The 57,671-nt window shown below is 55.7% G+C and carries 53 protein-coding genes (2 of these 53 only partly in view); 16 read left to right on the top strand and 37 right to left on the bottom strand.

The genetic code is table 11. The annotated features are described in order from the left end of the window. Positions 1-511, bottom strand: the 5' portion of a protein-coding gene (locus ABRZ28_RS01350) for a glycine cleavage system transcriptional repressor (RefSeq protein ID WP_319603464.1). It extends 59 nt beyond the left edge of the window; 511 of the gene's 570 nt are visible here — the first part of the coding sequence; the start codon lies at positions 509-511; its stop codon lies off the left edge, out of view. Positions 512-804: 293 nt separating this feature from the next. Between ABRZ28_RS01350 and dapA the strand changes: the two genes are divergently transcribed. The 5 genes from dapA to ABRZ28_RS01325 all read left to right on the top strand — a co-directional run bounded on the left by dapA (position 805) and on the right by ABRZ28_RS01325 (position 6,408). Next, positions 805-1,683 (top strand): 4-hydroxy-tetrahydrodipicolinate synthase, encoded by an 879-nt coding sequence (gene dapA / locus ABRZ28_RS01345; protein WP_319603463.1) that lies wholly within the window; start codon positions 805-807, stop codon positions 1,681-1,683. 16 nt (positions 1,684-1,699) lie between these two features. Next, positions 1,700-2,734, top strand: a complete 1,035-nt coding sequence (bamC, locus tag ABRZ28_RS01340; RefSeq protein ID WP_319603462.1) for an outer membrane protein assembly factor BamC — start codon at positions 1,700-1,702, stop codon at positions 2,732-2,734. A gap of 237 nt (positions 2,735-2,971) precedes the next feature. Then, positions 2,972-3,685, top strand: a complete 714-nt coding sequence (gene purC, locus ABRZ28_RS01335) for a phosphoribosylaminoimidazolesuccinocarboxamide synthase (protein WP_319603461.1) — start codon at positions 2,972-2,974, stop codon at positions 3,683-3,685. Between the two features lie 171 nt (positions 3,686-3,856). Further along, positions 3,857-4,309 (top strand): DUF441 domain-containing protein, encoded by a 453-nt coding sequence (locus ABRZ28_RS01330; RefSeq protein ID WP_319603460.1) that lies wholly within the window; start codon positions 3,857-3,859, stop codon positions 4,307-4,309. 11 nt (positions 4,310-4,320) lie between these two features. Beyond that, complete coding sequence (locus tag ABRZ28_RS01325) at positions 4,321-6,408, top strand: tRNA(Met) cytidine acetyltransferase TmcA (RefSeq protein WP_330519316.1); 2,088 nt, start codon at positions 4,321-4,323, stop codon at positions 6,406-6,408. A 1-nt stretch (position 6,409) separates the two neighbouring features. On the opposite strand, the gene trxA is transcribed toward ABRZ28_RS01325, so the two are convergent. The 8 genes from trxA to ABRZ28_RS01285 all read right to left on the bottom strand — a co-directional run bounded on the left by trxA (position 6,410) and on the right by ABRZ28_RS01285 (position 14,468). Continuing rightward, on the bottom strand, positions 6,410-7,675 hold the full coding sequence (gene trxA / locus ABRZ28_RS01320) for a thioredoxin (protein ID WP_330519315.1): 1,266 nt from the start codon (positions 7,673-7,675) through the stop codon (positions 6,410-6,412). Between the two features lie 49 nt (positions 7,676-7,724). Continuing rightward, on the bottom strand, positions 7,725-9,170 hold the full coding sequence (gene tldD, locus ABRZ28_RS01315; RefSeq protein ID WP_330519314.1) for a metalloprotease TldD: 1,446 nt from the start codon (positions 9,168-9,170) through the stop codon (positions 7,725-7,727). A gap of 32 nt (positions 9,171-9,202) precedes the next feature. Beyond that, positions 9,203-10,570 carry a TldD/PmbA family protein gene (locus ABRZ28_RS01310; protein ID WP_330519313.1) on the bottom strand — a complete coding sequence of 456 codons (1,368 nt, stop codon included), beginning with the start codon at positions 10,568-10,570 and terminating at the stop codon, positions 9,203-9,205. Positions 10,571-10,719: 149 nt separating this feature from the next. After that, positions 10,720-11,142 carry an ExbD/TolR family protein gene (locus ABRZ28_RS01305; protein ID WP_319603455.1) on the bottom strand — a complete coding sequence of 141 codons (423 nt, stop codon included), beginning with the start codon at positions 11,140-11,142 and terminating at the stop codon, positions 10,720-10,722. Between the two features lie 14 nt (positions 11,143-11,156). Continuing rightward, on the bottom strand, positions 11,157-11,897 hold the full coding sequence (locus ABRZ28_RS01300; RefSeq protein WP_330519312.1) for a MotA/TolQ/ExbB proton channel family protein: 741 nt from the start codon (positions 11,895-11,897) through the stop codon (positions 11,157-11,159). Positions 11,898-11,986: 89 nt separating this feature from the next. Continuing rightward, on the bottom strand, positions 11,987-12,844 hold the full coding sequence (locus ABRZ28_RS01295) for an energy transducer TonB (RefSeq protein WP_330519311.1): 858 nt from the start codon (positions 12,842-12,844) through the stop codon (positions 11,987-11,989). Positions 12,845-12,971: 127 nt separating this feature from the next. Further along, a complete protein-coding gene (locus ABRZ28_RS01290; RefSeq protein WP_319603452.1) occupies positions 12,972-13,937 on the bottom strand; it encodes a FecR family protein in 966 nt (321 codons plus the stop codon). A 12-nt stretch (positions 13,938-13,949) separates the two neighbouring features. Further along, entirely contained in the window at positions 13,950-14,468 is a 519-nt protein-coding gene (locus tag ABRZ28_RS01285) for a sigma-70 family RNA polymerase sigma factor (RefSeq protein WP_319603451.1), read from the bottom strand. Positions 14,469-14,916: 448 nt separating this feature from the next. Here ABRZ28_RS01285 and ABRZ28_RS01280 point away from each other — a divergent pair, with 448 nt between their 5' ends. The 3 genes from ABRZ28_RS01280 (at position 14,917) to ABRZ28_RS01270 (ending at position 21,598) form a co-directional block, all read left to right on the top strand. Then, on the top strand, positions 14,917-17,304 hold the full coding sequence (locus ABRZ28_RS01280) for a TonB-dependent siderophore receptor (RefSeq protein WP_319603450.1): 2,388 nt from the start codon (positions 14,917-14,919) through the stop codon (positions 17,302-17,304). Between the two features lie 234 nt (positions 17,305-17,538). Then, positions 17,539-19,350: an ABC transporter ATP-binding protein/permease gene (locus tag ABRZ28_RS01275; RefSeq protein WP_319603449.1), complete on the top strand. Its 1,812-nt coding sequence runs from the start codon at positions 17,539-17,541 to the stop codon at positions 19,348-19,350. Next, positions 19,262-21,598, top strand: a complete 2,337-nt coding sequence (locus ABRZ28_RS01270; RefSeq protein WP_330519310.1) for a DPP IV N-terminal domain-containing protein — start codon at positions 19,262-19,264, stop codon at positions 21,596-21,598. Before ABRZ28_RS01275 ends, ABRZ28_RS01270 begins: the two co-directional genes overlap by 89 nt. 401 nt (positions 21,599-21,999) lie before the next feature. Here the strand turns inward: ABRZ28_RS01270 and ABRZ28_RS01265 are convergent, their stop codons facing one another. Together ABRZ28_RS01265 and ABRZ28_RS01260 are read right to left on the bottom strand one after the other, a co-directional pair. After that, on the bottom strand, positions 22,000-22,356 hold the full coding sequence (locus ABRZ28_RS01265; RefSeq protein ID WP_330519309.1) for a hypothetical protein: 357 nt from the start codon (positions 22,354-22,356) through the stop codon (positions 22,000-22,002). Positions 22,357-22,607: 251 nt separating this feature from the next. Beyond that, entirely contained in the window at positions 22,608-25,571 is a 2,964-nt protein-coding gene (locus ABRZ28_RS01260; protein WP_330519308.1) for an autotransporter domain-containing protein, read from the bottom strand. 469 nt (positions 25,572-26,040) lie between these two features. Here ABRZ28_RS01260 and ypfH point away from each other — a divergent pair, with 469 nt between their 5' ends. Beyond that, on the top strand, positions 26,041-26,670 hold the full coding sequence (gene ypfH, locus ABRZ28_RS01255) for an esterase (RefSeq protein WP_330519307.1): 630 nt from the start codon (positions 26,041-26,043) through the stop codon (positions 26,668-26,670). Between the two features lie 63 nt (positions 26,671-26,733). Here the strand turns inward: ypfH and ABRZ28_RS01250 are convergent, their stop codons facing one another. The 6 genes from ABRZ28_RS01250 to ABRZ28_RS01225 form a co-directional block, all read right to left on the bottom strand. Next, positions 26,734-27,912, bottom strand: coding sequence for an acetyl-CoA C-acetyltransferase (locus ABRZ28_RS01250; protein WP_319603444.1), 1,179 nt, complete (start codon positions 27,910-27,912; stop codon positions 26,734-26,736). An 11-nt stretch (positions 27,913-27,923) separates the two neighbouring features. Further along, positions 27,924-28,571 carry a 3-oxoacid CoA-transferase subunit B gene (locus ABRZ28_RS01245; protein WP_319603443.1) on the bottom strand — a complete coding sequence of 216 codons (648 nt, stop codon included), beginning with the start codon at positions 28,569-28,571 and terminating at the stop codon, positions 27,924-27,926. Then, on the bottom strand, positions 28,571-29,227 hold the full coding sequence (gene atoD / locus ABRZ28_RS01240) for an acetate CoA-transferase subunit alpha (RefSeq protein ID WP_330519306.1): 657 nt from the start codon (positions 29,225-29,227) through the stop codon (positions 28,571-28,573). Before atoD ends, ABRZ28_RS01245 begins: the two co-directional genes overlap by 1 nt. A gap of 85 nt (positions 29,228-29,312) precedes the next feature. Further along, a complete protein-coding gene (locus ABRZ28_RS01235) occupies positions 29,313-29,612 on the bottom strand; it encodes an AtuA-related protein (protein ID WP_136165344.1) in 300 nt (99 codons plus the stop codon). Beyond that, a complete protein-coding gene (locus ABRZ28_RS01230) occupies positions 29,612-30,952 on the bottom strand; it encodes an acyclic terpene utilization AtuA family protein (protein ID WP_330519305.1) in 1,341 nt (446 codons plus the stop codon). The genes ABRZ28_RS01235 and ABRZ28_RS01230 overlap by 1 nt, the downstream gene beginning before the upstream one ends. A gap of 68 nt (positions 30,953-31,020) precedes the next feature. Beyond that, a complete protein-coding gene (locus ABRZ28_RS01225; RefSeq protein WP_319603439.1) occupies positions 31,021-32,343 on the bottom strand; it encodes a CitMHS family transporter in 1,323 nt (440 codons plus the stop codon). A 476-nt stretch (positions 32,344-32,819) separates the two neighbouring features. Between ABRZ28_RS01225 and ABRZ28_RS01220 the strand changes: the two genes are divergently transcribed. Continuing rightward, positions 32,820-33,719 (top strand): LysR family transcriptional regulator, encoded by a 900-nt coding sequence (locus tag ABRZ28_RS01220; protein ID WP_319603438.1) that lies wholly within the window; start codon positions 32,820-32,822, stop codon positions 33,717-33,719. Between the two features lie 36 nt (positions 33,720-33,755). On the opposite strand, the gene ABRZ28_RS01215 is transcribed toward ABRZ28_RS01220, so the two are convergent. From ABRZ28_RS01215 to ABRZ28_RS01200, 4 genes are read right to left on the bottom strand one after another with little or no spacing between them, the layout of a single operon-like run. Continuing rightward, complete coding sequence (locus tag ABRZ28_RS01215; RefSeq protein WP_319603437.1) at positions 33,756-33,947, bottom strand: YpfN family protein; 192 nt, start codon at positions 33,945-33,947, stop codon at positions 33,756-33,758. Positions 33,948-33,949: 2 nt separating this feature from the next. Beyond that, positions 33,950-34,624: a M15 family metallopeptidase gene (locus tag ABRZ28_RS01210; protein ID WP_330519304.1), complete on the bottom strand. Its 675-nt coding sequence runs from the start codon at positions 34,622-34,624 to the stop codon at positions 33,950-33,952. Then, the gene (gene dapE, locus ABRZ28_RS01205; RefSeq protein ID WP_330519303.1) at positions 34,621-35,748 is read right to left on the bottom strand and encodes a succinyl-diaminopimelate desuccinylase; all 1,128 of its coding nucleotides are present in this window, start codon (positions 35,746-35,748) and stop codon (positions 34,621-34,623) included. The genes ABRZ28_RS01210 and dapE overlap by 4 nt, the downstream gene beginning before the upstream one ends. 1 nt (position 35,749) lies before the next feature. Next, a complete protein-coding gene (locus ABRZ28_RS01200) occupies positions 35,750-36,127 on the bottom strand; it encodes an ArsC family reductase (protein ID WP_319603435.1) in 378 nt (125 codons plus the stop codon). Between the two features lie 233 nt (positions 36,128-36,360). Between ABRZ28_RS01200 and ypfM the strand changes: the two genes are divergently transcribed. Further along, on the top strand, positions 36,361-36,420 hold the full coding sequence (ypfM, locus tag ABRZ28_RS01195; protein WP_264089368.1) for a protein YpfM: 60 nt from the start codon (positions 36,361-36,363) through the stop codon (positions 36,418-36,420). 170 nt (positions 36,421-36,590) lie between these two features. On the opposite strand, the gene ABRZ28_RS01190 is transcribed toward ypfM, so the two are convergent. After that, a complete protein-coding gene (locus ABRZ28_RS01190; protein WP_330519302.1) occupies positions 36,591-37,289 on the bottom strand; it encodes an aspartate/glutamate racemase family protein in 699 nt (232 codons plus the stop codon). 227 nt (positions 37,290-37,516) lie between these two features. Here ABRZ28_RS01190 and cspE point away from each other — a divergent pair, with 227 nt between their 5' ends. Continuing rightward, positions 37,517-37,726, top strand: coding sequence for a transcription antiterminator/RNA stability regulator CspE (cspE, locus tag ABRZ28_RS01185; RefSeq protein WP_009113827.1), 210 nt, complete (start codon positions 37,517-37,519; stop codon positions 37,724-37,726). 254 nt (positions 37,727-37,980) lie between these two features. Further along, positions 37,981-38,187 carry a twin-arginine translocase subunit TatE gene (gene tatE, locus ABRZ28_RS01180; protein ID WP_319603434.1) on the top strand — a complete coding sequence of 69 codons (207 nt, stop codon included), beginning with the start codon at positions 37,981-37,983 and terminating at the stop codon, positions 38,185-38,187. Positions 38,188-38,488: 301 nt separating this feature from the next. On the opposite strand, the gene lipA is transcribed toward tatE, so the two are convergent. The 13 genes from lipA to leuS form a co-directional block, all read right to left on the bottom strand. Then, a complete protein-coding gene (lipA, locus tag ABRZ28_RS01175) occupies positions 38,489-39,454 on the bottom strand; it encodes a lipoyl synthase (RefSeq protein WP_319603433.1) in 966 nt (321 codons plus the stop codon). Positions 39,455-39,710: 256 nt separating this feature from the next. Then, positions 39,711-40,418, bottom strand: a complete 708-nt coding sequence (gene lipB / locus ABRZ28_RS01170) for a lipoyl(octanoyl) transferase LipB (RefSeq protein ID WP_330519301.1) — start codon at positions 40,416-40,418, stop codon at positions 39,711-39,713. Between the two features lie 110 nt (positions 40,419-40,528). After that, on the bottom strand, positions 40,529-40,792 hold the full coding sequence (ybeD, locus tag ABRZ28_RS01165; RefSeq protein WP_319603431.1) for a DUF493 family protein YbeD: 264 nt from the start codon (positions 40,790-40,792) through the stop codon (positions 40,529-40,531). 108 nt (positions 40,793-40,900) lie between these two features. Then, complete coding sequence (gene dacA / locus ABRZ28_RS01160; RefSeq protein WP_319603430.1) at positions 40,901-42,112, bottom strand: D-alanyl-D-alanine carboxypeptidase DacA; 1,212 nt, start codon at positions 42,110-42,112, stop codon at positions 40,901-40,903. Positions 42,113-42,287: 175 nt separating this feature from the next. Further along, positions 42,288-43,376: an endolytic peptidoglycan transglycosylase RlpA gene (rlpA, locus tag ABRZ28_RS01155; protein ID WP_330519435.1), complete on the bottom strand. Its 1,089-nt coding sequence runs from the start codon at positions 43,374-43,376 to the stop codon at positions 42,288-42,290. A gap of 16 nt (positions 43,377-43,392) precedes the next feature. Then, positions 43,393-44,505: a peptidoglycan glycosyltransferase MrdB gene (mrdB, locus tag ABRZ28_RS01150; protein WP_319603429.1), complete on the bottom strand. Its 1,113-nt coding sequence runs from the start codon at positions 44,503-44,505 to the stop codon at positions 43,393-43,395. Between the two features lie 9 nt (positions 44,506-44,514). Next, positions 44,515-46,419 (bottom strand): peptidoglycan DD-transpeptidase MrdA, encoded by a 1,905-nt coding sequence (mrdA, locus tag ABRZ28_RS01145; RefSeq protein WP_330519300.1) that lies wholly within the window; start codon positions 46,417-46,419, stop codon positions 44,515-44,517. 35 nt (positions 46,420-46,454) lie between these two features. After that, positions 46,455-46,925, bottom strand: a complete 471-nt coding sequence (rlmH, locus tag ABRZ28_RS01140; RefSeq protein ID WP_319603427.1) for a 23S rRNA (pseudouridine(1915)-N(3))-methyltransferase RlmH — start codon at positions 46,923-46,925, stop codon at positions 46,455-46,457. 1 nt (position 46,926) lies between these two features. Next, entirely contained in the window at positions 46,927-47,244 is a 318-nt protein-coding gene (rsfS, locus tag ABRZ28_RS01135; RefSeq protein WP_319603426.1) for a ribosome silencing factor, read from the bottom strand. 178 nt (positions 47,245-47,422) lie between these two features. Continuing rightward, positions 47,423-48,112 (bottom strand): nicotinate-nucleotide adenylyltransferase, encoded by a 690-nt coding sequence (gene nadD / locus ABRZ28_RS01130; protein ID WP_319603425.1) that lies wholly within the window; start codon positions 48,110-48,112, stop codon positions 47,423-47,425. After that, positions 48,102-49,136, bottom strand: a complete 1,035-nt coding sequence (gene holA / locus ABRZ28_RS01125; protein ID WP_319603424.1) for a DNA polymerase III subunit delta — start codon at positions 49,134-49,136, stop codon at positions 48,102-48,104. Before holA ends, nadD begins: the two co-directional genes overlap by 11 nt. Beyond that, positions 49,133-49,690, bottom strand: a complete 558-nt coding sequence (lptE, locus tag ABRZ28_RS01120) for an LPS assembly lipoprotein LptE (RefSeq protein WP_319603423.1) — start codon at positions 49,688-49,690, stop codon at positions 49,133-49,135. The genes holA and lptE overlap by 4 nt, the downstream gene beginning before the upstream one ends. A gap of 14 nt (positions 49,691-49,704) precedes the next feature. Continuing rightward, a complete protein-coding gene (gene leuS, locus ABRZ28_RS01115; RefSeq protein WP_330519299.1) occupies positions 49,705-52,287 on the bottom strand; it encodes a leucine--tRNA ligase in 2,583 nt (860 codons plus the stop codon). A gap of 372 nt (positions 52,288-52,659) precedes the next feature. Between leuS and ABRZ28_RS01110 the strand changes: the two genes are divergently transcribed. Continuing rightward, positions 52,660-53,142, top strand: a complete 483-nt coding sequence (locus tag ABRZ28_RS01110) for a zinc ribbon-containing protein (RefSeq protein WP_319603421.1) — start codon at positions 52,660-52,662, stop codon at positions 53,140-53,142. Between the two features lie 66 nt (positions 53,143-53,208). Here ABRZ28_RS01110 and ABRZ28_RS01105 read toward each other — a convergent pair whose 3' ends face one another. Then, positions 53,209-53,676 (bottom strand): FidL, encoded by a 468-nt coding sequence (locus tag ABRZ28_RS01105; protein ID WP_330519298.1) that lies wholly within the window; start codon positions 53,674-53,676, stop codon positions 53,209-53,211. Further along, entirely contained in the window at positions 53,657-54,379 is a 723-nt protein-coding gene (locus ABRZ28_RS01100) for a winged helix-turn-helix domain-containing protein (protein WP_319603419.1), read from the bottom strand. Before ABRZ28_RS01100 ends, ABRZ28_RS01105 begins: the two co-directional genes overlap by 20 nt. A gap of 686 nt (positions 54,380-55,065) precedes the next feature. On the opposite strand from ABRZ28_RS01100, the gene ABRZ28_RS01095 reads away from it, so the two are divergent. Together ABRZ28_RS01095 and ABRZ28_RS01090 are read left to right on the top strand one after the other, a co-directional pair. After that, the gene (locus ABRZ28_RS01095; protein ID WP_319603418.1) at positions 55,066-55,602 is read left to right on the top strand and encodes a fimbrial protein; all 537 of its coding nucleotides are present in this window, start codon (positions 55,066-55,068) and stop codon (positions 55,600-55,602) included. A gap of 178 nt (positions 55,603-55,780) precedes the next feature. After that, positions 55,781-57,671, top strand: the 5' portion of a protein-coding gene (locus ABRZ28_RS01090) for a fimbria/pilus outer membrane usher protein (RefSeq protein ID WP_330519297.1). 638 nt of this gene lie beyond the right edge of the window; the window shows 1,891 of its 2,529 coding nt (coding positions 1-1,891); the start codon lies at positions 55,781-55,783; the stop codon falls past the right edge of the window.

Raw genomic sequence — 57,671 nt, 5'->3', positions numbered from 1 at the left:
CGTGCAGTTCTGTACATAGCTGATAAAAGGCTGGCTCAATAATTGAACCATCCAACGCGGCAGGACTGTGCGCGGTGATTTGAATATATAACCGTGGCGGCTGATTCCCCTCGGCGGGTTGAGTTTTGGACACCAGTTCGGCGATATTCATCTGATGTGAATCAAGCAGATCGGTAAAACGCTCGATGATGTGCGGGGAGTCCGCCACATCCACTTTAACCCAAACCGTGGACGGCATCGGCGGCCGCGCCTGCGATTCCGTGCGTTTCATGACGATCAATAAATCCATCTCCGCCCCCTTCAGCGGCAGGGTGGATTCAATCTGCGTAATCGCGTTCCAACTGCCGGAAAGCAGCATGATGAACGTAAACTCTTCGCCCAGCATGGCAAGACGGCTATCTTCGATATTACAGCCGCAACTGCTGACGTGGCGGGTAATCGCGTTAACAATGCCGGGGCGGTCGGCCCCCACGGCGGTGATAACCAGATAGTGTTCTTGTGGCCTCGGCAAAATGATGCTTCCTGTGCTTTTTCCAGATAATCACATGGTAACCATAAAAAATTGCCGGGAGCAATTTTTAACGCCGCTTGCGGCGGCCCGCAGGGCGGCGGGCAGGGATAGCCCGCCGTAAAAAGTCGGGAGCAATTTTTAACGCCGCTGGATAAAAAACTCAGAAGCATTGTTAATGCTGCCGGCGGCATCATAAAAAAACCTGAGCCAGAGACCTACAATGCCGTTGCGCGCTTGCTTTTGCATAGAGGTCAAAAGTACCATGAAGAACTTGTTTGTGGAGGGAATGGCCAATGTTTACGGGAAGTATTGTTGCGCTGGTTACGCCGATGGACGCCAAAGGCGCCGTCGACCGGGCGAGCCTAAAAAAACTTATTGATTATCATGTTGCTAGCGGTACATCGGCGATTGTCTCCGTCGGAACGACGGGCGAATCCGCCACGCTGAGCCATGAAGAGCATGGCAATGTGGTCATGACGACGCTGGAACTGAGCGACGGTCGCATCCCGGTGATTGCCGGAACCGGCGCCAATGCCACGGCTGAGGGTATTTCACTGACCAAACGGTTCCACGATACCGGGGTCGTCGGTTGCCTGTCGGTAACGCCGTACTACAACAGACCCACCCAGGAAGGGTTGTATCAACACTTCAAAGCGATTGCCGAGCATACCGATCTGCCGCAAATCCTCTATAACGTACCTTCGCGCACCGGTTGCGACCTGCTGCCGGAAACCGTGGCGCGGTTGGCCGAAATTAAAAATATTGTCGCGATTAAAGAGGCGACGGGGAACTTAAGCCGGGTAAGTCAGATCCAAGAGCTGGTGAGTGAAGACTTCATCCTGCTGAGCGGCAATGACGATATCGGATTGGACTTTATGCAGCTCGGCGGTAAAGGGGTGATTTCCGTGACGGCGAACGTTGCCGCGCGTGAAATGGCTGAGCTTTGCAAGCTGGCGGCGCAAGGCAATTTTGTTGAAGCGCGCCGTTTAAATCAGCGCCTGATGCCGTTGCATCAGAAATTATTTGTTGAACCCAATCCTATTCCGGTGAAGTGGGCCTGTAAGGAATTGGGACTTGTGGCGACCGATACGCTTCGCCTGCCCATGACGCCGTTGACCGAGTCCGGTCAGACGGTGCTGGCGCGCGCATTGAAGCAAGCTGGTTTGCTGTAACCGTTAGGGAGATTTAATGACTGGTTCATTACAAAAGTCGATGGTGGCAAAAGTAGTCGGCATCTCGTTAGTGATGTTGTTGGCTGCATGTTCCAGCGATCAGCGCTATAAGCGTCAGGTGAGTGGCGATGAATCTTATTTGCAGACGCCCACGCAAAAAGCGTTGAACACGCCGTCCGGTATGATTTTACCGCTGCAAAACGGAGACTATGATGTACCGCCGGTGACGTTGAATGGCGCTGTCGGCAAAGCGCTGGATATTCGTCCTCCGTTGCAGCCATTGGCTTTGTTGAATGGTTCTCGCACCCAGATTTCAGGCAACACGGCAACGCTGTTCCTGGAAAGCAGCACACAAAACAGCCAGCTTTGGTCGCAGGTGGTTCGCGCGTTGCAAGATAATAATTTCGTTATCGCCAACCGTCAGGATGCCAACCAAACGCTGACGACGGACTGGATCACCTGGGCGCGTCAGGATGAGGATCTCCAATATCGGGGACGTTACCAGATAGCCGTGCAGCAGCAGGGTTATCAGACGCTGGTCGTGGTTACCCTGCTGGCGTTGGAGCAGCAGAACACGCCGATTACCGAGCCTGCTCAGGTTCAACGCTATACCGGGTTGATGCTGAATACGATTACCGAGTCATTGGACAGTCAGGCGACCGAACGTGAAAACGCGCTGGCGCATCGCACCAGCGGCTCGCTGGATGTACAGAGCGGGGCGGACGATACCGGCCTGCCGCTGTTGGTGGTGCGCGGACCTTATATTCTGGTATGGGATCGCTTGCCGGCCGCATTAAGCAAAATCGGTATGCAGATTGACGATCGCAGCCGTCCTCAGGGTTCCGTTTCCGTGACCTACAAGGCGCCGGGCAGCGGCGCGTGGGAAACGTTAGGCACCAAAGATCCTGAATTGCCCAACGGTAAGTATAAATTGCAGGTCGGCGATCTTGATAACCGCAGCAGTCTGCAATTTATCGACGCCAAAGGACATACGCTGAGCCAGTCGCAAAACGACGCGCTGGTGGCGGTATTCCAGGCGGCATTCAACTAGGTAACTTGCGAGGGTCGGATTATCCGACCCTTCTTCATTCAACAATATTAAACAATCGATACCCAAAATGACCGGGGTTGCAGCAAGGCGACGCGAGCGCATGCCGAAGCGTTTAACTCAGGCAAACGATTCGGTCGAGCGAGCGCTGTTGATAATGCGGCAACGTCAGGCAAGCAGGGGATGGGCGTTAAATTCTCGGGCCGTGTGCGGTTGGCCCTCATGTGTGGAGTAATAAAGATGCAAAAGCTAGCTGAGTTGTATCGTGGGAAGGCGAAAACCGTCTATACCACCGAAGATCCTGACCTGCTGGTGCTGGAGTTTCGTAATGATACGTCAGCGGGGGACGGTGCGCGCATCGAACAGTTTGATCGTAAGGGAATGGTGAATAACAAATTCAACCATTTCATCATGAGCAAACTGGAAGAAGCCGGGATCCCGACCCAAATGGTGAGCCTGCTTTCCGATAACGAAGTGCTGGTGAAAAAACTGGACATGGTGCCGGTAGAATGTGTGATCCGTAACCGAGCCGCCGGCTCATTGGTAAAACGTCTGGGCGTAGAGGAAGGGATCGTTCTCAATCCTCCGCTGTTTGATCTGTTCCTGAAAAATGACGCCCTGCACGATCCGATGGTCAACGAGTCTTATTGCAAAACCTTTGGCTGGGTGAACGAAAAGAATCTCGCGCGCATGAAGGAACTCAGCTACAAGGCGAATGAGGTGCTGAGCAAGCTGTTTGATGATGCCGGTCTGATCCTGGTGGATTTCAAACTGGAGTTCGGCTTGTTTAAGGGCGAAGTGGTGCTGGGCGATGAGTTCTCGCCGGACGGCAGCCGTCTGTGGGATAAAGCCACGCTGAACAAAATGGACAAAGACCGCTTCCGTCAAAGCCTCGGCGGCCTGATCGAAGCATACGAGGAAGTCGCAAACCGTCTTGGCATTAAATTAGACTAACGACGCAATCGTTTACGTTGCGGGTTGTCGGATGCAGGGCCGGTCCGACAACCATACTGTGCTCTTAGCCTTTCATCCTGCGCCGACTATTGATTAGTGCTATTATTGCCCGCCTTGGCGCAAGCCGCTCATTCATCATTTTCTTTTCTGTTATGTGGGCAAGGATTTTTCATGGCCTATTTTGATCCAACGCTGTTGATTCTGCTGGTTCTGGCCGGACTGGGTATTATCAGTCACAACATGACCGTTACGCTGGCTATTCTGATTTTATTGGCGGTGCGCATTACTCCGCTGAATAACTACTTCCCATGGGTAGAAAAATACGGTCTGACGATTGGGGTTGTCATTCTCACCATTGGCGTGATGACGCCGATTGCCAGCGGGAAAATTACCGCCTCGGACGTCATTAACTCTTTTCTGAGTTGGAAATCGCTGCTGGCGATTGCCATTGGCGTACTGGTGTCCTGGCTGGGGGGGCGAGGCGTTTCCCTGATGAGCAACCAGCCTTCGGTGGTCGCCGGGCTGCTGGTCGGTACGGTTCTGGGCGTGGCGTTATTCCGCGGCGTGCCTGTCGGGCCGTTGATTGCCGCGGGTATCCTCTCTTTACTGATCGGCAAAACCTGATTGTCTTTGCCATGAGCGACCTCTTCTCCGATTTCGTCAACAGCCAGCGCCGACAGCGGCGCAGCCGCGTACGGCGTCTGATGGTGCTGAGCGGGGAACCTGACTGGTGTGAAATTCAGGCGTTGACGCTGCGCCGTCAACTGGACGGCGATTGGCTGTGGATCGGTTCGCAAGCGCCGTCAGGCGTGACGTCGTTAGCCGCCGCTAAGGTGCGAACCTTGCTCGGGCGGGAGTTCACTCATGCGATATATGATGCCCGCCAGGGGCTGGACGTGGAAACCTGGGCGATGCTGGCTGGCACGCTGCGCGCCGGAAGCTGGCTGATCCTGCTGGCGCCTGAATGGCAATCGTGGGCGAATCGGCCGGATGAGGACAGCCTGCGTTGGAGTGAACGGCCCCAGCCGATCCCCACGCCTCATTTTGTCCGCCATCTTCAGCGGCATTTGCTGGCGGATGATGAAGTCGTCGTCTGGCGTCAGGGCGAGACGCCGGCAATCAGCCCGCTGCGTTCGCGGCCTGAGCGGCAGCCCGCCGACGGCGAGCCGACGGTTCGGCAACGGCATCTCTTACAGCAGCTCGGCGCGGCATCGCCGGGCGTTTATGTGGTTATTGCGCCGCGCGGCCGGGGCAAGTCGGCGCTGGCCGGCATGTTGACCCGAGACTGCGCGGGAACCTGCTGGGCTGCCGCGCCGTCCCGCGCAGCTTCGGACGTACTGCAACGGCATGCCCGCGACGATACCCGCTTCTGGGCGCCCGATGCGTTGCTGGAACATTGCCGACTCAATCCGCGCCCCGCGGTTGACTGGTTATTGATCGATGAAGCGGCGGCGATCCCTTCTTCGGTGCTGACGGCGCTGCTGCCCTATTTTCCGCGTATTTTGATGACCACCACCGTGCAGGGATATGAAGGCACCGGGCGCGGGTTCCTGCTCAAGTTTTGCGCTTCGCTGCCGCAATGCCGGGTTTTTACCCTTCATGAGCCGCTACGCTGGGCCGACGACGATCCGCTGGAGCGCGTGCTGGATAATGCGCTGCTATTTGCGGAACCCGGCCTGATAGCGAACGAGGGCCAGTCGGCGCCCACAGGCGCCGTCCCCGTGCCGCGTGAAGAAAGCGCCGCCGACTGGCTGCGGCGGCCGCAGCGTTTACAGCAATGCTATGCGTTGTTATGCAGCGCGCACTACCGTACCTCGCCCCTTGATTTACGCCGCTTGCTGGATGCGCCCGGCATGCATATTTACAGCGCCAATATCTCCGATGAGCCGTGCGGCGTGCTGTGGATGGTGGATGAAGGGGGCTTATCCCGCGAACTGGCGCATCAGGTCTGGGCCGGGCGCCGCCGTCCGCGCGGCAATCTGGTAGCGCAATCGCTGGCCGCGCACGGCGGGCAATGGAACGCGCCGACGCTGCGTTCGCGCCGCGTCAGCCGTATCGCCGTCGCTGCCGCCTGGCGACGACGAGGCATCGGTCAGACGCTGGTCGACTATCAACGACGCGCGGCGCAATCCCAGGGGTTGGATTACCTGTCGGTCAGTTTCGGCTACCAGCCGGATCTGTGGGCCTTCTGGCGTTCATGCGGTTTTCAACTGGCGCGGATCGGCAGCCATCTTGAGGCCAGCAGCGGCTGTTACAGCGCGATGGCGTTATTGCCCCTGAGTGCCGAAGGTTATTCACTGGTCGAACAGGCGACCCGGCAACTGGCGCGGGATTGGTTCTGGCTGCGTCGTCTTATTCCGCTGGCCTTGCCTGTAGCGTTGAACGACGATAACGAACTGGAACAGGAAGACTGGCGCGCGCTGGCGGGATTTGCATTCGCTCACCGGCCGATGGAGGCGAGTTTCGCCGCGCTGTCCCGGCTGGTTTCCCGTTCCTCCCTGGCATTGCCGGCATTGCGTTTGCTGGTGGAACAAGCGACCGATCCGGCATCGGCGGCGAAAATCCTCGGTCTGGCGGGGAAAAAGGCGCTATTGCAACGCTGGCGCGAGGAGACGGCGGCGGCATTGCATGACCAGGATCCGCTCGCCAGCCTGCATTGGCGAAATTGGGCGCAGGCGGACGATGACGTTACATTCCCCACGGCGGGGGATGCATCGGCGTGATTCACTCCAGCGGGGGGCGAAAGCGCGGCGCGTTATGGAGCAGCGACCACCATTGTTCCTCCAGCGGCGCTATGAGCGTTGCCAGATGTGACGAGTAGTGGCGATAGAACGCCGCTTCTTTGGCGGCGAATGGCGAATTTTCCTCCAGCCAGCGGGCGCGTAATTCGACGATTTGCTTATCCGTCAGTTGGTTTCCTTCAGCGGCCGCTTCCTGCGCTTTGAACCATGCAAGACGTCGCGCGGGGGTAGCCCGCTCCTCATGGCTCCAGCCCGCCTGAATTTGCGCCATCTGCGCCAGCGCAAAACCGAGCTGTATGCTAATGGCGCGCCAGCTTTGCGCGTCGGCGGCATCCGGCGGCGGAGAAAGCAGGGCGAGCAGGGCGGCGATATATTTTTCCAACTCCTGATCGTCGTCGGCGTTTTGCAGCAATGCCGTCGCCTGCTGATGCAGCGCCGCCCAGTCGGTTTCCGCCACTGGCGTGCCGGCAAGATGCCTGCCGACGTGCGCCAGCCATTGACGACGCAGATCATCCAGCGCCGGTTGTGCCAGCCACGCCGCCCACGGATAAAAGCTGTCGCCCAGCCACATGTGCAGCCAACGTAACGGCACGTCCCCGACATCCTTGCCGGGAAGCAGGGCGTTCGCCAGCGCATCCACCTGCGCCGGCGTGGCGGCGGGTAAATTCTCCAGCAGGCAGGCGATGGCGGCGGGCAGGCCGGTAACCCGTTCGAAGACTTCAATCTGCGCGCTGTGCGCCAGCGCCGCCGAGGTTGTGCCTTTATCATCCAGCCAGTAGGGAGAGAACGCCTTTTCGATACGACCGTCCGCGGCATGCCGCCGCAGGCGCTGAAACAGGAATTCGTGTAGCGACGGGTCGCCGTAGAATGTTCCCCAGCGCAGGGGGGCATTGGCGGTCGGCGGGGCATGCTGCTCCAGGGCGATCTGGTGTGACGTCAGCCATCCCCGTAGCTGAGCCAGCGTTTTCATGCCGATTTGCCGCGAGATTTCTTCTCCGTTGCGGAACAGCAGTAGGGTGGGAATGCTGCGTACGCCAAAGCGCCGCATCGTCGCCGGGTATTGTTCGACGTCCAGTTTCGCCACGGTCAGCTTCTGGGCGGCGTTTTCGGCCAGCGTCTCCAGCAGCGGCGCCAGCGTTTTGCAGGGCTGGCACCAGGGCGCCCACAGATCGAGCAATATCGGCGTGTCGCTATTATTGAGCAAGGTATCCAGCGATGCGTCGCTGGCGGTGATAATGACGTCGGACATGGTATCTCCATACAGAAAAGGGGCTAAAATCGCTGACGCAGCATGGGCATTATTGCGAGCCGCCCACCGTCATGTTGTCGATGCGCAACGTGGGTTGACCGACGCTGACCGGCAGAGTCTGGCCTTCCTTGCTACAGGTGATATTGCCGTCATCCAACGCCAGATTATTGCCGACCATCGACACGTGCAGCAGCGCCTCCGGCCCGTGGCCGATCAGCGTCGCCCCCTTCACCGGGCGGGTAATTTTCCCATTTTCAATCAGATAGGCTTCGGTGGTTGCAAACACATACTTACCGCTGCTGATATCGACCTGTCCGCCGCCAAAGCCGGCGGCATACAGCCCGTTTTTTACCGAGGCGATAATCTCGTCGGCGGGATATTGTCCCGCCAGCATATAGGTGTTGGTCATGCGCGGCAGCGGCAGCGAGGCGTAGGAGGCCCGGCGGGCGTTGCCCGTCAGCGCTGCGTTCATCAGCCGGGCATTCAGGCTGTCCTGCAAGTAGCCGCGCAGCAGACCGTCTTCAATCAGCGTGGTGGTCTGGGTGGGGGTGCCTTCGTCATCCACATGGAGCGAACCGCGGCGCGAGGCCAGCGTACCGTCATCCACCACGGTAATGCCTTTGGCCGCAACGCGTTCTCCCAGCAGGTTGGAAAATGCCGAGCTGCCTTTACGGTTGAAATCTCCTTCCAGTCCGTGGCCGATGGCTTCATGCAGCAGGATGCCGGGAGAGCCTGCCCCCAGCACCACGCTGTAGGTTCCCGCGGGGGCGGGAGCGGCGTCCAGATTATTCAGCGCCTGATCGACGGCCTGGCGTACCCACTGCGCCACGCTTTCATCGTCGAAGAAACGGTAGTCGAGGCGTCGGCCCCCGCCGCTGGAGCCGGTTTCTCTACGGCCCTGCTGTTCCACCACCACGCTGATAAACAGATTGACCAGCGGACGCGCATCGGCGGCCAGTTTGCCGTCGTGGCGGGCGATAATCACGGTTTCATGCGCGGCGTTAAGATACGCGGAGACCTGCGTCACGCGCGGATCGCGGGCTCTGGCCTGACGATCGATGGAGGTCAGCAACTGGTGCTTTTGCTGCTCGGTGAGGGAGGTCAGCGGATTGTCCGCCGGATAAAGCGGCGCGGCGCCGTGCGGCAGCGCCGCGGGCAGCGCAACGCTGGCGTGTTGCCCCTGACGGGTAATGTCCCTGACCGTATCGGCCGCCTGCAACAAGGCGCCGGCGGAAATGTCATTGCTATAGGAGAAGGCGGTTTTTTCGCCGCTGACGGCGCGAACGCCCACGCCGCGATCGCGGCTGAAGCCGGTCGGACGGACAATGCCGTTTTCCAATTGCCAGCTCTCCTGCTGGCGGCTCTGGAAATAGAGGTCGGCGTAGTCCACCCTGCGCTGCATAATATGGCTCAGGGCGTGACTGAGATCGGTTGTCTCCAGTGAAAACTCGCTCAGTGCGGGAGAAAGCGAAGCATCCGTAGCGTGCATTACCATTCTGATTATCCTGTTGCTGTAAAGGGGCGGAGTTACCGGCCGGCGATCTGCATCTCTGCAATCAGCAGCGATCCGCACGTCAGGTAGCCCTGGGTGTGCGCATCGGCGCCCAGCGCGACGCACTGCCGCAGCATGGTTTTCAGGTTGCCGGCGATGGTGATCTCCTCCACCGGGTACTGAATTTTGCCGTTTTCCACCCAGAAGCCGGACACCCCTTGCGAGTAGTCGCCGGTCATCGGATTCAGGCCCTGTCCCAGCAGCGTGGTGACCAGCAGCCCGTTATGCATGTTGCGCAGCAGGACGGGCAGGGTGTCGTCGGGACGGCTCAGGCTGCTGGCGACGCTGAGGTTGCAGGCGCCGCCCGCGTTGCCGGTGGTGATCAGCCCCAGCCGACGCGCGCTATAGCTGGAGAGAAAGTAGCCCTGCGCCACCCCGTCCTCAATCACATGGCGCGCTGAGGCTGCCACGCCTTCTGCGTCGAAACAGGCGCTGGCCGGCGCGCCGGGAATAAACGGGTCTTCATACAGGCTCAGATGGGGGGCGAGAATGCTTTCCCCGGCGCACAGCCCCAAAAAGGAGGCGGTGCGGTACAGCGATCCGCCGCTCAGCGCGTTAACCAGATGATGAATCAGACTGTGCGCCGCCGGCGCTTCAAACAGCACCGGGCAGCGCCGGGTGGCGAGTTTTTGCGCCCCCAACTGCGCCAGCGCCCGCTCGGCGGCGATGCGGCCGATGGTTTCCGGCTGAACCAGCTGCGCGGGAGCGCGTCGGGTCAGGCTCCAGTGGCCCCGTTGCCGCTGGTCGGCGTTGCGCGCCAGCGCCTGACTCCACAGGGTATGGCTGGAGGAGGGATAACCCGCGCAGAATCCGCTGGAGTTGGCCAGAATAAACTGCCCCTGATACGACGCGATCGCCGCGCTTTCGTTGTGACAGTCTCCGGGCGCGGTTTCATTGGCCGCCTGCTCGGCCCGCCGCGCCAGTGCCAGCGCCTGTTCGACGCTCAGCGCCTCGGCGTCATACAGCTCGAGATCGCGGATATCGGTCGCCAGCCGGTGTTGGTCCGGCAGTCCGCCGTAGGGATCTTCATCGCCATATTTTGCCAGCGTACAGGCGGATTCCACCGCTTCCCGCAGCGCATCCGGACTGAACAGGGTCGACGAGACGGAGCCTGAACGCAGGCCGAAGTAGACCGTAACCGACAGATGCCGGCCGTGATTTTGCGTCAGGGTGTCGATATCGCCGTTTCTGATCTTGATATTGCGGCGGCTGCCCTGGGAGACGTAGACCGCGGTTTGCGTCGCGCCTTTGGCGCAGGCCAGCGTCAGGATCTGTTCGGCCGCTGATTGCAGCGCTTCGGTCTGAGGGGCATCAACCGAGGGCGTTGGGTGAAGAGAAAACATCGTTCAATATCCGAATAAGACAGGGTTCTATCTGGTATGTGCAATCCGGCGGATAAAGTGTCACCCGCGGATGGGATTTTCTTTGCCAATGGGGGAGGAGCTAAACTCCCTCCCCTGTGAAGGGGAGGGTTGGGGTGGGGTCAGAAAGCTCAGGGATTTTTAACCGGCTGCAACACAAAATCAATTTTGCTCAGGCCGCGCTGCTGGGCGGTGGTCATCACGTAGGCCACCCGGCCGTACTCCACCGCCTGGTCGGCGGACAGCCGGATATTGGGACGGGTTTCCTGCGCGGCGGCGCTGTCCAACCGCTCGGCGAGCTGGGCGTCGTCCACGGCTTCCTTATTCCAGTTGATCTGCCCGTCGGCGGTAATCGCGATATCCACCGCCTGCGGATCCTTCTTGATTTTCTCCACGTTGGCCCGCGGCAATTCCACTTTTACCGCGTGATTGATCACCGGCAGGGTAATCATAAACACAATCAGCAGCACCAGCATCACGTCGATAAACGGCGTCATATTGATGTCGTTGAGCAGCGCGTCGTCCTGATTTTCAAATGGAGATGACATACTCATGGCGATTTTCCTCGTCAGGCGGAGCGTTCAACCGCGGCGGCAGGGCGGCCCTGAGCGTCCGGCGTAGCGTCGGCGCTCGTCGCGTCGACGCGGGCGCCGGTAAGCAAATAGGCGTGGAGATCGTGGGCGAACCGATTCATGGCATGCAGCACCACGCGGTTGCGGCGATTGATGGCGTTAAACCCCAATACGGCGGGGATGGCGACAAACAGGCCGAAGGCGGTCATGATCAGCGCTTCGCCCACCGGACCCGCCACCTGCGCCAGGTCGGGCTGACCGATGGAACTGATGGTTTGCAGCGCATGGAAGATGCCCCATACCGTTCCCAGCAGGCCGATAAACGGCGCCGTGCTGCCGATGGACGCCAGCGTACCCAATCCCGACTGCAACTTTCCGGCGTTGGTATCCAGCGTATTGCTTAATCCCCTCACCAGCCAGTCGCTGAGATCGACGTGGCCGCCTAGCGTCGAAGAGAACTTGTGCGGGTGCTTCAGCAAGGCATGTCCCTCGATAACCAGGTCGCGAAACGGGTTAAAGCCGGCGCCGCCGAACGGTTGCAGGCTTTCCTGCAATGTCGATGCCTGCCAGAACGCATGCCGGCTGTAATTCACGCTTTTGTTCAGCGCCAGCAATTGCAGCGCCTTCAACAGCATCACTGTCCAGGAAAGCAGGGACATCACCAGCAGGATAATCGCCACGGAGTGGGTTACCGCATCGCCCTGTTGCCAAAAATGGTAAATATCTAACGTGTTCATGTGTTACCTCTTATCAATAAACCTTCATCCAGACGCCGTCGGACGGAGGGCGAACGTTTTGCCGCCGGCGTGCGTTTGTCTGTCGACTGTTAACGCGATAGCTTGAAATTCACCGGTTGCAGCGTCATCACGCTAATCGCCTGGCCGTTTTCGCGGTATGGGGTGCAACGCGCCTGCGCCACCGCGGACATTGCAGCCTGATCCAGCGCTTCATATCCGCTGCCGCGGGCGATTTCATGCCTGATTAAACGGCCCTCCGGACCGATCACCAGACGAATCAGCACTTCTCCTTCCTGTTGCAGACGCCGGGCGCGACGCGGGTATTCCGGCTGCGGCACGGCACATCCCACCGAAGCGACATGCTTGGGGATCGCCCCCGGGTTGTTCTCCATCATGTTGCCTCTGCTATTGCCGGGCGCCAGCTCGGCGGCGGCCGTCGGTGAGGTCGACGCCGGCGCCGACGGACGCTCGGCACGGGCGGCAGGCTGCGGTTGGGGAACGGTTTTCGGCTGTACCGGCCGCGGTTTAACCTGCGGTTTGGGCGGCGTTTTTACTTCGCGTTTAACCGGCGGCGGCAAGGGTTCGGGCGGCGTCGGCTGTTGTTCCACCACGGGCGCAATCTCGCGTTCGCCCTGATCCGACGTCAGCACCGGCGGTTCGGGCGTGACCTCAGCTACCGGTTCCGGCTCCGGTTCTTCAACCAGGGCGGCCTGAATGGTGACGCTTTCCGCGGGATTGACCAGATTGAGCGGCGTATATTCCGTTGTTCGGGTGATAAGCAGCGCGATGGCCGCCGTATGCAGCAATAACACCGCCAGAAAACTGATAACGGCTTTTTTGCCTTCTCCCCGGCGCGGCGTATTTATATCGTGATGTGGCGCGGGCTTGCCGTATTGCCATGAGGAGTGAGCGGCTCCGACGCGCTGTTTCAATAATGCCTGTTGCACCTACTACCCCTGCTGTTGCTGCTTTGTCGGTGATCAATTAAGCGAGAACGCTATGCCCTCTATCAGTTATGTGCGGCGAAACGGAAAAAGCGTCACCGGCGGACGTGAATTTTTTCTCCGCCCTCCGTCAGAGACTGGCCTGGCGAATATGTATCCAGTAATCCGAGGTGTGTACGATGGCGATGGGCATGGTTTGCGCCAATGCGTCCAGCGTGTAGTTGATGTCGTCCAGCGGGAAGTTTCCGCTGACGCGCAAATCGGCGACGGCGGGGTCCAGACGGATGATGCCGGGCGTGTAATCGCGTAGCGAACGGACGACGGAAGCCAGCGAACGATCGCGCACTTCCAGCCGGCCTTGCAGCCAGGCGGTTTCCGCTTCGGGGGTAATGGCGATGTTATAGAGCGAGGCGTGATCAAACCAGGCGCCGTGGCCGGCGTTAATCCGTACGCTTTGACCGAGCCGGTTAGTGATTTTGGCGATATTATCCAGTACGCCGACGTGTACGCCGCCGTCCTCATAACGCACATTCACGTTGGCCTGCAACGCCACGATGTCGCCCATAGTGGTGGAAATCATGAACGGACGTTGAGGATCCTGCGCAATATTGGCCAGCATGCCGCCGCTGTGCAGCGTAATCCGCCGCACTTCGGCTTCGGGACGCACATGGATATCCACGGCGGTGCGGGCGTTCAGGGTTAGCGTGCTGCCGTCATTCAAAGGCAGCACTTTCCGCTGCGCGGTGGCGGTTTTCGCATCGGACAAGAGCGGCGACAGCGGATAGTGCCGGTTTAGCAACAGGCTGCTCAGGGTGAAGACGGAAATCATGCCCAGACCGTATTGCAGCGCTTTGCGGCGGCTGGAAGGCGCCAGCAACGCCTGGCGGATCGGCTCATGGGGAAGCGCCTCAAGCAGCGGCTGGAATTGTCCCAACGTCTGTTCAATACGCCGGCAGGCCTGCTCGTGCCGCGCATTCTCCCGCCGCCAGCGCTGGTAATCGTCATAGTCGGTTCGGGTTGCTTCACCCGAGCGCAACAGCACCATCCATTCAATCGCTTGCCGGGCGACCGGGTCATCAATATGTTGTCTGGCCATGATGCTCATCGGTTAATTTCCACTATCCTGCGTCGCCAGATAGCAATTGGTTAGCGCTTTAGCGATATATTTCCTAACCATGCTGACGGAAACGCCCAGTTTTTCGGCAATATCGGCATAGGTCATGCCGTCCAACTGGCTATAGAGAAAGGCCTGTCTTGCCTTGATGGATAAGCCTTCCAGCGCCTGATCGATGGTGAGCAGCGCTTCCATCAGCAACTGCTGTTCTTCCGGCGAGGGATGGTAAAGCTCCGGCTTGTTGGCCAGAGCGGCGAAATAGGCTTTTTCCAGATCGCGCTTGCGCCAGTTTTCATACAGCACGCGTTTGGCCAGGGTGGTCAGCATGGCGCGCGGTTCCTGCACGCTGGCCAGATCGGGCAGCGAAGCCAGCCTTAAAAACGCCTCTGAGGCGACGTCTTCCGCTTCGCAGCCATAGGCGATACGACGGCGGAGCCGGTCGGTAAGCCAACGATAATCGCTGCGAAAGATCAACGAAAGTAGATCAGGTTTTTTACCAGCCTCAGTGAGCATGGGCATCCTCAAGCGCGTGAACCATAAGCAAAAATCATTCTGTTTGAGCCGGGGGTAACCCAAAAGCACAAAACAAAGAACCAGGCATTTTTTAAGAGATGCAAAGATTCCGTTCGCTTTTTGTAAGACAAAATGACAGCGAGTTAAACGACGATTTTCTTATATGTTTATTTAGAATTGTTATTTTGAAGCTTGAACGATAAAGAAAAATAAATGATTCATCTTGTGATTAGTCAGCGCGCCGCTAATGAAGTTGGGGAAGGGCATAACCGGGATTCACCGTGCGGTGAAAATAAAAATAATGGGAATCAAACAAATAATAAAGGAATAATATCTTATACCAAAAAATCTTTATTTTTATTGTCGCTTTTTTCTCGTCGATGCACAGAACAGATGAAGAGCAAAAAAATGCGGTAGCCAGCAACTGTTACAATTGACGAGGATTAAAATGAGCAAGCAGCAAAACTATTTCAATACAGCGGGGTTGGGGTTTAAAAAACGTTTATTCTTCACCAGACTGTTTACCATTAATGCCGCCACCGCATTGATATTAAGTACCGCGGCGATCCCCATGACGGCGCAGGCCGCGGATCAAGCTATTACGTTTTCCATCCCGGCGGGTGACTTACAAAAAGGGTTATTGGCCGTCGCCAATCAAAGTAATCAGACCATCTCTTTTAATCCGGCGCTGGTGGCGAATTATCAGGCCCCCGCGCTGAACGGCAGCTACACCACGCGTCAGGCGATATTGCGCCTGTTGCAGGGCAGCCCGCTGTTATTGACCTCGACGGATAACGGCACGCTGACCATTGTTTCATCGCAGGGCAACAGCGTCGCCGCCGCCCAGGCGAATGATAAAACCTTGCCGGCCATTACCGTAACCGGCGCCGGCGAAGATGAATTCGTTCTCAATCCCGGCGATTCCTCTTCCGCGCTGCGCGTTAATACGCCGTTGCAGCAGACGGCGCAGTCGGTGCAGGTGATCAGCAGCAAGCTGATTAATGACCGCCAGGCCACCTCGCTGGAGGAGGCGTTGAAAAATTCCGCCGGCGTGAGTGCGATTCGCAACAACCGCGGGACGCTAACCTATTGGATGCGCGGCTACGGCGTGACCTCCGGCCTGACGGATGGGGTGGCCGGCTCCGGCAATGCGGGGGTGGGGCAGGGGACGTCCATTGAAGGCGTCGAGCGTATTGAGGTCATCAAGGGGCCGCAGTCCGTGCTGTCGGGCAGCAGCTCGCCCGCCGGAACCATCAATCTGGTGCGCAAGAAGCCGGTCACCGAGCCGCTGCGCCGGGTGAAAGTGGAGGCGGCGCGCTACGGGGAGTTCAAGACGGCTATCGATCTCGGGGGCGCGCTCACCGACGATAAGGCCTTTAGCTATCGGCTCAATGCGTCCACCATGAAATCCAATTCCGCTTTCCCGGACTTTAACGGCAATCATGGCGACTATCTGGCGCCGGCGCTGGCCTGGCAAGGGGATTCCACCCGTATTCTTATCGGCGCCGAATTTAACAAGGAGAGAAACTCCGGCCCGGCCGGCACCTTCTACAGCAACGGAAGGGTGCAGAAGCTGCCGGTATATCGTCTGGGCGACAAGGACGACCACTTCAAGACTAAAACCACGAATGCCTATTACGACTTGCAACAGGATCTGTTCGGTAGCTGGACGTTTAACAGCAAGGCCAATTTCCAGAGCACCTCCGGCCAGGCAAAAATGAATGAAACGCTGATCATTGAGGCCGATGGCGATAAACTCAGTCATCCTCTGGCCAATAAATACACCGATCAGTCCTGGAATCTGCAAAACGACGTCCGCGGCGTGATCGAAACCGGCCCGGTGAAGCAGACGTTGTTGATCGGACACGACTATCAGTATGAGCGCTATAACAGCTATGACGGCCGTTTCATCCTGTTGAGCAACGGCAACGTCTTCGATCCGGATTCGCTGGTGTACGGCGGCATCGGCGAACCGGACTATCGCGTCAGCCGCAGCAAGATGATTCAGAGCGGGATCCTGTTGCAGGACTCGATCGATTTATGGGAGCGGCTGCATGTTCAGGTCTCCTTAAAGCGCTCCAGCTGGAATAACACCTATCTGACCACTAGCGGCGTGGTCAGCTACACCACCGACAAATGGATCCCCAACTATGGCGTCAGCTACGATATCACGCCGGATGTGACGGTGTATGCCAACTATCTCAACAGCTTCAGCGGCAATGCGCAGGTTAACCGTCAGACCGGGGAAGTGCTGCCGCCGGCCACCGGCAAGTCGAAGGAGATCGGCCTGAAGGTAAACCTGCTGGACGATAACCTGACGCTGACCACCGCGCTGTTCGATATTCGCCAGAATAACGTGGTTGTGTTCAACAACGGCATCGCGGTCGGAGCCGAGGGGCGGCAGAGCAAAGGTTTCGACGTCGACCTGAACGGCACTCTGTTACCGGGCTGGGAAGTGAGCGGCAGCTACACCTATTCGGAAAAGAAAACGCCGAACAGCAGCTTCTGGAATACCTTCAACGATACGCCGCGCCATACCGCCAATCTATGGACCTCTTATGAGATTCAGAGCGGCCGGTTGCAGGGCGCGGGGGCATCCGTGGGTATCAGCGGCACCTCGAAAACGTCCAGAAACGGCACCATCGGCAACTACTTCACCATCGGCAGCCAGGCGCAAACCGACGTATCGGTATTTTATCGCCAGCCTGACTGGTCGCTGCGGCTGGGGGTGGATAACGTCTTCGATCGCGATCTCTATTACTCCACCTCCACAGACAGCTATGTGGGAGTGAAAGAAGGACGGACCTGGCGTCTGACCGGCACCTATTCGTTCTGATCGCCGCGCAGGGTTGCCGACAAACCCACTGCGGAATAGTCATCCCCGCGCAGGCGGGGATCTACTTTCAGGTAGTGCGTTGATATCAGTCATTCCCGCCTGCGCGGGAATGACTGATTGGGATTCGCTATAACGTATGACATTGATTTAAAAACTATGTCGCCGCGGGCGGCTACATCAGGCGCGTCGGCGGATGCTTGACCGACGCGCGATCGGATACGGGTATCAAAGTCATTGAAACAACGTGATGAAAGTCATCTTCGACCGGGCATCCGGCAGATTTTGCTGCCTTACTGGCGCTCATCGGATAACTATCTGGCGCTGATATTGCTGGCGATTATCATCGCCATCATGCTAGGCAACGCCTACCTCCATGTGGAAGTAAACCGTATCACCGGCAGATTCACCGATGCGCTGATTGCGCTGGACTGGCGGCAGATTAAGCCGCTGTTCGTGCTCAATTTCATTTTCGGGCTGGGGGCGATGCTGCTGCCGGAAATCAGCGTTATCTTTAACCACTATCTGGCGCTGCGCTGGCGCACCTGGTTAACTTTACGCTATCTCCGGCGCTGGACGGGAACGCCGGCGTATTACCGGCTGGAGCGGGACGGCATGCTGACCAATACCGATCAGCGCATCGCCGACGACGTCAGCGAACTGGTGGGGGCGTCGCTGAATTTTTTCCTCAGCCTGGTCTCGGTGGTTATCAACACGGCGACCTACACCGTACTGTTGTGGTCGGTGGCCGGCACCCTGCGCTTCAGCGCGTTGGGCGGTGAATGGGCGATTCCCGGCCATATGGTTTATGCCGCGTTTATCTGCGCCTTTCTGCAACTGTATATTTCCCACTGGCTGGGCAACTCATTGATCGGTTTGAATATGCAGCAACAGAACGCCGAGGGCGACTTCCGTTTTCTGGCGATGCAGGTACGGGAAAACGCGGAGCAGATCGCATTTTATCAGGGCGGCGGGCGGGAAGGACAGCGCCTGGCGCAGCGTTTCCATCTGCTGCGGGAAAACGCGCTGGCCATCATCCGCCGCAGCTTTGCCGTGTCGCTGGGCCAGAGCACCTTTTCCCATTTCGTTTCGCCATTGCCGACGCTGCTGACGTTGCCGCAGCTGCTGCGCGGCGAGATCAGTTTCGGCGATCTGACGCGCATCCAGATGGCCTACGGCTCCCTGCGTTCCACGTTGAGCTATTTTATGCAGGCCTATGAAGCCTTTACCCGCTGGCTGGCGCTGACCAACCGGCTGCGCGATCTGGAACAGGCGCTGAATCAATCCGATCGCGCGCCATCGGCTATTCGTCTGCGGGAGAGCGACGCGCCGGGGTTCGACTGCCGGCGGCTGCGCCTGACCACCCCTGAAGGCAAGGAACTGACCACGGTGGAGCAATGGCGGGTATTGCCCGGCGAACGCTGGCTGATTGACGGCCCCTCGGGCGTAGGAAAAAGCACCCTGCTGCGCGCCTGCGCTGGGCTGTGGTCGTACGGCGAGGGCGAGATCGTCCGTGCGGCCGCCGGTCGTTTCCTGTTCCTGCCGCAGAAAAGCTATATCCCGAGCGGCACGCTGAAGGCGGCGCTCTGTTATCCCCATGATGAAGCCGATTTTAGCGATGAGCAGTGCCGACAGGCGCTGACGCAGAGCTGTTTGCCGCAGGCGATTAGCCTGTTGAGCGCCAGCGATCGCTGGCAACAGCGGCTCTCCGGCGGCGAACAGCAGCGATTGGCGCTGGCCAGAGCGCTATTGCATCGGCCGGACTTTATTTTTCTGGATGAGGCGACCAGCGCGCTTGATGCGGACACCGAACGGCAGGTTTATCAGGCGCTACTGGCTGGCCTGCCGGGCAGCGCTATCGTCAGCGTGGCGCACCGCGACGCATTGGCGGCCTTTCATTCGCATCGGTTGCATTTGACATCCGGCATGGTTACACAGCAAGAACAGGATGAGGTAGAGCGTGATAGGAGCGAACCGTTATCTGAAGGGGAGAGGCATCGGGACGATGGTCGCCCTGATGGGATTGGCGATGTCTGCCGCAGCGAATAACTCGGCGCCCGGCCCGGAGGATTATCGGCGCGCGCAGGGACTGGCGGAACATTACCGCCAGTTGGCGCACCACTATCCGGGGCGGATGAGCTGGCAGCCCGATAGCCAGGGATTTTTTTATCGCCGCAGCGTGGCGGCCGGTAATGGCCGGCCCGCCGGGCATGAGTTTATGTGGGTGGATGTGGCGAACCTGCGGCAGCGTCCCGCTTTCGATCATGCTCGCCTGGCGCGGGCCTTAAACCCGCTGCTGGCGGCTCCGGCGACCGCCACCTCGCTGCCTTTGGCGCAGGTGGACTATTCGGCGGCGGAAAATGCGCTGTTTATCCCTCAGGGAAGGCGATTGCTGCGCTGCGATCTGGAGCATTACCGCTGCCGGGTGCAGGCGGATCTGTCCGTTTCCCGCGCCGAAGCGTTCGCCCGGTCCGGCCCGCGGGGACAGATATCGCCCGACGGCGAATGGGAGGCATTGATTGAGAATCACAATCTGGTATTGATCGACAAAGCGCGCGGTCTGCGGATATCGCTCACGCGCGACGGCACGCAGGAAGAGGATTATGCGCAGGAGACGTTGAGCTGGTCGCCGGATAGCTCAAAGCTGGCGCTGTATCGCATTCAACGGGCGGAGAAACGCCGGGTGCATTACGTTGAATCTTCGCCCGCCGACCAGGTGCAGCCCAAATATCGATCCCTTTCCTATCCCAAACCCGGCGATGCGCTGGATATATCCCAGCCGGTGCTGGTGGACATAGCTTCACGCAGCATAACGCCCATTGATTCGTCGCTTTTCCCGCAGCCTTTTATGCTCACTTCGCCGGCGTGGCGGCAGGATAGCCGGGCGTTTACCTTCGAATACAACCAGCGCGGACATCAGCGATACCGGGTGATAGAAGTGGATGCCGAAACGGGGAAAGCCCGCTCGCTTATCGATGAAACCTCGGAAACCTTTATTGATTACGCGGAGCTGACCGGTCTGGCGACCGGCAGCGGTAAACGCTTTCGCCGTGATTTATCAGACGGCAAAGAGATTATCTGGGCGTCCGAACGCAGCGGATGGCAGCATCTTTATTTATATGACGGGGTGACGGGCAAAGTGAAAAACCCGATCACCCAGGGCGACTGGGTGGTGCGCGCCGTCCACTGGGTGGATGAAAAGCAGCGGGTGATTTACTTCAGCGCCTCGGGGATGACGAAAGATGACGATCCCTACTATATGTACGGCTACAAAATCGGCTTCGACGGCTGCGGGCTGACCAGGCTGAGCGCGGAAACGGCGAATCACACGCTGAACTTCTCGCCTGACGGCAAGTTTTATGTCGATACCTATTCGCGCTACGATCTTCCGCCGGTCACCGTGCTCTACCGCAGCGCCGATAATCGCCGGCTCATGGAGGTGAACCGCGCCGATATCGGCCGTCTGAAAATGGCGGGCTGGCGTCCGCCCATTCCGTTCCGGGCGGCGGGACGGGATGGCGAAACGGCGATTTGGGGATTGATTTATCCGCCGCGTTATCTTAAAGCCGCCAACAAATATCCGGTGGTGGAGAGTATCTATGCCGGGCCGCACGGTTCCTTTGTACCCAAGGATTTCTCCTTTCTCCCGGAGCCGCTGACCGAGCTGGGGTTTGCGGTGGCGAAAATCGACGGCATGGGTACCAATAACCGTTCGCGCGCCTTTCATAATGTGGCCTGGCGCAATCTGCAAGACGCGGGATTTCCCGACCGCATTTTGTGGCACCGGGCGGCGGCGCAACGTCTGCCCTGGTACGATATTTCCCGCGGCGTGGGGATTATCGGCGTATCCGCCGGCGGTCAGAGCGCCATGGCCGCGCTGCTGTTTCATCCCGAACTCTATAAGGTGGCGGTAGCCGACTCCGGCAGCCATGATAACCGGATGGATAAAAACTGGTGGAACGAGCAGTGGATGGGCTGGCCGCTGGGGCCGTGGTATGCGGCGGCGTCCAATGTTGAAAACGCCTGGCGCTTACAGGGCAAGCTGCTGCTGATGGTGGGGGAGTTGGATGATAACGTCGACCCGTCGAGCACCTTGCAGGTGGCGGACCGGTTGATTAAAGCCGGTAAGGAGTTCGACCTGCTCTACGTGCCGGGCGGCGGTCACGGCGTCAGCGGCGGCGCTTACGGGCAGCGCAAGGCGCTGGATTTTTTCGTGCGCCATCTGGCGGGCGGCAAAACGCCGGACTGGAATGTTCCTCGGAAGGTGCCTGCGGAGTCTGGGGCTGTTGCTCATTAGGCGATTTGCACCGGCAATGTTTACTCACTGTGGGGCTTTTTTGAGGGAATATTCAACGACGGAGAATATTTCGTGCGCTAGAAGGTCGTCATTTCTATGCTATGTCGCAGCACGCGCCCGACGGAGGGTGGTTCAAGCGCCACCACCCTCCGGACCCGGGCTGTGGCTGAAATCACGTCGCTGACGCGATGCCTTCGGCGGTCGCCCCCTTTCCCGAACCGCCAGTGACGCGTTCCCGACGCGGCACTGGCTTGCGCCGCTTCCCTGCGGCGCATTCGCGGGGTCGTCCACCTCAGCGTGATTTCTTACGCCGAAAAACCATTGATTCAGAGAATATATTTGGCTATTTCAATATGTTGTTGACTGGCTTCGGGTAAAGAAATGTTCCGTGTATTGATAACTCACCGGTTCGGTTGTACCGGCCGTTTTTTCAACGTCGTCAGGGCGATCGCGACGCCTGCCAGGGTGATGCCGCCGACGATGATGGCTTTTAGGTAAACCGGGGATTCATGGAATAGGGTAACGGTAAGGGTGGTGCCGATAAAGGATGAAATGACGAAGGCGATGGCCACGTATAAACTGGACTTATCGATTCTTCTTTTAAAAATAAATTTTATAACGGCGAAAATAATGATGATGCCCGCCAGCGAACCAATAATTTGCGCGGCGATGGCATACTGATTAGCGTTAGAAGCAAGGTATATAACCGCTAAAACGATAACGGCGGCAACGGCGATTAACGGTATGGTTTTTCTCATGGCTCGATTCCCTTTTTCAACTGCGCACGGTATTTCCCTGGTGCTATGGGATAATGATTTTTACTGCCTGAAACAGCTTTATTTCTATCATATCGGCGAAAGGTAAACTATTTCATCCGGCAAAATAAAACGTCTTAGAATATATAAAAAGATGATATGCCCAATAAAGCGGACTCCCCGTAGCGGGATAAAAACACGCGGGGGAAAATATTATCCCCTCGCGTGCGTTAATCCCGTCGGCATCCCCGCTATCAGAAGGAGACGTCGACGCCGCCGCGCAGCACTTCCTCGTTGCCGCGATCGGCGAAGTGTTTATCGGCGCGCAGGAAGATGCGCGCATCCGCGGCTTTGCCCACGTCCAGCCTGACGCCCGCCCACTGGGCGTCTTTGTCCAGACGCATGCCCGGAATATCAAGGCGCTCGCCTTCACGGCCCAGGCCGCTCCAGCGGGCGGTTACGTCCAGCGACGGGTTGGTGAAGGCGTGCTGATATTCGCCGTTGACGCTCAAGGCGCTCCACCATCCCCGATGCCATTGCTGCCGGGCGCTCAGGCTAATCCCGGTCAGGCCTACCGTGCGGGAATAGTCGTTGCCTTCGCCGGTCAGGCCGAATTCGCTGCCGGTGTCGGTAAAGCCGCCGGTGGACAGGTAGCTGTATTTTATCCCGGCATAGGGCTGCACGCTGAAGACATCGTTAAGCGCCAACGCATAGCCGGTTTTCAGCAGACCCTGCCAGCCATCGCTTGTCGTGCTGCTGGACACCGCCTGAACGTCGTCCAGCAGAATGGAGCGCTGTAACTTGTCGCGACCGCGCTGATAGCTCAGGTTGCCCTGAACGTACCATTCGGGGCTGAGCTGGTAGCGGGCATAGGTCATCACCCCATGCAACTCGTTCTCGCTGCTGCCGCCGCTGCCGGCATACTCGGCCTTGATGCGGCTGTTGGTATAGGCGATCCCAGCGCGCAGTCCCGGCGTGTCGAAGTCGCTATCCGTACCGATGGCCGTCAGGTTGATATCGTAGCTGCTGCCCAGATAGCCGGACTGGTTCAGGTCGCCGCGCAGTTTGCCGGTTTCGATCCACAGTCCATAGTTTTTGCCGTTCCCCAGTTGGTCCAGCCGGTTGTTCAGCAACTGGTTCTGGTAATCCAGGCTGTTAAACAGGATGGCGTTGCTGGAGGCATGGGCCTGCCCGGAGAGCGAATCCAACGAGGCCGCCGCCGCGCTGGCGCTCGCCAACTGCTGGAACGCGGCCGCTTTGGCCAGCAGGGCGGACTGCTGCTCGGTGGTTGAGTCGGCGCCGACCCAGCGGTCGGCGACCTGCAGGGCGGACTCCACGTTGGCGGCGGTCTGCAACAGCGCCGCGCCTTGTAATCCGCTGTTGGCGACGGCCTCGACGGTATTGACGCGGCTGAAAGCGCCGGTGACGTCATTGGCGCCGTAGGTCAGATTTCCGGTCAGGAACAGGCCGAGATCGGTGGCGGCGAAGCTGCCGCTGATCCCCTGATTGCTATGCAGCAAGGTTTCCTGGGCCTCAACGATATAGGTACTGCTGGGTAAGCCGACGCGTAACGTGCCGTCCAGCGTCGCGCTGCCCTCAACGGTGAACGGATTGGACAGGGTTACGCTCAGCAGGCCGTCGCTGCCCTGGGTATAATTGCCGGCGACGGTCAGACCGCCTTCCGCGGTGGTGGCGACGATCCCCGTATTACTGACGTTGCCGCCGATGCGGCCGTTCCCCGCCAGCGTTCCGCTGCCCGACACCGTTGCGTTGCCGGCGATGGAACCGTCGACGTACAGGCTATTGGCGGTGATTCGCGTGTCGCCTTTATAGGTGTTGTCGCCGGTCAGGCGCAGGATGCCGCCGGCGTTGTCGGCGCCGTTAACCACCAGGCCGTAATCGCCGCTGATATCATTGGAGAAGGTATAGTCGCCGGCGGTCAGACGGGCGGTGAAATCGTCGGCGTAAAACATCGCCGGTCCTTTCAGCGCCTTTTCCACGTTCAGATCGCCCCAGCCGAAAGTGTCGTTGAAGGGGCGGCCGTTGGCCGTGTCGGCAACCTGAATTTCACCGCTATGGAAAATGATTTCCTTAACGCTGCCGTCTTCGTTATAGACAGTCTCATAGTAGGCCAGATCCTCATCGTAGCCCGTATAGGCATCGGAGCGGTAGGTGGCGGTGGTCAGCAGCGTTTGTTGCAGGTTATAGCCGGTCATCCAGGGGAAAGCGGTCTTGACCAGCGCGGCGCCTCCCGCCACGCGCGGCGCGGAATATGAGGTGCCGTACGAGGTTACGGATTCCCATTCGCCGTCCGCCGAACTGCTCTGGCTGGGGTATTTTGTGGAGCCGAGCGCGCTCATGCAGTACGCGGCGGCGGCGCCGCAGGCGTCAAAGCCCCACAGCTCCGGGGGACGATCGGGAACAGGAACCAGATAGCCTTCGACGAATCCGGTCACCGCCAGAACGCCTTTCTGCAACTCCGGTTCGTTGAATATCGCGGGGATCAGCGTATCGGGCGCCGGCGCGGAGGTGTTCTCGTTGCCGGTCGACATGATGGCCAGCGCTTCGGCGCTGACGATCTCGCGCAGAGAGTTGCGCAATAGCTGATAGGCGTATCGCTGTCTGGCGTTTGACAGCGATTCGGGCGTGGTCAGGCGTTCGGTCATGCCATACGACATGTTGATGATTTTGACGTCGTTATCCAACAGCCAACTGACGGCTTGGGTGGAAGTAAGAACATCGAAATTATTGTCTTTCGATGCCTGGGCGATATACAGCAGGCTGTCAGGCGCCACGCCGGCGGGCCATTGTCGCCACTCCTGTCCGGCCAGCACCATGGCCACTGTGGTTCCGTGTCCGTCGTCGCCCGCGTTATCGTTCAACGTGCTGCTTCCGCCGACAAAGGAGGCAAAACCGCCGATATTGTCGTAGTTGATATAGGGGCGGTCCGGGGAAAGCCCGGAGTCGATAATGCCTACTTTGGCTCGCGTGTCGGCGGGTTCCGTCGGCGTCTCCGGCTCGGTAGGATTGGTCGGCGTTTCGGGTTCGGTCGGCGTGGTGGGGGTTTCCGGCGCCGGCGTTACGCTCTCGGAACCGCCGCCCCCGCCTCCGCCGCCTCCGCACCCCGCCAGCAGTAACGCGAGGCTGATATTGGCTGCCAGCATGGATTGCCTGAAGGCGCGTTTTTTCGGTGATAATAAGGACGTTGTTATCGCCATTTTATTTTTCCTGCATGTATTTGGGACGTAAAGCCGCCTCCCGGAACATTGGGATTTGGATAAAATGTGTTATCCGTTAATAGGGCGAGTGCATCTAACCAATAGAAAGTCGCACGGATGGGTTTATTTATTGTTTAACCGGTCTGTCCGCCATATATCGCGCTCCCTTAATAATGATTTGCTGGTGTGATAGCCGTGGCCGTACTCTTCGTCCGTTTTACGCATCGGGTAAAAGGTTTATTGCCGCTTCATTAATCTCTGTGCAATAACCGGGGAAAAGTGACACCGGCGGCGGCTTTTATTCTTTTTTGCCGGTGTGGAGAGTGAAGGCGTCGTTTGCTGCAAAAAAATGAACATCTTGTTCAGGAATTCCCGATTTCACCTGCAATAACGCGGCGTATAGTGGTTCTCAATGGTTATATGAACCGGCTGCGGGAATGCCGGGCCGGTTATTTGCAGGAGAAACAGAATGACTCAGCAGAATATCGTGGTACAAAACCCCGCCGCGCCGCAGCGGCTGGTGTTGCTTTTTCATGGCGTGGGCGATACCCCGGCGGGTATGGCGCCGATCGGCCGCTATTTCGCCGCCGCGTTTCCGCAGGCGCTGGTGGTAAGTATCGGCGGGCCGTTCAGTACCGGATACGGGGAAGGGCGTCAGTGGTTTTCCGTGCAAGGCGTGACGGAAGAGAATCGCTTAGCGCGTATTGAGGAGGCGATACCGCGCTTTGTCGCCACCGTGCGTGACTGGCAGCGGAAAAGCGGCGTTGATTTTCAGCACACGACGCTGGTGGGATTCTCTCAAGGTTCCATCATGTCGTTGGAAGCGCTGAAAGCGGAACCGCATTTGGCCGGACAGATTATCGCCTTTAGCGGCCGTTTCGCCGCTCTGCCGGAAAAACCGTTCAGCGATGTGGCGGTGCATTTGATTCATGGCGATGCCGACGGCGTGATCGCCGTCGATCATGCCCGCGCCGCCGCGCAGCGTTTTCAGCAGTTGGGAACGGTTTGCTCGCTGGATATAGCGCCGGGCGCAGGACATGGCATTGATGAACGCATGCTGAACCAGGCGCTGGCGCGTCTGCGTCAATCCGACGAGTAATCGGGGAAAGATGCCGGAGGCAGGCGGGATGTCGCCTGACTCCGGCGTGAATGGAATGGGGACTCAGAGACGCTCAATAATCATGGCGATGCCTTGCCCGCCGCCGATGCACAGCGTGGCCAGCCCCAGCGTTTTATCATGGCCGCGCAGGGCATGAACCAGGGTGACCAGAATACGCGCGCCGCTGGCGCCGATAGGGTGACCCAGCGCAATGGCGCCGCCATTGACGTTCACTTTGTCAGGATCGAGCCGCAAGTCCCGCTGTACCGCCAGATATTGCGCGGCAAAGGCTTCATTGGCTTCGATTAAATCAATGTCGCCAATGGTTAATCCCGCTTTGCCGAGCGCTTTTTGCGTCGCCGGGATCGGCCCCAGCCCCATGACTTCGCTCGGTACGCCGGCGGAAGCCCAACTGCGGATACGCGCCAGCGGCTGAATGCCTTGCTTTCTGGCCGTTGATTCGCGCATCAGCACCAGCGTGGCGGCGGCATCGTTAATCCCGGAGGCATTCCCTGCGGTGACGGTGCCGTCGGCGGAGAAGGCCGGACGGAGCTTGGCCAGTGATGCCAGCGTCGTATCGGCGCGCGGGAATTCGTCCTGTGCGAAAATACGGGTTTCTTTTTTACCGCGCAGTGATATTGGGGTGATTTCGGCCTTGAAGCGACCGCTTTCAATCGCGGCAACCGCTTTTTGCTGCGATGCCAGCGCCACCCGATCCTGCTCTTCTCGCGTCAGGTGGTAGCGTGCGGCGATATTTTCCGCCGTGGCGCCCATATGATAATCATTAAAGGCGCACCACAGGCCGTCCTGAATCATGATGTCGACCAGCTTGCCGTGCCCCATGCGGTAACCGTGGCGCGCTTTTTCCAGCAGAAAAGGGGCGGCGCTCATGTTTTCCATGCCGCCGACGACGCACACCTGGTTATCGCCGGATAGAATGGACTGCGCGCCGAGCGCGACGGCTTTCAGACCGGAGCCGCATACCTTGCTGACGGTGAGCGACGGGGTTTCAATCCCGATGCCGGCGGCGATGCTGGCCTGATGCGCCGGATTTTGCCCCAGCCCGGCCTGGAGTACGTTGCCCAAAATCACTTCATCAATGGTCAGATCGTCCGGCAACGTCGACAGACAATCACCAATGGTAGCGGCGGCCATCTCAATGGCGGAGGTGTTGGCCAGACTGCCGCCGAACTTGCCGATAGCGGTTCTTTTGGCGTTAACAATAACAACGGAATCGTTCATGGTCGCCCCGGTTAATTGATTTTCATGGGTTGTAAGTCGGCGGAGACAATAAAGTCTGCCTCGGTTTTCTGGCGCAACGCCTGCACGGTGATGTCAGGGCTGATTTCACTCAGCACCATTTGCCGATCGACAAAATGAAATACCGCCAGTTCGGTCACCACCATGCTGACTTTATTGACCGCGGTGAGCGGGTAGGTGCAGCGGCGCAATAATTTGGCGTCGCCGTTTTTGGCGCAGTGCTCCAGCGCGATAATCACTTTCTTCGCCCCGACCACCAGATCCATGGCGCCGCCCATGCCGGGCACCATTTTCCCCGGCACCATCCAGTTGGCCAGGCTGCCTTGTTCGTCGACCTGCAAGCCGCCCAATACGCAGACGTCGACGTGGCCGCCGCGAATCAGGGCGAAGGAGAAGGCGCTGTCGAACATCGCGGCGCCCGGCACCATGCCGCACGGCTGTCCGCCGGCGTTGACCAGATTCACGTCCGGTTCGGTTATCGCGCCCAGTCCCAGAAAGCCGTTTTCCGACTGAAAGGTAACCTCAATCCCTTCAGGCAGGTAATTCGCGACTTTGGTCGGCAAGCCAATGCCTAAATTAACCACGTCGCCATTTTTCAGTTCTCTTGCCACCCGGCGGGCAATGAATTCTTTCGCATCCATTATTTCTCTCCCAGATAAAGGTGATCGACCAGGGCGGCAGGGGTGACGATAGATTCCGGCGCCAGTTGTCCGAGCGGAACAATCTGTTCGCACTGGGCGACGACATGGTCGGCTGCGAGGGCAATCAGCGGGTTGAAATTACGCGCGGTGAGGCGATAAACCAGGTTTCCGCTGGCGTCGGCGATACTGGCCTGTAACAGGGCCAAATCCGCTTTTAGCGGCAGCTCTAATAAATAGGTAATATTATCGAGGGTTATTTTCTGTTTATTGTCTTCGACCACCGTGCCGACGCCAGTCGGGGTTAAAAAACCGCCGAGACCCGCGCCGCCGCTGCGGATGCGTTCGGCCAGCGTGCCTTGCGGCACCAGTTCAACCTCCATTTCGCCGGCGAGCATCCGGCGGCCGGTTTCCGGGTTGGTGCCGATATGCGAGGCGATGACTTTTTTGACCTGCCCGTTGGCAATTAACGGGCCGACGCCGGTATCGATAAAACCGGTATCATTGCCGATAATGGTTAAATCAACGACGCCGGATTTAATAATTTCATCCACCAATAATTTCGGTGTCCCGACGCCCATAAAACCGCCGAACATAATCGTCATTCCGTCATATAAAAATGAGCGGAAATAGTCGGCATCAATGATTTTGTTATTCATTGTATTAAAACTCCGTGAAAATAATGACCGCGGACGGCCACGGCGGGTAATTTATTACCCGCCGGTAAACAGCCAGACGCGACGATTAAATATCCATATCCAATATTGCCGAGCTTAATCCTTTACCGTGCATATCCAGCGCCAGCGAACGGGTAACGCCGCCGCCCAGCGCGCCGTACATCACAAAGTTCAACGCGCCGATAGCCGGTAATTCATAGCGCACCACCTCGCCGGTGACGATATCGGCAAACCAGGCTTTGACTTTTTCCGCGGTGATGGTTTCTTTCAGCAAGGAATAATCTTCCGCACGATAGGCAATCAGGGAAATATTGGAGGTATTTCCTTTATCCCCGGTGCGGGAATGGGCAATTTCACGCAGTTTCATTATTTAATCTCCAGATAGGCGACGGCGGGCGTGACGCTGTCGCGGGGCAGCAGGGTGGAATCCATCGCCAGAATTTCTTTGACGGCTTTGTTGACGCCGCCGCCGCCGGCGGGGCCGTTGGTGTAGAGCGTTTCCACTTCATTACCGATCTTGACCGCCTGCGATCTGGCGCTGCAACGCGCCGCGACACGTACACGGACTTCATAGGGCTGGCTCTGCTGCGAACGCTGCGGGCCATGCAGGGAATCGACGCCGATCAGGTCGTAGCGCACTTCCTGCGGGGTTAGCTGACACAGGGCGAAACGTTGTTTAACGATCTCCAGCGCCAGGCGTCCGCGGGTAACCGCGCCGGGGCCGGCATAGGAGATTTCGCCTTCGCCGATAAAACCGTCCTGATAACCGACGGAGACTTTTAAGGTATCGGTTTTCGCGCTCCCGCTCGCTCCCGCGACGCGTACGCGATTTTCGCCCTCTTGCGTGAAGGTCACGCGGCTGAAATCGGCAATCACATCGGGGGTGATGTAGCGATCCGGACGGTGGATTTCATACAGCAGCTGTTCTTTACAGGTATCGACGCAGACGCGTCCGCCGGATCCGTCGACCTTGGTGATCACCGCGTTGCCGTCTTCAGTGACTTCGGCGAGCGGAAAACCGAGGCGCGCCAGGTGCGGAATGTCCTTGAAGCCGGGATCGGCGTAATAACCGCCGGTGATCTGGCCTGCGCATTCCAGCAGGTGGCCGATGCAGGTGCCTTTGCCCAATCGCTCCCAGTCGTCCGCCGCCCAGTTGAATTCATACATCATGGCGGAGAGAAACAGGGAGGGGTCGGAAACGCGGCCGGCGATGATGATATCCGCCCCCTGACGCAGCGCCTCAACCAGCGCGTCCGCCCCCAGGTAAGCATTGGCGGAAATAATATCTTTGCCGCAGGCGGAAATGGGTTTGCCGATTTCGTCCAGTCGGGCATCGAGTGTGATCAGCGTGGCATGCGCGTCGTCGCCGGTGACGACGGCGATTTTCAGGCGTTTCGCCCCCAGCGTTTTGGCGATCTCCAACACGCGCTGTCCCGCCGCAACCGGGTTGGCCGACCCCATGTTGGTGATGATTTTGATCCCTTTCTCCAGACAGATGGGCAATACGGCGTGCATTCTGTCCGCCAGCAGCTCGTTATAGCCTTTCTCAGGATCCTGCTGTTTCTGTTTTTGGCCGATGGCGATAGTGCGCTCCGCCAGACATTCAAAAACCAGATAGTGAATGTCGCCTTTTTGCGCCAGCTCTACCGCCGGTTCGATACGATCGCCGGCATAGCCGGCCCCGGAGCCAATACGAATTGTCTTCATGGAAATACCTTTTAGTAATCAAACGTGTTGGTGACCGCCGCTAGGTTGGTTGTGCGGCGGCGATGTTTCTAAAGCGGGAAGACCCCGAAGATGACGCAGGCGAACGTCATAATGACGCTGGCGGCCCACAGCACCGGGATCGAGAATTTCTGGTGGTCGGCGAGATCCACGCCCGCCAGGCTGACCAGCAGAAAGGTTGCAGGCGTCAGCGGGCTGACCGGGAAGCCGGTGGTCATTTGTCCGAGAACGGAGGCCTGAGCAACCTGAATCGGCGGTACGCCCAGCATGTCCACGGTATGGGCGATGACCGGCATAATGCCGAAGTAGTAAGAATCGGGATCGAACACCAGGCTGAGCGGCATGGAGATCAGGCCGACGATAAACGGAATGTGGCTGGCGAACGATTCGGGTACCACGCTGACGGCGGACAATGACATGGCCTTCAGCATGCCGGTGCCGCTCATGATGCCGGTAAACGCCCCGGCGGCGAACAGTATGCTGGCCATCATCAGCGCCGCTTTGGCGTGGGCGTTGATGCGATCTTTCTGCATTTCGACGTTCGGATAGTTGAACATCAGCGCCAGCGTCAGGGCGATCATAAAGGCTACGGTCGGGGAGATTTTGGTAAACACCATGGTGCCGATGACGGCAACCACCAGCGCAATATTGACCCAGAACATATGCGGACGACGCAGCGCTTTTTCGGCATCGCTGAGTTCTTTCACATGCTGTGCGTCGCCGAGATGCTGCGCGCCGCCGGACAGCGGGTTGCCGGATGCCAGTCCCAGGCGTTTTTCCTCTTTTTTGCCCCAGTAATAGCCCATCAGCACCATAAAGGTCAGACCGCAGAGCTGCGCCGGGATAAGGGGAATAAACAGCTCGTGGGTGGTGATGTTTAACGCCGCCGCCGCCCGGATCATCGGTCCGGTCCACGGCAGGAAGTTGACGCCGGCGCTGAGCGCGGTAATGCCCACCAGGATCCGTTTATCCATACCGAGTTTGTTAAACAGCGGCAGCATGGCCGGTATGGTGATCAGGAATGTCACCGCGCCGTTGCCGTCCAGATGGGCGATCAGCGCCAGGACGCCGGTGCCGATAATAATTTTGACCGGACTGGTGCCGACAAGACGTAAAATTCCTCTGATGATGGGATCAAACATGCCGGCATCGGTAACGACGCCGAAAAAGGCGATGGCGAAGACGAACATCGCCGCCATCGGCGCCAGCTTGGTTATTCCATCGACCACGTATTTGGCGGTATCGGTACCGCTTCCCGCCGCCAGCGCGCCGATGACCGGAATAACGATTAATGCCACCAGAGGAGACATTCGCTTCGTCATGATGAAAAATAGCAGGGTGGCAATAGTCAGCACCCCGATTAGGGCTAGCATAAAGAACTCCTCTCTCTATTTATTATATGTTGCGTATATGTTTTATTTGTTGTGAATTAAAAAACTCAATCAAATATTATTGAGCGCTCCAGATACATAACGCGAAGTGGTTTGTTTTTTTGTCTGCGCTATTTTTATCATGCCGTCGAATTCACGACTAACTGATAATCGGAATGGCGTTATTCATAAAGACGATTAATTTATTTTATTTGTCGATTGAATAACTGATTTTGGTTTATCTATATGTTTTTAATTTTTTGTTTTTTATGGTTATTTTTATTTTATCCGTGTGGAGGTTATGTTTTTGGTTGTGAAGTCGATCGTCGTTGTATTGCGCGATGAGAAAATATTCGGAAAAAGAGAAAGTAAATAATTGCGGCGCGGATCATAAAAACAAAAAAATGGTGTTGTTTTACGTTGAGTTTGCCTTTTTTTTACATAACACTTCTTTTCTCCTTTTGCATTTAAGGCCGCTTATGAATTTGTCCATAAAACAACTGCGGGCATTTATCGCGTTGACGGAAACCGATAATTTCACACGCGCCGCGCAGAAAATAAATCTTTCCCAGCCGGCGTTCAGCGCGTTGATTGCCGGTCTGGAGGAAGAGGTCGGCTACCGGCTATTCGATCGGGATACGCGCAAGGTGCAATTAAACGCGGGCGGCATTCATTTTATCGATATCGCCCGCCGGCTGATTCAAACCCATGACGACGCCGTGGGGGAAATTAAATCCTATGCTACGGGTTATAAAGGGAAAATTGTGCTGGCGGTACTGCCGTCAATGGCGGTGGAGTGGCTGCCGCAGGTGCTGGCGCAGTACCATCAAGCCTATCCCGACATCAAGGTGGAGTTGCTCGATACCCAGTGGGATCGCTGTTTAAAAGCGGTATTGGACGGGCGAGCCGATTTCGCGCTGAGCGCCGGCCAGCCGTCGGCGGGAACCTTCAGTTCCAAAATGTTGTTTGCGGATAATTTCTATCTGATTTGCCATCGAGATCATCCGTTGGCCGGGCAGGCGGCCGTGGAGGTGGCGGATGTGGCGGAACATGCGTTTGTCGGCTTTTGTCAGGGCACCAGCATTCGGCAATATACCGATCAACTGATGGAGCCGCATGGTTTTAAATACGTGCTGGAAGTACGCCAGTTGACCACGATGATGGGGCTGGTGGCGGCGAATTACGGCGTCAGCATCGTGACCGGTTTGACGCTGTTTCAGTTTCAGCACAAAGATATCGCCATCGTGCCTTTCAAAGATTTGTCATTGCAGCGGGGAATTTATCTGATCACCGATAAAGAGCGGCAGCTTTCCGTTTGCGCCAAAGAATTCTATGATTTTCTTCAGAAACGGGCGGAAAGCTTTGTACCCAGAGCTTGAATGGTCACGTGCTGCAAGCTATGTACGGAGATGTTTTCACGGTTTTTTCTGCGGCCAGTCATCATTTTCATCATCCCATTTATCGTTGTTGTCGCGATGGGGCGGCAGCTTGGGCTTATTCATCAGAAAACGTTTATGATCGACATTGCGCAACGCCTTGATGCCGTTTATCAGCATACCGATCAGGATAATCAGAATTATCCACCAATAGTCAGCCAGCCACGCCATGATTAAGCTCCGTCAACGTTGTGTATAAAACGGGTGAACAGGTGCGGCAAGTGTTCGCACAGCCAGTCATAACCCGCGATGTCTTCACCTTGCCAGGCCGATAGAATAATGTCGGACGTCAGCTGTTTTTCCGCATGCTGGGCTAACGGATAATAGCTGATATGCCAGGGTTCGGCGGCGACGCCCCCAAGATCGTGAGCATAAGGACGGTAAAACTCGTATTCGTGCATATGCTCGCTTAGCCAGGCGTTAAGCGGCGCGAAGTAACCGCCGGGTTCATATTCCCAGGGTTCCAACTGTAGCCGTTGCCCTTGCGGCAGAAGGTCGGGATCGTAAATATCCAGATCGCTGCCCCAGTGATGGCGGCTGGCGCCCGGCATCGCCGACCAGCGTAAAATCGCTTTGCAGCGTTCGCCCTCATTCAGCGAGAGTACATCCAGCGGCTGACCATTCTGATCCATCACCGGCCGCTCCCCCCTGAATTTGCCGTTCCAGATTAATCGCTGGCGATGAAAATCACGGAACGTGCTGGCGGGCTGTAGATTAAATCCGTTTTTTTCCGCCGCGCGTTGTAAAGCCTGAAAGGCGACGACCGCTTCAGGCTGAAGGCGATGGTGGCCGCTGAGCGTCACCAAATGACTATCATTCTTCCCGGTTAGCATGGCATGAGTAATCATGCGATCAATTGCTCCATAATGCGCTGATACATCCGGCTCAGCAGTTGTAAGTCCGCGGCGCTCACGCATTCATCCACTTTGTGAATGGTGGCGTTGACCGGCCCAAGCTCGACAACCTGAGCCCCCATACGGGCGATAAAACGTCCGTCGGATGTGCCGCCGTTGGTAAGTAGCTGTGGCGTGACTTCGTTGTAATGCTCTACCGCATTCACCACGGCATCGACCAGTTCACCCTTCGCCGTCAGAAACGGCTGACCGGAGAGATTCCAGTCAATAGTGTAGTTTAGCTGATGACGGTCCAGCAGTTCCGCTACCTGTCGTTTAATCGCTTCATCCGTCAACTCGGTGCTGAAGCGGAAATTAAACTGTACGAACAGTTCGCCGGGGATAACGTTGTTGCTGCCGGTGCCGGCCTGAATATTGGCGATTTGCATGCTGGTGGGCGGGAAAAACGCGTTACCGCGATCCCACTCCGTCGCCGCCAGCTCGTTGAGCGCCGGCAAGGCCCGGTGTACCGGATTATCGGCCAGATGCGGGTAGGCGACATGCCCCTGAACGCCATGCACCCGCAGATTGGCGGTGATAGAGCCGCGGCGGCCGTTTTTCACCACGTCGCCGACGATTTTGGTGCTGGATGGTTCTCCCACCAGGCAATAATCCAACCGCTCATTGCGCGCCATCAGGGTTTCAACCACTTTAACGGTGCCGTTCACGGCGCTGGCTTCTTCATCCGAGGTGATCAGGAAGGCCAGGCGGCCCTGATGGTTGGGGTTCGCCGACACAAAGCGTTCGGCGGCAACCACCATCGCCGCCAGCGAACCCTTCATATCCGCCGCGCCGCGACCGTACAACATACCGTCGCGAATGGTGGGTTCAAAAGGCGGGTGTTGCCAGCGGCTTTCGTCGCCGCTCGGCACCACATCGGTATGCCCGGCAAACGCCAGCGTTTTACCGGCGCCGCGCCATGCCCAGAAATTCAGGGTATCACCGAAATTTATCGCTTCAACGGTGAAACCAATGGCTTTCAGACGCTCAGTCATCAATTGCTGGCAGCCTTCGTCATTCGGGCTGAGGGAAGGGCGTTTAATCAACTGTTGGGCGAGTTCGATAACCGGACAAGACACGTTATTTGTTCTCCGCAATAAATTCCTGATAGCTGTCTGCGCTGAAGCCAAGCAGCGCTTTTCCATCGTTGGTGACTAACAGTGGTCGCTTGATCACCGCGGGTTGCTCAAGCATCAAGGCAATCGCCGCGCTTTCACTGTCGGCGGTATTAGCGCTAATCATGCTGCGCTGTTCCTCGCTTAGTTTACGCCAGGTGGTGCCGCGCGTGTTGATTAATGGCTGCCAGCCCAGCAACGCGACAAATTGCCGAAGGCGCGCTTCGTCCAGACCGTCGGCGCGGTAGTCATGAAAATGGTAATCAACCTGTTGTTCTTCTAACCAGCGACGGGCTTTTTTTATGGTATCGCAGTTTTTGATACCGTACATGGTGAGCGTCATGGGGATTAATATCCTTTCAGATCCAGAGGTTACATGATGGTCGTCGAATGGCTCAGTGCGGGAGTATGAGCCTGACATCGTCAGCGCCCAGCATGCCGAAAAAAAATGGCGAGATCCACCGTGAATTGAGAAACGGAAATGAGGGACTGCTTGCTTTTTATACTTGCAAAACTATTTCACCTGGTTAAAAAGTGTGCGTATAATACGCCGCCGTTAATTCTTCAGAGGTTATTATGATAGAAGTAGAAGTGGGTAATTGGAAAGATTTTATTGAAGCGATGTTACGCAAATAATAATTAGAAGCCGAACCTGTCTTACATACCAGGAATAAGATCGTATAAATAAAGCAGTATTGATTGCCAATGCTGCTTTATTTTTGCCCTAAATGGGGAAACCTGAGTAAATAAAAGAGGCTATTATTTTTTGCGGCGAAAAAGTAAAGGGTTTTCATAGTAACGTATTGTTATTTATCTGATAGTGAGAATTTTGCCGCGGCGGTGGCATGTAAGAAGCTGGTGTCAAAAAGAGGAACGTCGGCGTCGTCTGAGCTCAGCAGCAGCGGTATCTCGGTACAACCGAGAATAATGCCTTCGGCGCCTTGTTGCTCCAGCTGTCTGATGATTTCCCGGTATGACTGACGCGACCCGGCATCGATTATCCCCTGACACAGTTCTTCGTAAATCACGCGATTCACTCGTTCTCTTCCGGCCTGATCCGGGATGATCACTTCTATGCCGTAGCGCTCATGAATTCTCCGCCGGTAAAAATCTTGTTCCATGGTGTAGCGGGTTCCTAACAGGCCCACTTTTTTCATCCCTTGCTGAAACAGACTTTCACCGGTGGCGTCGGCAATGTGTAAAAGAGGAAGTCTGCTGGCGCTTTCGATGTTATCCGCCGCTTTGTGCAGGGTGTTGGTGCAGATTACGATGGCTTGCGCGCCCGCTTTTCCCAGGCCGATTGCGATATCGGATAATAGCCGTGCGGCTTGTCGCCAATCGCCTTGTTCCTGTAATTGCGCGATGTCGTGGAAATCGACGCTGTGCAAAATAATTTTGGCGGAGTGCAGCCCGCCAAGCCGGTTTTTAACATATTCATTGATCGTGCGATAGTAAGGGACGGTCGATTCCCAACTCATTCCTCCAATCAGACCCAGCGTTTTCATCGGGGTTTCCCTTGCGTGATTGATACCATAAAAAGTGATGGGTAACGTTCAACGTACCAGACAAAGATATTAATCTTGTTAAAATTCGCCGACGGCTTCATTCAATGTGCTTTTTTAGCGACTTTTATCACTTTTTAGCTATCTTAAACTGGACAAACGGGCAATCTATTGCTGTACTGTACCCGACACAGATTTTGTGTCTTTCATTCATGTTAAAGGTAAGTTTGATGTCTAAGATTAAAGGTAGCGTTAAGTGGTTTAATGAGTCCAAAGGATTCGGTTTCATTACTCCTGAAGATGGTAGCAAAGATGTATTCGTACATTTCTCTGCCATTCAGAGCAATGGATTCAAAACTCTGGCTGAAGGTCAACGCGTAGAGTTTGAAATCACTAGCGGAGCGAAAGGTCCGTCTGCTGCTAACGTTATCGCTATTTAATTATACCGATTTCTTGAAAAACCCGCCTCACGGCGGGTTTTTTTTGTCTGAAATCCACAGTCTCCCGCCGTGCTACAAGTCTGCTCTGTTGAACGAGCGGGGCGAAGGTCGCTCCTAATCCTGCGGCGGGGATTAGCAGACGAGCGTCTTACTTTGTTACAGAAGGCGATTGTTTTGTCGATGGTAAGGTTTTACATAGACGTTATGTTATTCGCTCGCTGGCTTATCCAGCATCTGTAATCAGGTAGGTAAGTATGGAAGGTATTAGTATCGCCAAGCTATTGGTCATCGGTGCATTGATTGTTTTACTGTTCGGCACGAATAAGTTACGCAGCCTGGGGGGCGATCTCGGCGCCGCAATCAAAGGCTTCAAAAAGGCGATGAATGACGACCAACCCGCTAATAACGCAACGTCAGACGAGCCTGCGGCCTTAAATGACGCGCAGCATAAAAAATCATAATCTGATGATATCAATGAAAACGGACGAGGTTGATGACAATTCTTCCTCAACCTGTCATTCCCGCGAAGGCGGGAATCAGCCAATGGCGGTTTACGGTTTCAGCAGGAGATTCCCGCCTACAACCGCGGGAATGACCGGGCGTAACGTGGGATGACAGTGGCATATTATAGGCTTTGTCAACAGTCTGACGGACGGCATTTGCCGTCCGTTTGTTCTGCCCTGCGGCAAAATGTAATTTAATGTAAAATTCTATTTTTTGCGGCACGCCCGCGGTAAGCCATTATTCGCGGCTTACCCTGGCTTATTTCACTTCAATGCCTTTTGCCTGCAAATCGGCATGATAGGAAGAGCGCACAAACGGGCCGCAGGCCGCGTGAGTAAAGCCCATCGCCATCGCTTCGGCTTTCATTTCATCAAACTCTTCAGGGCTGACATAGCGCTGTACCGGCAGGTGATGGCGGCTCGGTTGCAGGTATTGTCCGAGGGTCAGCATGGTAACGCCGTGGCGACGCAAATCGCGCATAACGTCGACGATTTCGGCATTGGTTTCGCCGAGTCCGACCATCAGCCCGGATTTTGTCGGGATCTCAGGGTGAGCGTTTTTGAAGTTTTCCAGCAGTTTCAGCGACCATTCATAATTGGCGCCGGGGCGAACCTGGCGATAAATCCGCGGCACGTTTTCCAGGTTATGGTTGAAAACATCCGGCGGCGTTACCGTCAGAATATCCAACGCCCGATCCATCCGGCCGCGAAAGTCAGGAACCAGCGTTTCGATGCGGATTTGCGGATTTTTGCGGCGAATAGCGCTGATGCAGTCAGCAAAATGCTGAGCGCCGCCGTCGCGCAGGTCATCACGGTCAACTGAGGTGATAACCACATAGCGCAGCCCCATGTCATGGATGGTTTGAGCCAGTTTTTCCGGCTCGTTGGCGTCCGGCGTAAGCGGTCGGCCATGGGCGACATCACAGAACGGACAGCGACGGGTACAGATCGCGCCCAGAATCATAAAGGTGGCCGTCCCATGGTTGAAACATTCAGCCAGATTCGGGCAGGAGGCTTCTTCGCAAACCGAGTGCAGCCCATTTTTACGCATTGCAGCCTTGATGCCCTGAATGCGGCTGGAGTCGGCCGGGAGTTTGATCCTCATCCATTCGGGCTTGCGTAACATTTCCTGCCGTTCAGTAACAACAGTTCGTACCGGGATTAGCGCCATTTTATCGGCATCGCGGTATTTTACGCCGCGTTCGATCTGAATCGGTTTACTCATGTTTGCGTAAGTTCCAGTTCTGAATATACCCGTCATGCTTCAAGTCGCTGATGCGTCGGCCCGCGTGCCACTCGAGTGATTAGAGTATAGCTCTCTTGAATTTGTTAAGAAAAATTCAAAGGATTAAAGGGTTCGTTAAAAATTTTTTTAAAAACTCTCAAAATTATATCATCTTTAGCCAGCGACATTCAGCTCTTGCCGGATCAAAATGAAGAAATTATGTAAATAAAATGTGATTGCTTATCGGTTCAGTCGATTACTCTACGTCTGTGACTAACGGGTTTGCCGGCATCGGCGCGCCATGTTCTGCGAAATCCCAGTTTATCAGTTCATATTGCGGGTAACCTAATAGCTGTTGAAACGACTGAATCAAAACGGGAGCGATATCCTCCAATGTCACGCCGGGGACGTAATCGCTCACCTGCGTCATCTGCATTCCGGCATAGCCGCAGGGGTTGATGCGCTGAAAGGGCGACAGATCCATGGCGATATTCAGCGCCAGACCATGGAATGAGCAGCCTCTGCGAATACGCAGTCCCAATGAACAGATTTTACGTTCGCCGACATAAACGCCTGGCGCATCGGCGCGGGCGTGGGCCGCAATCTGAAAATGGGCCAGCGTGTTCACCACCGTGTCTTCAATGGCGGAGACCAATAGCCGAGCGCCCAATTTGCGCCGTTTTAAATCGACCAGGACGTACATCACCTGCTGACCGGGGCCGTGGTAAGTTACCTGACCGCCGCGATCGCTCTGGATCACCGGGATATCGCCGGGCATCAAGACATGCTCGGCCTTGCCGGCCTGTCCCTGCGTGAATACCGGCGGATGTTGAACCAGCCAGATTTCATCCGGCGTTTTGTCGTCTCGCAGATCGGTGAACGCGTGCATCGCCAGCGAAACGGGCTCGTAAGGTTGTACGCCCAGTTGACGTACGATGATCTTATCCTGTAGCAAACTTGTCACCTTCAGGTTAAGGAAGGATAGAAGAGATTATAGCGGCGGGTGGTAGCTGCGAACAGCGTCAAGTTTGTTTTCCCGCCGTTGATATTCTGCGAGGGTGGGGCCGGGACGCGTTACAGAACCATCCGTACGATTTCAATATTACCCAGCTCTTCATACAAGGTTTCCACCTGTTCTATATGCGTTGCATTAATGGTAATCGAGACGGAATGATAATTCCCCTTGCTGCTGGGTTTTATCTGCGGCGTGTAATCGCCGGGGGCATGACGTTGCACGACTTCGACGACCTGATCAACCAGCTCGGGTTGCGCTAATCCCATCACTTTGTAAGTAAACGGGCAGGGGAATTCGAGCAGTTCGTTTAATTTTGTTTTCATCTGCGCTCCAGTATCACATTGGGCCTGTACAAAGTATAACTCCCGCCGCGAGGGCAGGAGTTAATGATTTATAAAATATGGGGATGATTTATCCCTTTACAAGTGGGATCAACCGAACCAGTGGTGGAACATCAGTTTGATATAGTCGATCATGCGGCTGAAGATACCGCCTTCTTTGATTTCGTTCATTACCACCAATGGACGCTGGTCAATCGTTTTGCCGTCCAGTTGGAAGTTAATGGAGCCGACGACCTGATTCTTGCCCAGCGGCGCATGCAGTTCGGTATTGGTCAGCACATAGCTGGCTTTCAGGTCTTTCATCCGTCCACGGGGAATCGTCAGATAGACGTCTTTTTCCACCCCCAGGGCCACGCGATCGTTGTCGCCGAACCAGACGGGTTCCGAGGCGAACTCTTTGCCCGCTTTCAATGGCGCCACGGTTTCAAAGAAACGGAATCCCCAGGTGAGCAGCTTTTTACTCTCGGCTTCGCGTCCCTTAAAGGTACGTCCGCCCAGAACGGCAGAAATCAATCGCATCTGGCCTTCGGTCGCGGAGGCGACCAGGTTATAACCCGCCGATGAGGTGTGTCCGGTTTTTATGCCGTCCACATTCAGGCTGGTGTCCCACAGCAGGCCGTTACGGTTGGTTTGGCGGATGTTGTTAAAGGTAAATTCTTTTTCTTTATAGGTCGCGTACTCTTCCGGAACGTCGCGGATCAGCGCCTGTCCGATTAAAGCCATATCCCTTGCCGAGCTAAACTGACCGGCGGCATCCAGACCATGCACGGTGCCGAAGTTGGTATTTTGCAGTCCCAGCGCTTTGACATAGCCGTTCATCAAATTAACGAAGGCATCCTGGCTGCCCGCGACGTAGTCGGCCATCGCGACGCAGGCGTCATTGCCGGATTGCAGGATAATGCCGCGGTTAAGCTGGGCGACGGAAACGCGATCGCCGGGCTTCAGGAACATCAGCGACGATCCCTGGAATATCGGATTACCGGTAGCCCAGGCGTCTTTATTGATGGTGACGATATCGTTTGGGGTGATTTTCCCTGACTTTATTGCCTGACCGATGACATAGCTGGTCATCATTTTGGTCAGACTGGCCGGATCGCGGCGGGCATCGGCGTTCATTTCCGCCAATACTTTCCCGGAGTTGTAATCAATCAGGATGTATGATTCTGCATCAATTTGCGGAACGCCGGGGATCATCGTCGTGATATTGACGTCATCGGCGTGGGCAAAGGAGGATGCGCTAACGGCGAGCAGAGCGCCAAACGCAGTACGTTTAATAAAACGAGACGTGTTTACAGTATTCATGATTGGAACAACAACATCCGTGGGTATAAGTTAAAAAACGAGCCACACTATAGCAGATGAGAAATAGGCAGGCACCAGGCATTACGTTACGCGATTTTGCGAAAGAGACGCTGTGTTCAATATCACAACATCCCTTCAGCGTTACTGCTCTCCGGCGGGGGCATCCTCCTCCTCGCTAGAGTGAACCGGGCGCGGCAGTAATAAAGGACTGCTGCTGAGCTTCGACTGACAAACGTTGCTGAAGTTCAGCCGCTTGCTGACGATTTTGGAACGGCCCCAATTGAATGCGATAGAGCCCGCCGCTGGCGGAAACGTTGCCTGTTACGTGAAACCGTTCGCTGAGGCTGCGTAACCAGGTCTGCGCCCGCTGTTGGTCGCTGAGCGCGCCGACCTGAACGACGTAATGTCCGCCGGCCGTTGACGCGGCGGCCGGGGCCGTCGAGGCGGCGCTGACCGGGGTTGCGGCGGTTGACGGCGGCGTCGCTGATGTGGTTTCCAGCACGCCGGCGGGCAGGGCGGAAGGCGCGCCCAGGAATCCGCTGCGGGACGAGGCGCTGCTTTGCGGCATATCGTCATCCGTCGAGGCGCTCAGCGCGCTGTTGCTGATGGGGCGGGCGGTCGCCGCCGGCGAACTGGCGCTTTCCATGACGGGCGTGCCGAGTCCACTCGCGCCGAGGCTGGGACGGTCCGGCAGGGCGAAACTTTGTTTGGCGACGCTGGTGCCGATGGTACCCGGACCGGAGAGGGTGCCGTCCGGCGCGACGTTGATGAAATCAACCTTGACCTTGGTATTGTTGGAAATGTTCAAGCGTTCGCCGGCCGCTTTAGACAGATCGATAATTCTGCCCGGCGTGAAGGGGCCGCGATCGTTCACTCTGACCACCAGACGACGGCCGTTGCTGAGGTTGGTGACGCGCACATAGCTGGGTAACGGCAGCGTGGGATGCGCCGCGGTCAGGGCGTTTGGATCAAACTCTTCGCCGATGGAGGTACGATTACCGCTAGCTTCTTCGCCATACCAGGTCGCCAGACCGGTTTCACTGAAGTTTTGCGGGTTTTTTATAATCTTATAAGTTCTGCCGTTAAGCGTATAGTCCTGCAAGGTTCCCTGATTATAGGGTTCATAACGCGGCTCGGCGCCGCCGATTTCCTCCACCGGGCCATTATAAACATTGCCGGCGGGTGGGGCCGATGGCTGTTCCGTAACGGTACAGGCCGAAAGCGCCAGGCTTAAGACGCCAATCCAAAGCCAATCCTTACGCATCATTGCTCACCTCGGTTTATAAGTTTTTGGATAACATTTTGCGGTGAGTATGTATCGACATAATGATACCAAATCCCGCCATTAGAACGACAAGCGCCGAACCGCCGTAGCTGACCAGCGGCAAAGGCACACCGACAACCGGTAGGATACCACTGACCATCCCGATATTGACGAAAACATAAACGAACAGAATCAGCATCAGTCCGCCGACCATCACCCGCCCGAACGATGTCTGCGCGTTAGCGGCAATCACCAGACCACGCATAATCAAAAACAGATACATGGCCAGCAGAACCAGTACGCCGATGAGCCCCAGTTCTTCCGCCAGCACCGCGAAGATGAAGTCGGTATGGCGTTCCGGCAGGAATTCCAACTGCGATTGCGTGCCGTGCAGCCAACCTTTGCCGGAAAGTCCGCCCGAGCCAATGGCGATCTTCGACTGAATAATATGATAGCCCGCGCCCAGCGGATCGCTTTCCGGATCGAGCAACATCATCACCCTTGCCTGTTGATAGTCATGCATCAGGAAGAACCACAGGATGGGGATAAAGGCGGCCAGCAGCAGAACCGCGATGCCGATTAATCGCCAGCTCATGCCGGCGAGGAAAAGGACGAACAGGCCGGAAGCCGCGATCAGGATGGAGGTACCCAGGTCCGGCTGCGCGGCGACCAGCAGCGTCGGCGTAAAGATAATCACCAGCGCGATGCCGGTATTTTTGAGCGAAGGCGGACACATATCGCGGTTGATAAAACGGGCAACCATCAACGGGACGGCGATCTTGGCGATCTCCGAGGGTTGGAAGCGCACAATGCCCAGATCGAGCCAGCGCTGCGCCCCTTTACTGATCTGGCCAAAAATATCGACCATCATCAGCAAAATAACGCAGATAACATACAGATAAGGCGCCCATCCTTCATAAACGCGCGGAGGAATTTGCGCCATGACGATCATAACGATTAATCCCAGCACGATTTGCACGATTTTTCGCTCCATCATGCCGGCATCCTGACCGCTGGCGCTCCACATGACAAATAGGCTATAGCCCAGCAATGCCAGGATGCAGAGAAGGAAAGGAAGGTCGATATGGATTTTCGTCCAGATCGAGCCTTTTTGTTGGCTATCGGTCATGAATGTCGGTTACTCGCTTTCGCTGCCCGGCGGCGCCGGCGGCGCTGTCGGTAAGTCTGTATTGTTGTCGCCCAGCAAAATATGGTCAAGGATCTGCCGGGTGATGGTGCCGACCGCCGGGCCTGCACCGCCGTTTTCCAGAATGATCGACATCGCCACCTCGGGTTTATTGTAAGGGGCGAACGCCATCATCAGCTTATGGTCACGCAAGTGTTCGGCGATCTTGTGCGCGTTGTAGGTTTCATTTTCTTTCAGGCCGAAAACCTGCGCGGTACCGGATTTCGCCGCGATCTTGTAAGGCGCGCTATCAAAGCTTTTATGCGCCGTGCCGTTGGGGCGGTTGGCAACGCCGTACATCCCGTCTTTGGCAATCTCCCAGAAGCCGGAGTGGATATCGCCGATTTGCATGTGTTCCGGCTGCCGGTAGGGTACCACCATCCCGTTTTCTCGGGTGCTGTAGAGCAGGTGCGGCGTTTTTATCTGTCCGTCATTAATCAGGGTCGTCAGCGCTTTATTCATCTGGATGGGCGTCGCCGTCCAATAGCCCTGCCCGATGCCGACCGGGATGGTATCGCCCTGATACCAGGGCTTTTTGAAGCGCTTGAGTTTCCATTCGCGCGTCGGCATGTTGCCGGCGCTCTCTTCCGAAATATCGATGCCGGTTTTTTCGCCGTAACCAAATTTGTTCATCCATTCGGCTAAACGGTCGATCCCCATGTCATAGGCGACCTGATAGAAAAAGGTATCGGCGGACTCTTCCAGTGATTTGGTAAGATTAAGCCGGCCATGTCCCCACTTTTTCCAGTCGCGGAAGCGTTTTTCCGAACCGGGCAACTGCCACCAGCCGGGGTCGAACAACGTGGTGTTGGTGGTAATCACCCCGGTAGTTAAGGCGGAAACCGCAATATAGGGTTTTACCGTGGACGCCGGCGGATAAACGCCCTGCGTGGCGCGATTGATCAGCGGGCGGTTAGGGTTATTGCGCAACTGGCTGTAGTCTTTGCTGGATATCCCGTCGACAAACAGGTTGGGGTCGTAGCTGGGCGTTGAGACCATCGCCAGGATCCCGCCGTCGCGCGGATCGGTGACGATGACCGCCGCGCGGCTGCCTTCCAGCAGTTTCTCGATATAGATTTGCAGGTTGAGATCGAGCGTCAGATAGATATCTTTCCCTGCCTGCGGCGGCTGTTCGTGGAGCTGGCGGATCACCCGACCGCGGTTGTTGACCTCGACTTCTTCATAGCCGGGTTTGCCGTGCAGCAAATCTTCGTAATGACGTTCAATCCCCAGCTTACCGATATCGTGGGTTGCGGCATAATCGCCGAGCCGCTCTTCTTTATTCAACCGTTCAACATCTTTGTCGTTGATTTTTGAGACATAACCGATGACGTGAGTCAGCGCCGAGCCGTAAGGGTAATAGCGGCGCTGATAGCCTTTTATTTCAACGCCGGGAAAACGATATTGGTTAACGGCAAAGGTGGCCACCTGTACTTCGTCCAGGTTGGTTTTGACGGGAATAGAGGTAAATCGGCGCGATCGCTTACGCTCTTTTTCAAAGTTTTCCAGATCGTCATCGCTCAGATTGATGACCGGCCGCAACGCCTTGAGCGTTTCCTGTAGGTTATCCACTTTTTCCGGCACCAGTTCCAACTGATAGATCGTCCGGTTCAGCGCCAGCGGAATACCGTTGCGGTCGTAAATAATGCCGCGACTGGGGGCGATGGGTACCAGCTTGATGCGGTTTTCGTTGGAGCGAGTGCGATAGTCATCGACGCGTAAAATTTGCAGATGATAAAGATTAGCGATCAATACACCGGAAAGTAGCAAAACGCCCAAAAACGCCACTAAGGCGCGACGCACGAACAGGGCGGACTCAGCCGTATAATCACGAAAGGGTTTGCGTTCTATTTTCATCCAGCGAATTATTTCACGAGTATCGTCATATCGCCTTACTCCCGATGGTAAGGATGATTAGTGGTAATGCTCCAGGCGCGGTACAGACTTTCCGCCACCAGCACGCGCACCAGGGGATGAGGCAAGGTTAAAGGCGAGAGTGACCAACTTTGTTCCGCCGCCGCCTTACATTCCGGCGATAATCCTTCAGGACCGCCGATTAACAGGCTGACGTCCCGACCGTCCTGTTTCCAGCGTTCCAACTGCTGAGCCAATTGCGGGGTTTCCCACCTGGCGCCGGGAATGTCCAGCGTAACGATACGGTTGCCTTTGCCCACTGCCGCCAGCATTTGCTCGCCTTCGCGCTCTAGAATGCGTTTGATATCGGCATTCTTGCCTCGTTTGCCCGCGGGAATTTCCGTCAGCTCGAACGGCATATCTTTGGGAAAACGCCGCAGGTAGTCGGTGAATCCCGTCTGTACCCAGTCAGGCATTTTGGTGCCGACGGCGACCAGTTGCAGTCTCATGCTAGCCCCAGAGCTTTTCCAGTTCGTACAATTCTCGACTTTCTTCCTGCATGACGTGGACCATCACATCGCCGAGATCGACGACGACCCAGTCCGCGACGTTTTCGCCTTCCACGCCAAAGGGAATCAGTCCGGCGGCGCGCGACGCCTGCACCACATGATCGGCAATCGACGCCACGTGGCGGGTGGAGGTGCCGGTACAGATAATCATATAGTCCGTGATACTGGATTTCCCCTGCACATTCAGTGCAACGATATCCTGGCCTTTTAAATCGTCTATCTTGTCAATAACGAAATCTTGGAGTGCTTGACCTTGCAATGGTTCCCCCTCGGTGGCTGTCCATCCGCGCCGGATGGGCGTTTATTGCGCTAATTTGCTCTGGGAATACCGTTTTTCGCGGCTTAATTGCCGAGATTAGCGGTTTTTTCCCGTCATTGAAACCAGCGGCGGAGTATATCACAGCGCCGCCGGCGAATGGTATAAGGCCCGATTGACGCTATCGGTATAGATTATGGGCGTCGATATAACGCAGCACGGCCGGGGGCAGTAAATCGTCGCAGCTGAGATTTTTCCGCCGCCGCTGGCGTATTTCCGTCGCTGAAATAGTCACCAACGGCGTGTCGGCTAAAAAAATCAAACCGTGCGTTTGTCGATGCAGATCCTGAGGATCCTGCGTGAGGTGAGCTTCCAACCATTGCTGTAGGGCGGGGGTCTCCATCGTCGAACGATAGCCGGGACGAGCGCAAACCAGCAGATGGCAGGTAGCGAGAATATCTTGCCAACGGTGCCATTGATGCAGCGTCAGCAACGAATCCTGTCCGATGATGAACGCCAGCGGCCTGGCGTTTCCTAACTCTGCACGCAGCGTTTCCAGCGTATCAATCGAGTAGGACGGCTGCTGGCGCCGCAGTTCGCGATCGTCCACGGTAAACAACGGGTTGCCTTCAACCGCCAGTTCGACCATGCGTCGCCGCTGCCGCGGGTTGGCTTCAGGCTGCGGACGGTGGGGCGGCACATTGTTCGGCAGTAAAACCACCTGATGCAAGCCGATCCTATGCGCCAGCGCGATAACGGGTTGAAGATGCCCGTAATGAATAGGATCGAAGGTTCCGCCGAAAAATGCCGTCAGGGATTCGCTTCCGGTTGGTTTGATTGGCTCATCGCTGGTGGTCGAACTAGTTAACATCCAACAGGCTCTCTGGCAGGTCTTTGCCGCACAATATCATGGAAAGGGTTTCCAGCTCCGGCCAGATTGACTGACCGTAATTCTGTTTCAGGGTAATTTCCAGTTTAGACAGCAGGCCGATCGCCTGTTGCAGTTGCGTCATATTCAAGCGTTGCAGCGCCTGGGTTAACAGATCCCTGCGATTCTGCCAGACCTTATGTTGATCAAAGAGCGCGCGCAGCGGCGTTTTCGCCATCTGGCGTTTCAACGTCAGCAGCAGCAGCAATTCACGTTGTATCGTCCGCAGCAGGATAACGGGTTCGCAATCCTCCTGTCTGAGCTGATGCAAAATATGCCAGGCGCGTTTGCCTTTGCCGGCCAGTAATGCGTCAAGCCAGTGATACGGCGTGAAATGCGCCGAATCGTTAACCGCTTGTTCAACGCGGGGCAGGGTCAGTTTGCCGTCAGGATAAAGCAGCGACAGGCGTTCCAGCGCCTGCGCCAATGCCAGCAAATTGCCTTCATAGCAGTAACAGATAAGCTGGCTGGCGGGTTCGTCCAGATCCAGCTTCATGGATTTGGCCCGTTGCGCGACCCAGCGCGGCAGTTGCGTTTGCTCCGGGGTCAGGCAGTTTACATAAACGCCATTCTTCGATAAGGCTTTGAACCAGGCGCTGTTTTCCTGCGCCTTGGTCAGTTTGCCGCCCCGCAGCATCAGTAAAATATCCTGATGCAGTAAGCCGGACAATTTGACCAGATTTTCAGCCATTGCCGCATTCGGGCCGTTTTCAGGCAGTATCAGCAATAGCGTCTGGCGGGAGGCGAACAGGCTGAGGGACTGGCAGGTGCCAAAGACGGCGTCCCAGTCGGTGTGAACATCCAGCGTAAAGCTGAAATGCTCGCTGAATTCCTGCTGTTGGGCTACCCGTCGGATATTGTCCAGACTTTCCTGGAGCAAAAGCGGGTCATTGCCGCAGATAAGATAACAGGCGCGCAGCCCCTCATGGAGCTGCGCGGCAAGTTGTTCCGGGTAAAGGCGAATCATGACCCAGGGGAAGACAAGGCGGCGGTTTGCGAACTTTGCCGGCGGTTTTTCTCTTCTTCGCCGCCTTTTACCGTCAGGAGGTTACGCACCAGCTGTGCGGCGGCCAGGTCGCGCATTTCCTGACGAATGATATCCTGTTCGGCATCTTTCGCCAGCGCGGCCAATGGGTTGTCGAAGAAGGTGCGGAATACCGTCACATTGAGCGGATAAATATTCTCGCCCGGCAGCAGCACCTGTGCTCTCAGCGTCAATACCATTTGGTATTCGGCGGTTTTCCCGTCCTGGAAAATCGACACGGTATCTTTTGATTCCGTCGCATTCAGGATGCGTAACGAAGGAATATCCTGCCGTGCGGCATCAGCAATAATCTCTACGCCATTGAGGCGCAATTGCTCACGAACGGCTCGCGTCAACGGACCGTAAGGGTCGCTGCTATCCAGCACCAGCTTTTGTAGCTGCTCAGGCACCTGTGTGGCGCCGCGCAGATGGAAACCGCAGCCGGCGGTGATTAACACCGCCAGCCCCAGCAACAACGTGAATAGACGATGTCGCACAGATCCTCCTTGCCTTAACCCACAACCAGGTTAAGCAGTTTGCCAGGGACATAAATCACTTTACGCACAGTGACGCCGTCCAAATACTTCGCGACCAGCGGTTCCTGGGCCGCGCGCTCACGGACTTGATCCTGATTGGCGTCGGCGGCGACGGTAATTTTACCGCGAACCTTGCCGTTAACCTGAATGACCACCAGTTTGGTGTCTTCCACCATCGCCTCTTCATCCGCGACCGGCCACGGCGCCGTATCGATATCGCCTTCGCCCTGCAATGCCTGCCACAGCACAAAGCAAGCGTGCGGCGTGAACGGATAAAGCATACGCACGACGGCCAGCAGCGCTTCCTGGGTCAGGGCGCGATCCTGTTCGCTTTCCTGCGGCGCTTTAGCCAGTTTGTTCATCAGCTCCATAATGGCGGCGATGGCGGTGTTGAAGGTCTGACGACGACCGATATCATCGGTGACTTTGGCGATTGTTTTATGCAGATCGCGACGCAGCGACTTCTGATCTTCGTTTAAGCTTGCAACGTCCAGCGCCTGAACCGGGCCTTTTTCCGTATGATCGAACACCTGCTTCCAGACGCGTTTCAGGAAGCGGTTGGCGCCTTCAACGCCGGACTCTTGCCATTCCAGCGTCATTTCCGCCGGTGAAGCGAACATCATAAACAGACGAACGGTATCCGCGCCGTATTTTTCCACCATCTCCTGCGGGTCGATGCCGTTATTTTTCGACTTCGACATCTTGCTCATGCCGGCATAGACGACTTCCCGGCCATCTTTGTCGACGGCCTTGACGACGCGGCCTTTTTCATCTCGCTCTACGGTAACGGCGGCCGGAGAAACCCAGATACGCTCGCCGTTATTGCCGAGATAATAGAAAGCATCCGCCAGCACCATGCCCTGACATAGCAGACGCTTGGCAGGCTCGTCGGAGGTGACCAGACCGGCGTCGCGCATCAGCTTGTGGAAGAAGCGGAAATACATCAGGTGCATGATGGCGTGTTCGATGCCGCCGACGTACTGATCGACCGGCAGCCAGTAGTTGGCCGCGGCCGGATCCAGCATGCCCTTATCGTACTGCGGGCAGGTGTAGCGCGCATAGTACCATGACGACTCCATAAAGGTGTCGAAAGTATCCGTTTCACGCAGCGCCGGCTGGCCGTTGACGGTGGTTTTCGCCCACTCGGGATTGGCTTTCAGAGGGCTGGTGATGCCGTCCATCACCACATCTTCCGGCAGGATCACCGGCAGTTGATCTTCCGGCGTCGGGATGACGCTGCCATCTTCCAGCGTCACCATTGGAATGGGCGCGCCCCAGTAACGTTGGCGGGAAACGCCCCAGTCGCGCAGGCGATAGTTGACTTTACGTTCGCCAATGCCCAATGAGACCAGTTTGTCGGCAATCGCGTTGAAGGCGGCGTCGAAATCCAGACCGTCGAACTCGCCGGAGTTGAACAGACGACCTTTCTCCGTCATCGCCTGGGCGGACAAATCGGGTTCGCTGCCATCGCTGTTCAGGATAACCGGTTTGATGGTCAGTCCGTATTTCGTGGCGAATTCCCAGTCGCGCTGATCGTGACCCGGCACCGCCATTACCGCCCCGGTGCCGTAATCCATCAGGACGAAGTTGGCGACCCAGATAGCGACTTTTTCGCCGTTTAGCGGATGAATGGCATACAGGCCGGTGGCCATGCCTTTCTTCTCCATGGTGGCCATGTCCGCTTCGGCGACTTTGGTATTGCGGCATTCATCAATAAAATCGGCCAGCGCCGGATTGTCGGCCGCGGCCTGAATCGACAGCGGATGACCCGCGGCAACGGCAACGTAGGTCACGCCCATGAAGGTGTCCGGACGGGTGGTATACACGCTCAGTTTTTCCTGGCTGCCGGCCACGTCAAAGGCGATCTCTACGCCTTCAGAGCGGCCAATCCAGTTGCGCTGCATGGTTTTGACCTGTTCCGGCCAGCTTTCCAGCTTGTCCAGGTCATTGAGCAACTGATCGGCATAATCGGTAATTTTGATAAACCACTGCGGAATTTCTTTGCGTTCGACTTTGGTATCGCAGCGCCAGCAGCAGCCGTCAATCACCTGTTCGTTGGCCAGTACGGTCTGGTCGTTCGGACACCAGTTCACCGCAGAGGTTTTCTTGTAGACCAAGCCTTTCTCATACAGCTTGGTGAAAAACCACTGCTCCCAGCGATAGTAATCGGGTTTGCAGGTGGCGACTTCGCGATCCCAGTCGTAGCCAAAACCCAGCAGTTTGAGCTGGTTTTTCATGTATTCGATATTGGCGTAAGTCCAGGGGGCGGGGGCCGTGTTGTTTTTGACGGCGGCGCCTTCGGCGGGCAGACCGAACGCATCCCAGCCAATGGGCTGTAGCACGTTTTTACCCAGCATGCGTTGATAGCGGGAGATCACGTCGCCGATGGTGTAATTACGGACGTGTCCCATATGTAGACGGCCAGAAGGGTAGGGCAACATGGAAAGGCAGTAATACTTTTCCTTGCCAGGCTCTTCGGTCACTTTGAATGTCTGCTTCTCTTGCCAGTGAAGTTGGACGTGCGCTTCTATCTCTTCTGGGCGGTATTGCTCTTGCATGGCTGCCAGGGGTCCCTATTAAGTCGACGAACTACTACAGTCAGTAGCCTGTTCTGATTCATAACAAATGATCCGCATAGCATAGCTGATAAGCGCCTGAGGCAACAACACCCTGTACCCGGCTGAGGAATATTTCTGATCTGTGATATGAAAACGAATGAAAATCACGCAAATATCGCCGTCTTCCGGGGCGTGAAAATGAAATAGTCTAAAATAAAGGGGCGCAGACAACGCCCGCAGAGCGGCGATAAGGGAATAGGTTTGTCGACGGTCTGAAAATAAAAGGAGCGCGAGAACCGACTGGTTTGGAAAGGGTTCACGTCTGGAAGGAACAAGGTCTCTTAATTGCAACCGGCATCGCCAGGAGGAAGCATGAGTAAAGTCGCCCGCTACTACCGCGAGTTAATGGCTTCAGTCGCCGCCCGGCTGGATCAGGGGGAGCGCGATATCGATGATATCGTGCGGCGCGCCCGGGAAACGTTGCAGCAAGGCTCAGAGCTTACGCAACAAGAGAGCGAACAGGTGATTCAGGCTGTTCAGCGGGATTTGGAGGAGTTTGCGCGCAGCTATGATGAAAGTCGGAATGAATTTACCGACAGCGTTTTTATGCGCGTGATTAAGGAGAGTCTCTGGCAGGAACTGGCGGATATTACCGACAAAACGCAGTTGGAGTGGCACGAACTTTTTAAGGATGTCAGCCATCACGGCGTTTATCACAGCGGCGATGTCGTCGGGTTAGGCAATCTGGTCTGCGAGAAATGCCATTATCACATGGCGTTTTATACGCCGGAGGTTTTGCCGCTTTGCCCTAAATGTTCACACGATCTGTTTCAGCGCCAGCCGTTTCAGCCGTAATCGCTTCAATCGAAGGGATAAAGCCGCGCAACGGACTGCCCCTGCGCTTATCGGATCGCGGCGTGACTAACGGATGTTACAGGCGAAGCTGGGTCTGAAAGAACTGACCAGATAAGTTTTATCCGTCAGCATTTCAAACTTGACCACTTCATTTTGGCTGAATGGCGTCGCATCGTCGGGGGCGGTATCCACGGGATTTTTATACATGGTGATGTTTTTCATCAGTAGGTAATTATTGTTCCAACTATAATCAAACATCATCGTTCGCTCGATGATGTTGGACGGTTGGCCTACGTTGATATAAATACCGTGCAGCGCTATCGATCCTTTCCCTTGTTTCCCCAGGTAAAAGTTTAAAATGTAGCTCTTAACAATCACGGCCTGACCGTTTTTTATGCTGCTATTGATCTCTGCCCGGCACATAAAGATTTTTTCTGTTAAATGAGTGTAATGATAAGTAAGTGTTAATGTTAAAATTACAAGGACGGCAGCCGCCGTAATAATAAAAGTCGGTTTAACTTTTAATGTAGACATAGGTTGAACACCTTTTTCCTTCTTTTTTGCAGGCAAAAATAATCTTTTCTTCCCTCGTGATAATATTAGGTAAGGTAATATTTCTTGAGTAATAATAAACTCTGGCGTTTTCTTCACAAAGATTGCTGTATTTTTTAGGAAAATCACCGGGAGAAAGATCATCGTCCAGATAGAATAATCGACAGTCTTTTATAGTGAAGTCTCTGAACGTTTCCTTGTCGGGGAAATCGCTGGATATGATACCGCTCACCAACAGGATCAGCGCGACAAGGATCCCGCCGCCGATAAAAACCGCATAGCCCCAGTACTCCTTCCACTTGCTGTTGACCGGTTTGAAAACCTCGTCCGCCACCTTGGGGGAGAGTGTTTCATCGCATACTATTTCGATATCCGTCGTGTTGAACACGATCCCGACTTTGGGAACCGTCATGAGCAAATCGGCAAGGTCATATTCCCGTAAGGTTTTTCTTAACAGAGAAATATAATTGTTGAGATTATTCATTGACGGAGACAAGGAATTTTCTTCCAGTACGGCGGATAGAAGAAAGTCTTTGCTCAATGTGACTGCGGGATTATTGAGCAGGGTCTTTAAGAGTTTGGCGATGGGGAGACTTAATGATGTGGCCTCTTCCTGGCGATTAACCCATGAAATAGCGCTGTCTTTTTCGCTAAAAATAACCAATTTATTAATTAAATAAACCATATATAGATGCTCTATAGAGACATGAATTAAAGATTTATGTCTATATGGTAATGCAGGATTTAAAAAACAGTCTAAAAATTTAACACTTTCTTGTCAAAGAGTATTTTGAATCATTCTGTATCTTAATTCTTTTTTATCGCGATTAACAATTCTTATCCGCTATTCATATCTTAACCAGGAAAAGATAAAAGTGAATAATTCAGCATGTTTTTTGCATCGGTAATTATATATAAAGCGATAAATCGCACGTTTTTTATCATCTGCGGCTATTGTCGAAAGATAAATATCTTTAGCCGTATCCCGTTATCTCGTTCATGATGCGATAAAAATGTAAAAACCTAAATAAACAGAATAAAAATCTATAAAATAATATATATAAAAAATAAAATCTAAAAAATAATAATGTAATCAATATATTTGCCTGAGATCAACATTGGTAGGTATATTGCTCCCCGTTCATCTGATGATAATTTCCACCGAAACTCGCATGAGTGGCGCTTAATTTGCGCGAATCATGCAAAAAGTGTGGAAAGACAGCGATTGGATGCTGTCGTCGACCTTGCTGACAACAAATGAACGCACCGATGGAATGGGGAGAGCGCGCCAGGACAATGGCGTTTTATCCCTCTTCGGCAGGTATTGAGTAAGACATTTAATTATTTCAATCAAAAAGCGGGAATAAACACATGAAATTATCAAAAATCGCATTGGTCACTATCGTTGCCGCAACTTGCGCAATGGCTTCCGGCGCGCAGGCGCTTGATAGCCATAATGGCACCGTCACTTTCAAGGGCAATATCGTTAATACCCCTTGTTCTGTATCTCAGGATGATTTACAGCAAAGCGTCGAGTTTGGCGACATCAGCAAGATTGTGCTGGAGAGCGGCGGTACTTCGGAAGTTAAAAGTTTTGATATCACGCTGAAAGATTGCTCAATTGAAACATCCAATACGGCGAACGTGACATTTGCCGGCGGCACCGTAACGGGTAATGACAAAATGCTGGCGCTGAACGGCTCTGCGGCCGGTGCCGGTATTATTGTTAAATATTCCGGCGAAGCGATTGCTTTTGACGGTACAACGCCGGCGGTAAGCGATTATAACCTGGCGAATGGCGATAATGTCTTCACCTTCAGTTCCTATGTGGAAAAAATAGCCAATGCGACGGAAGTGAAAACGGGTTCTTTTGAAAGTTCCGCCAACTTCGTGATTTCTTACCAGTAAGAGATGAAGCAGGGAAAGGATGCCCAATTCATTCCAGCTGGAGGAGGGCGATATATTGTTCAGCTTGTTTCCGGCATGAAAATACTTAAGCCGGAAATAAGGTGGGCGATGTTCACGTTTCATATGATTAATTTCATTTATTTACGCTAATTAATAAAAAACACGTTGGTATATATTCATGATGAATCTGTTGCGTGCGGGAAAAATAAAGGAAGCAAAGAGAACGAATCTTTTTATTCTTTTTTTTATTTCCTTTTTTACCCAACAGGGTAAGGCGACGGAATTTAATATCAGCGTATTGGATATTGATGAACAAAATGAAATTGATCTCAGCCGTTTCTCCGACCCGGACTATGTGGTTCCCGGCGAGTATTTGCTGAACATCAAGATTAATGGCCGGGCGGTTGAACAGCGCCCGGTGCGTTATCTCGCCGCCGGGGCTGAGGGCAAGTCGTCCGCGCTGTGTCTCGAACCTGAGATAGTCAATAAATTCGCCATCAAGGCTGAAGCAACGGATCGCATCGTCTGGTCGCAGGATGGTCGGTGCGCGGATCTGACCGCGATTTCCGGGGTGAAAATGTCCAACCAAATCGGCATGGGGGAGTTAAACATCACCATTCCCCAGGCATGGCTGAAATATACCGATAACAACTGGACGCCGCCCGAGCAGTGGGATCAGGGGATCAACGGGCTGTTGCTGGACTATAACCTGACGGGCAATCTGCGCCGCGATCGGGGGAGAGCAGGCACATCCCAGTATCTGGGCGGCTATGGCACCGCCGGTTTTAATCTGGGCGCCTGGCGCTACCGCGCCGATTATCGTTATTTGCTGAACAAAAGCCGTAACGCGCGTAACGATGCGTTTTCCTGGGATCAGTTTTATGCCTATCGCCCGCTGCCGCTGATGTCCGCGGATCTCGGCCTGGGCGAGATGTACCAGAACACTAACCTGTTCGACAGCATTCGTTTCACCGGGGTCAGCCTGGCGAGCAATGAGGAGATGTTGCCGCCGGCGCTGAGAGGGTATGCCCCGGAGATCCGCGGCGTGGCCAAATCCAACGCCACGGTCACGGTGACGCAGGATAAGCGCGTGGTCTATGAAACGACGGTGCCGGCCGGGCCGTTTGCCATTCAGGATTTCAAAAGCGGCGTCACAGGTACGCTGGAAGTGCGGATCACGGAGGAAGACGGCTCAGTATCAACGTTTCAGACCGAGGCGGCCAGCTTGCCCTATCTGACCCGTCCGGGACATATCCAATACAAAGTGTCCGCGGGGCGGCCGTCGGATACCGATCATCATGCTCAGGGACCGGCGTTTTCGTCCGGCGAGTTTTCCTGGGGGATATCCAATGCCTGGTCGTTATATGGCGGGACGACGCTGGCCGACAGTTATCAATCATGGTCGGCGGGGCTGGGACGTAATCTCTATCTGCTGGGGGCGCTGTCGGCGGATATTACCCAGTCGCGGGCGAGTTTACCCAATAAACCGGCACAGAAGGGACATTCATTTTCGCTCAGTTGGTCCAAGCGTTTTGAGTCCATCAATGGACAGGTCAGTTTTGCCGGATATCGCTTTTCCGAAAAAACCTTCATGGGGATGTCTCAGTATCTGTATGCGCTGAATAATGAGAGCGATAGCCGTAGCGAGAAAGAACGTTACACCATTACGCTGTCGAAAAGCTTTGACGACGAAAGCCCCTGGCTGGACGGACTCTCCTCCTATCTGTCCTATACCCGGCAGACGTTCTGGGATGCCCGGCAGCAGAACCGCTATGGCGTTTCGCTGAACAAGTATCTGGATATCGGTCCGGTTAAAGGCATTTCGGCCGGCGTGTCCGCCTGGCGCACGATGTTTTACGGCAGACAGGATGACAGTATCTACCTCAATTTTTCGATTCCGCTGCGTGACCGGGAACGCGTGGGCTATAGCCTGGGCAGTTACAACGGCAAAATGTCGCAGATGCTGACTTACAGCAATCAGCAGGATCAGCATAATTCCTGGGATCTGAGTACGCGCTATGAGGAGACGGAGAAGGCCTATATCAGCGGTAATTATCATCATGTCGCGT

It is taken from the genome of Brenneria sp. g21c3 (assembly GCF_040240345.1).
Lineage (GTDB): Bacteria > Pseudomonadota > Gammaproteobacteria > Enterobacterales > Enterobacteriaceae > Brenneria.
The sequence above is the reverse complement of the archived record's forward strand: the minus strand, read 5'-3'. Positions and strand labels throughout refer to the sequence as shown.

Coding starts and splice junctions, on each gene's coding strand:
- ABRZ28_RS01110 (WP_319603421.1), top strand. CDS start 52,660: ATGAGTAAAGTCGCCCGCTACTACCGCGAGTTAATGGCTTCAGTCGCC.
- purC (WP_319603461.1), top strand. CDS start 2,972: ATGCAAAAGCTAGCTGAGTTGTATCGTGGGAAGGCGAAAACCGTCTAT.
- tldD (WP_330519314.1), bottom strand. CDS start 9,170: ATGGTAATGCACGCTACGGATGCTTCGCTTTCTCCCGCACTGAGCGAG.
- dacA (WP_319603430.1), bottom strand. CDS start 42,112: ATGAATACTGTAAACACGTCTCGTTTTATTAAACGTACTGCGTTTGGC.
- ABRZ28_RS01265 (WP_330519309.1), bottom strand. CDS start 22,356: ATGAGAAAAACCATACCGTTAATCGCCGTTGCCGCCGTTATCGTTTTA.
- holA (WP_319603424.1), bottom strand. CDS start 49,136: ATGATTCGCCTTTACCCGGAACAACTTGCCGCGCAGCTCCATGAGGGG.
- mrdB (WP_319603429.1), bottom strand. CDS start 44,505: ATGACCGATAGCCAACAAAAAGGCTCGATCTGGACGAAAATCCATATC.
- ABRZ28_RS01250 (WP_319603444.1), bottom strand. CDS start 27,912: ATGAACGATTCCGTTGTTATTGTTAACGCCAAAAGAACCGCTATCGGC.
- ABRZ28_RS01230 (WP_330519305.1), bottom strand. CDS start 30,952: ATGAAGACAATTCGTATTGGCTCCGGGGCCGGCTATGCCGGCGATCGT.
- ABRZ28_RS01200 (WP_319603435.1), bottom strand. CDS start 36,127: ATGACGCTCACCATGTACGGTATCAAAAACTGCGATACCATAAAAAAA.
- ABRZ28_RS01235 (WP_136165344.1), bottom strand. CDS start 29,612: ATGAAACTGCGTGAAATTGCCCATTCCCGCACCGGGGATAAAGGAAAT.
- ABRZ28_RS01260 (WP_330519308.1), bottom strand. CDS start 25,571: ATGGCGATAACAACGTCCTTATTATCACCGAAAAAACGCGCCTTCAGG.
- ABRZ28_RS01215 (WP_319603437.1), bottom strand. CDS start 33,947: ATGGCGTGGCTGGCTGACTATTGGTGGATAATTCTGATTATCCTGATC.
- rlmH (WP_319603427.1), bottom strand. CDS start 46,925: ATGAGACTGCAACTGGTCGCCGTCGGCACCAAAATGCCTGACTGGGTA.
- ABRZ28_RS01300 (WP_330519312.1), bottom strand. CDS start 11,897: ATGAACACGTTAGATATTTACCATTTTTGGCAACAGGGCGATGCGGTA.
- ABRZ28_RS01330 (WP_319603460.1), top strand. CDS start 3,857: ATGGCCTATTTTGATCCAACGCTGTTGATTCTGCTGGTTCTGGCCGGA.
- ABRZ28_RS01210 (WP_330519304.1), bottom strand. CDS start 34,624: ATGATTACTCATGCCATGCTAACCGGGAAGAATGATAGTCATTTGGTG.
- ypfH (WP_330519307.1), top strand. CDS start 26,041: ATGACTCAGCAGAATATCGTGGTACAAAACCCCGCCGCGCCGCAGCGG.
- mrdA (WP_330519300.1), bottom strand. CDS start 46,419: ATGAAAATAGAACGCAAACCCTTTCGTGATTATACGGCTGAGTCCGCC.
- ABRZ28_RS01325 (WP_330519316.1), top strand. CDS start 4,321: ATGAGCGACCTCTTCTCCGATTTCGTCAACAGCCAGCGCCGACAGCGG.
- tatE (WP_319603434.1), top strand. CDS start 37,981: ATGGAAGGTATTAGTATCGCCAAGCTATTGGTCATCGGTGCATTGATT.
- cspE (WP_009113827.1), top strand. CDS start 37,517: ATGTCTAAGATTAAAGGTAGCGTTAAGTGGTTTAATGAGTCCAAAGGA.
- ybeD (WP_319603431.1), bottom strand. CDS start 40,792: ATGAAAACAAAATTAAACGAACTGCTCGAATTCCCCTGCCCGTTTACT.
- ABRZ28_RS01245 (WP_319603443.1), bottom strand. CDS start 28,571: ATGGATGCGAAAGAATTCATTGCCCGCCGGGTGGCAAGAGAACTGAAA.
- ABRZ28_RS01305 (WP_319603455.1), bottom strand. CDS start 11,142: ATGAGTATGTCATCTCCATTTGAAAATCAGGACGACGCGCTGCTCAAC.
- ABRZ28_RS01190 (WP_330519302.1), bottom strand. CDS start 37,289: ATGAAAACGCTGGGTCTGATTGGAGGAATGAGTTGGGAATCGACCGTC.
- ABRZ28_RS01095 (WP_319603418.1), top strand. CDS start 55,066: ATGAAATTATCAAAAATCGCATTGGTCACTATCGTTGCCGCAACTTGC.
- ABRZ28_RS01310 (WP_330519313.1), bottom strand. CDS start 10,570: ATGTTTTCTCTTCACCCAACGCCCTCGGTTGATGCCCCTCAGACCGAA.
- ABRZ28_RS01105 (WP_330519298.1), bottom strand. CDS start 53,676: ATGTCTACATTAAAAGTTAAACCGACTTTTATTATTACGGCGGCTGCC.
- nadD (WP_319603425.1), bottom strand. CDS start 48,112: ATGTTAACTAGTTCGACCACCAGCGATGAGCCAATCAAACCAACCGGA.
- ABRZ28_RS01280 (WP_319603450.1), top strand. CDS start 14,917: ATGAGCAAGCAGCAAAACTATTTCAATACAGCGGGGTTGGGGTTTAAA.
- trxA (WP_330519315.1), bottom strand. CDS start 7,675: ATGTCCGACGTCATTATCACCGCCAGCGACGCATCGCTGGATACCTTG.
- ABRZ28_RS01285 (WP_319603451.1), bottom strand. CDS start 14,468: ATGCTCACTGAGGCTGGTAAAAAACCTGATCTACTTTCGTTGATCTTT.
- atoD (WP_330519306.1), bottom strand. CDS start 29,227: ATGAATAACAAAATCATTGATGCCGACTATTTCCGCTCATTTTTATAT.
- ABRZ28_RS01100 (WP_319603419.1), bottom strand. CDS start 54,379: ATGGTTTATTTAATTAATAAATTGGTTATTTTTAGCGAAAAAGACAGC.
- leuS (WP_330519299.1), bottom strand. CDS start 52,287: ATGCAAGAGCAATACCGCCCAGAAGAGATAGAAGCGCACGTCCAACTT.
- dapA (WP_319603463.1), top strand. CDS start 805: ATGTTTACGGGAAGTATTGTTGCGCTGGTTACGCCGATGGACGCCAAA.
- ABRZ28_RS01225 (WP_319603439.1), bottom strand. CDS start 32,343: ATGCTAGCCCTAATCGGGGTGCTGACTATTGCCACCCTGCTATTTTTC.
- rlpA (WP_330519435.1), bottom strand. CDS start 43,376: ATGCGTAAGGATTGGCTTTGGATTGGCGTCTTAAGCCTGGCGCTTTCG.
- ABRZ28_RS01220 (WP_319603438.1), top strand. CDS start 32,820: ATGAATTTGTCCATAAAACAACTGCGGGCATTTATCGCGTTGACGGAA.
- ABRZ28_RS01290 (WP_319603452.1), bottom strand. CDS start 13,937: ATGGCCAGACAACATATTGATGACCCGGTCGCCCGGCAAGCGATTGAA.
- lipA (WP_319603433.1), bottom strand. CDS start 39,454: ATGAGTAAACCGATTCAGATCGAACGCGGCGTAAAATACCGCGATGCC.
- bamC (WP_319603462.1), top strand. CDS start 1,700: ATGACTGGTTCATTACAAAAGTCGATGGTGGCAAAAGTAGTCGGCATC.